The 57,671-nt window shown below is 69.8% G+C and carries 49 protein-coding genes and 2 pseudogenes (2 of these 51 running past the window's edge); 25 read left to right on the top strand and 26 right to left on the bottom strand.

Translation table 11 applies throughout. From position 1 onward, the window contains the following. The 5 genes from SSP29_RS04240 to SSP29_RS04215 all read left to right on the top strand — a co-directional run. Positions 1-409: the 3' portion of a methyltransferase domain-containing protein gene (locus tag SSP29_RS04240; RefSeq protein ID WP_089099795.1), read on the top strand. The gene continues 392 nt to the left of window position 1, outside the view; only the last 409 of its 801 coding nucleotides appear in the window; the start codon falls outside the window, past its left edge; its stop codon occupies positions 407-409. Positions 410-1,309: 900 nt separating this feature from the next. After that, complete coding sequence (locus tag SSP29_RS04235; RefSeq protein ID WP_089099086.1) at positions 1,310-2,083, top strand: isoprenyl transferase; 774 nt, start codon at positions 1,310-1,312, stop codon at positions 2,081-2,083. Between the two features lie 433 nt (positions 2,084-2,516). Next, positions 2,517-3,842, top strand: coding sequence for an RNA 5'-3' helicase PhoH2 (gene phoH2, locus SSP29_RS04225; RefSeq protein WP_089099084.1), 1,326 nt, complete (start codon positions 2,517-2,519; stop codon positions 3,840-3,842). A 426-nt stretch (positions 3,843-4,268) separates the two neighbouring features. Then, positions 4,269-4,955, top strand: coding sequence for an aggregation-promoting factor C-terminal-like domain-containing protein (locus tag SSP29_RS04220; protein ID WP_466679085.1), 687 nt, complete (start codon positions 4,269-4,271; stop codon positions 4,953-4,955). A gap of 236 nt (positions 4,956-5,191) precedes the next feature. Next, complete coding sequence (locus SSP29_RS04215; RefSeq protein WP_089099082.1) at positions 5,192-6,637, top strand: AI-2E family transporter; 1,446 nt, start codon at positions 5,192-5,194, stop codon at positions 6,635-6,637. 103 nt (positions 6,638-6,740) lie between these two features. On the opposite strand, the gene SSP29_RS04210 is transcribed toward SSP29_RS04215, so the two are convergent. The 3 genes from SSP29_RS04210 to SSP29_RS04200 are packed head-to-tail and all read right to left on the bottom strand — an operon-like array spanning position 6,741 to position 10,299. After that, positions 6,741-9,083 (bottom strand): ABC transporter permease, encoded by a 2,343-nt coding sequence (locus tag SSP29_RS04210; RefSeq protein ID WP_089099081.1) that lies wholly within the window; start codon positions 9,081-9,083, stop codon positions 6,741-6,743. After that, complete coding sequence (locus SSP29_RS04205) at positions 9,080-9,778, bottom strand: ABC transporter ATP-binding protein (protein ID WP_089099080.1); 699 nt, start codon at positions 9,776-9,778, stop codon at positions 9,080-9,082. The genes SSP29_RS04210 and SSP29_RS04205 overlap by 4 nt, the downstream gene beginning before the upstream one ends. Then, complete coding sequence (locus tag SSP29_RS04200) at positions 9,775-10,299, bottom strand: PadR family transcriptional regulator (RefSeq protein WP_089099079.1); 525 nt, start codon at positions 10,297-10,299, stop codon at positions 9,775-9,777. The genes SSP29_RS04205 and SSP29_RS04200 overlap by 4 nt, the downstream gene beginning before the upstream one ends. A 191-nt stretch (positions 10,300-10,490) precedes the next feature. Here SSP29_RS04200 and SSP29_RS04195 point away from each other — a divergent pair, with 191 nt between their 5' ends. Next, entirely contained in the window at positions 10,491-11,429 is a 939-nt protein-coding gene (locus SSP29_RS04195; RefSeq protein ID WP_089099078.1) for an NAD-dependent epimerase/dehydratase family protein, read from the top strand. 145 nt (positions 11,430-11,574) lie between these two features. Here the strand turns inward: SSP29_RS04195 and SSP29_RS54935 are convergent. Then, positions 11,575-11,802 (bottom strand): annotated as a pseudogene (locus SSP29_RS54935) (type II toxin-antitoxin system antitoxin); the annotation flags it as partial. Positions 11,803-12,072: 270 nt separating this feature from the next. Between SSP29_RS54935 and SSP29_RS04185 the strand changes: the two are divergent. After that, entirely contained in the window at positions 12,073-14,511 is a 2,439-nt protein-coding gene (locus SSP29_RS04185) for a transglycosylase domain-containing protein (protein ID WP_089099077.1), read from the top strand. A gap of 158 nt (positions 14,512-14,669) precedes the next feature. Here SSP29_RS04185 and SSP29_RS04180 read toward each other — a convergent pair whose 3' ends face one another. The 3 genes from SSP29_RS04180 to SSP29_RS04170 all read right to left on the bottom strand — a co-directional run bounded on the left by SSP29_RS04180 (position 14,670) and on the right by SSP29_RS04170 (position 19,284). After that, on the bottom strand, positions 14,670-16,796 hold the full coding sequence (locus SSP29_RS04180; RefSeq protein WP_089099076.1) for a SpoIIE family protein phosphatase: 2,127 nt from the start codon (positions 16,794-16,796) through the stop codon (positions 14,670-14,672). A gap of 304 nt (positions 16,797-17,100) precedes the next feature. Beyond that, positions 17,101-17,814 (bottom strand): cytidylyl-2-hydroxypropylphosphonate hydrolase, encoded by a 714-nt coding sequence (fomD, locus tag SSP29_RS04175; RefSeq protein ID WP_089099075.1) that lies wholly within the window; start codon positions 17,812-17,814, stop codon positions 17,101-17,103. Between the two features lie 84 nt (positions 17,815-17,898). Then, positions 17,899-19,284 carry a class II fumarate hydratase gene (locus tag SSP29_RS04170; protein ID WP_089099074.1) on the bottom strand — a complete coding sequence of 462 codons (1,386 nt, stop codon included), beginning with the start codon at positions 19,282-19,284 and terminating at the stop codon, positions 17,899-17,901. A 182-nt stretch (positions 19,285-19,466) separates the two neighbouring features. Here SSP29_RS04170 and SSP29_RS04165 point away from each other — a divergent pair, with 182 nt between their 5' ends. Beyond that, entirely contained in the window at positions 19,467-19,832 is a 366-nt protein-coding gene (locus SSP29_RS04165; protein ID WP_089099073.1) for a hypothetical protein, read from the top strand. A 284-nt stretch (positions 19,833-20,116) separates the two neighbouring features. Here the strand turns inward: SSP29_RS04165 and SSP29_RS04160 are convergent, their stop codons facing one another. After that, positions 20,117-21,787 (bottom strand): fumarate hydratase, encoded by a 1,671-nt coding sequence (locus tag SSP29_RS04160; protein ID WP_089099072.1) that lies wholly within the window; start codon positions 21,785-21,787, stop codon positions 20,117-20,119. Positions 21,788-21,967: 180 nt separating this feature from the next. Here SSP29_RS04160 and SSP29_RS04155 point away from each other — a divergent pair, with 180 nt between their 5' ends. Both SSP29_RS04155 and SSP29_RS04150 read left to right on the top strand, forming a co-directional pair. Next, the gene (locus SSP29_RS04155; RefSeq protein ID WP_089099071.1) at positions 21,968-22,669 is read left to right on the top strand and encodes a DUF1707 SHOCT-like domain-containing protein; all 702 of its coding nucleotides are present in this window, start codon (positions 21,968-21,970) and stop codon (positions 22,667-22,669) included. Between the two features lie 153 nt (positions 22,670-22,822). Further along, positions 22,823-23,206 (top strand): WhiB family transcriptional regulator, encoded by a 384-nt coding sequence (locus SSP29_RS04150; protein WP_089099070.1) that lies wholly within the window; start codon positions 22,823-22,825, stop codon positions 23,204-23,206. Between the two features lie 153 nt (positions 23,207-23,359). Here the strand turns inward: SSP29_RS04150 and glpX are convergent, their stop codons facing one another. Continuing rightward, positions 23,360-24,397 (bottom strand): class II fructose-bisphosphatase, encoded by a 1,038-nt coding sequence (gene glpX, locus SSP29_RS04145; RefSeq protein ID WP_089099069.1) that lies wholly within the window; start codon positions 24,395-24,397, stop codon positions 23,360-23,362. A 127-nt stretch (positions 24,398-24,524) separates the two neighbouring features. On the opposite strand from glpX, the gene SSP29_RS04140 reads away from it, so the two are divergent. After that, positions 24,525-25,049: a DUF4245 domain-containing protein gene (locus SSP29_RS04140; protein WP_089099068.1), complete on the top strand. Its 525-nt coding sequence runs from the start codon at positions 24,525-24,527 to the stop codon at positions 25,047-25,049. An 80-nt stretch (positions 25,050-25,129) separates the two neighbouring features. Then, positions 25,130-25,252: pseudogene (locus SSP29_RS61510) on the top strand (IS30 family transposase); the annotation flags it as partial. A gap of 70 nt (positions 25,253-25,322) precedes the next feature. Here SSP29_RS61510 and SSP29_RS04135 read toward each other — a convergent pair. The 3 genes from SSP29_RS04135 to xseA all read right to left on the bottom strand — a co-directional run bounded on the left by SSP29_RS04135 (position 25,323) and on the right by xseA (position 27,537). After that, positions 25,323-25,913: a malonic semialdehyde reductase gene (locus SSP29_RS04135; protein ID WP_089099067.1), complete on the bottom strand. Its 591-nt coding sequence runs from the start codon at positions 25,911-25,913 to the stop codon at positions 25,323-25,325. A 142-nt stretch (positions 25,914-26,055) separates the two neighbouring features. Next, positions 26,056-26,292: an exodeoxyribonuclease VII small subunit gene (locus SSP29_RS04130; protein ID WP_089099066.1), complete on the bottom strand. Its 237-nt coding sequence runs from the start codon at positions 26,290-26,292 to the stop codon at positions 26,056-26,058. A gap of 36 nt (positions 26,293-26,328) precedes the next feature. Further along, a complete protein-coding gene (gene xseA / locus SSP29_RS04125; RefSeq protein ID WP_089099065.1) occupies positions 26,329-27,537 on the bottom strand; it encodes an exodeoxyribonuclease VII large subunit in 1,209 nt (402 codons plus the stop codon). 194 nt (positions 27,538-27,731) lie between these two features. On the opposite strand from xseA, the gene SSP29_RS04120 reads away from it, so the two are divergent. Together SSP29_RS04120 and ppgK are read left to right on the top strand one after the other, a co-directional pair. Further along, complete coding sequence (locus SSP29_RS04120; protein ID WP_089099064.1) at positions 27,732-28,745, top strand: 4-hydroxy-3-methylbut-2-enyl diphosphate reductase; 1,014 nt, start codon at positions 27,732-27,734, stop codon at positions 28,743-28,745. A gap of 60 nt (positions 28,746-28,805) precedes the next feature. Beyond that, entirely contained in the window at positions 28,806-29,555 is a 750-nt protein-coding gene (ppgK, locus tag SSP29_RS04115; protein ID WP_089099063.1) for a polyphosphate--glucose phosphotransferase, read from the top strand. Between the two features lie 81 nt (positions 29,556-29,636). On the opposite strand, the gene SSP29_RS04110 is transcribed toward ppgK, so the two are convergent. Then, positions 29,637-30,170 (bottom strand): DUF6542 domain-containing protein, encoded by a 534-nt coding sequence (locus SSP29_RS04110; protein ID WP_174855918.1) that lies wholly within the window; start codon positions 30,168-30,170, stop codon positions 29,637-29,639. 196 nt (positions 30,171-30,366) lie between these two features. Between SSP29_RS04110 and ychF the strand changes: the two genes are divergently transcribed. Continuing rightward, entirely contained in the window at positions 30,367-31,455 is a 1,089-nt protein-coding gene (gene ychF / locus SSP29_RS04105; RefSeq protein ID WP_089099061.1) for a redox-regulated ATPase YchF, read from the top strand. Positions 31,456-31,599: 144 nt separating this feature from the next. Here the strand turns inward: ychF and SSP29_RS04100 are convergent, their stop codons facing one another. Both SSP29_RS04100 and SSP29_RS04095 read right to left on the bottom strand, forming a co-directional pair. After that, positions 31,600-31,992, bottom strand: a complete 393-nt coding sequence (locus SSP29_RS04100) for a PIN domain-containing protein (protein ID WP_089099060.1) — start codon at positions 31,990-31,992, stop codon at positions 31,600-31,602. Further along, positions 31,989-32,255 (bottom strand): hypothetical protein, encoded by a 267-nt coding sequence (locus SSP29_RS04095; protein ID WP_089099059.1) that lies wholly within the window; start codon positions 32,253-32,255, stop codon positions 31,989-31,991. Before SSP29_RS04095 ends, SSP29_RS04100 begins: the two co-directional genes overlap by 4 nt. Before the next feature lie 735 nt (positions 32,256-32,990). On the opposite strand from SSP29_RS04095, the gene SSP29_RS04090 reads away from it, so the two are divergent. Together SSP29_RS04090 and SSP29_RS04085 are read left to right on the top strand one after the other, a co-directional pair. Further along, a complete protein-coding gene (locus tag SSP29_RS04090; protein WP_245883007.1) occupies positions 32,991-36,974 on the top strand; it encodes a type VII secretion EssC family protein in 3,984 nt (1,327 codons plus the stop codon). Between the two features lie 107 nt (positions 36,975-37,081). Continuing rightward, positions 37,082-37,360, top strand: coding sequence for a pyrophosphorylase (locus tag SSP29_RS04085; protein WP_089099057.1), 279 nt, complete (start codon positions 37,082-37,084; stop codon positions 37,358-37,360). Here the strand turns inward: SSP29_RS04085 and SSP29_RS52440 are convergent. Continuing rightward, a complete protein-coding gene (locus tag SSP29_RS52440) occupies positions 37,357-37,695 on the bottom strand; it encodes a hypothetical protein (protein ID WP_145968847.1) in 339 nt (112 codons plus the stop codon). The two genes, SSP29_RS04085 and SSP29_RS52440, sit on opposite strands and share 4 nt — an antisense overlap. Between SSP29_RS52440 and SSP29_RS04075 the strand changes: the two genes are divergently transcribed. From SSP29_RS04075 to SSP29_RS04065, 3 genes are all read left to right on the top strand, one after another. Continuing rightward, the gene (locus SSP29_RS04075; RefSeq protein ID WP_145968846.1) at positions 37,685-38,011 is read left to right on the top strand and encodes a hypothetical protein; all 327 of its coding nucleotides are present in this window, start codon (positions 37,685-37,687) and stop codon (positions 38,009-38,011) included. The genes SSP29_RS52440 and SSP29_RS04075 overlap by 11 nt on opposite strands. A 14-nt stretch (positions 38,012-38,025) precedes the next feature. Beyond that, positions 38,026-39,720, top strand: coding sequence for a hypothetical protein (locus SSP29_RS04070; RefSeq protein ID WP_089099054.1), 1,695 nt, complete (start codon positions 38,026-38,028; stop codon positions 39,718-39,720). Positions 39,721-40,307: 587 nt separating this feature from the next. Continuing rightward, on the top strand, positions 40,308-41,984 hold the full coding sequence (locus SSP29_RS04065; protein ID WP_089099053.1) for a serine/threonine-protein kinase: 1,677 nt from the start codon (positions 40,308-40,310) through the stop codon (positions 41,982-41,984). A gap of 18 nt (positions 41,985-42,002) precedes the next feature. On the opposite strand, the gene SSP29_RS04060 is transcribed toward SSP29_RS04065, so the two are convergent. Then, a complete protein-coding gene (locus SSP29_RS04060; RefSeq protein ID WP_089099052.1) occupies positions 42,003-43,100 on the bottom strand; it encodes a helix-turn-helix domain-containing protein in 1,098 nt (365 codons plus the stop codon). A gap of 689 nt (positions 43,101-43,789) precedes the next feature. Between SSP29_RS04060 and SSP29_RS04055 the strand changes: the two genes are divergently transcribed. The 3 genes from SSP29_RS04055 (at position 43,790) to SSP29_RS04045 (ending at position 46,784) form a co-directional block, all read left to right on the top strand. Further along, positions 43,790-44,311, top strand: coding sequence for a peptidoglycan-binding domain-containing protein (locus tag SSP29_RS04055; protein WP_089099051.1), 522 nt, complete (start codon positions 43,790-43,792; stop codon positions 44,309-44,311). Positions 44,312-44,525: 214 nt separating this feature from the next. Then, positions 44,526-45,650 carry an RICIN domain-containing protein gene (locus tag SSP29_RS04050; protein WP_167449849.1) on the top strand — a complete coding sequence of 375 codons (1,125 nt, stop codon included), beginning with the start codon at positions 44,526-44,528 and terminating at the stop codon, positions 45,648-45,650. Positions 45,651-45,869: 219 nt separating this feature from the next. Beyond that, a complete protein-coding gene (locus SSP29_RS04045) occupies positions 45,870-46,784 on the top strand; it encodes a helix-turn-helix domain-containing protein (protein ID WP_167449848.1) in 915 nt (304 codons plus the stop codon). Here the strand turns inward: SSP29_RS04045 and SSP29_RS04040 are convergent. Further along, complete coding sequence (locus tag SSP29_RS04040) at positions 46,768-47,268, bottom strand: peptidoglycan-binding domain-containing protein (protein WP_167449847.1); 501 nt, start codon at positions 47,266-47,268, stop codon at positions 46,768-46,770. The two genes, SSP29_RS04045 and SSP29_RS04040, sit on opposite strands and share 17 nt — an antisense overlap. A 145-nt stretch (positions 47,269-47,413) precedes the next feature. On the opposite strand from SSP29_RS04040, the gene SSP29_RS04035 reads away from it, so the two are divergent. Next, positions 47,414-48,337, top strand: coding sequence for a helix-turn-helix domain-containing protein (locus tag SSP29_RS04035; RefSeq protein ID WP_089099047.1), 924 nt, complete (start codon positions 47,414-47,416; stop codon positions 48,335-48,337). 466 nt (positions 48,338-48,803) lie between these two features. Here SSP29_RS04035 and SSP29_RS04025 read toward each other — a convergent pair whose 3' ends face one another. Genes SSP29_RS04025 through SSP29_RS04015 form a run of 3 tightly spaced genes read right to left on the bottom strand, consistent with a single transcriptional unit; the run spans position 48,804 to position 50,859 of the window. Then, positions 48,804-49,100, bottom strand: a complete 297-nt coding sequence (locus SSP29_RS04025) for a hypothetical protein (RefSeq protein WP_089099045.1) — start codon at positions 49,098-49,100, stop codon at positions 48,804-48,806. Continuing rightward, positions 49,097-49,645 carry a hypothetical protein gene (locus SSP29_RS04020; protein ID WP_145968845.1) on the bottom strand — a complete coding sequence of 183 codons (549 nt, stop codon included), beginning with the start codon at positions 49,643-49,645 and terminating at the stop codon, positions 49,097-49,099. Before SSP29_RS04020 ends, SSP29_RS04025 begins: the two co-directional genes overlap by 4 nt. Next, entirely contained in the window at positions 49,642-50,859 is a 1,218-nt protein-coding gene (locus SSP29_RS04015; protein WP_150133508.1) for a glycoside hydrolase domain-containing protein, read from the bottom strand. Before SSP29_RS04015 ends, SSP29_RS04020 begins: the two co-directional genes overlap by 4 nt. A 409-nt stretch (positions 50,860-51,268) precedes the next feature. Between SSP29_RS04015 and SSP29_RS04005 the strand changes: the two genes are divergently transcribed. Beyond that, complete coding sequence (locus tag SSP29_RS04005) at positions 51,269-52,216, top strand: ester cyclase (protein WP_089099042.1); 948 nt, start codon at positions 51,269-51,271, stop codon at positions 52,214-52,216. A gap of 76 nt (positions 52,217-52,292) precedes the next feature. On the opposite strand, the gene SSP29_RS04000 is transcribed toward SSP29_RS04005, so the two are convergent. The 5 genes from SSP29_RS04000 to SSP29_RS03980 all read right to left on the bottom strand — a co-directional run. After that, the gene (locus SSP29_RS04000; RefSeq protein WP_089099041.1) at positions 52,293-54,263 is read right to left on the bottom strand and encodes an ABC transporter ATP-binding protein; all 1,971 of its coding nucleotides are present in this window, start codon (positions 54,261-54,263) and stop codon (positions 52,293-52,295) included. Next, entirely contained in the window at positions 54,263-55,996 is a 1,734-nt protein-coding gene (locus SSP29_RS03995; protein WP_089099040.1) for an ABC transporter ATP-binding protein, read from the bottom strand. The genes SSP29_RS04000 and SSP29_RS03995 overlap by 1 nt, the downstream gene beginning before the upstream one ends. Continuing rightward, positions 55,990-56,523, bottom strand: coding sequence for a MarR family winged helix-turn-helix transcriptional regulator (locus tag SSP29_RS03990; RefSeq protein WP_089099039.1), 534 nt, complete (start codon positions 56,521-56,523; stop codon positions 55,990-55,992). Before SSP29_RS03990 ends, SSP29_RS03995 begins: the two co-directional genes overlap by 7 nt. A gap of 69 nt (positions 56,524-56,592) precedes the next feature. Next, positions 56,593-56,811 (bottom strand): DUF6059 family protein, encoded by a 219-nt coding sequence (locus SSP29_RS03985; RefSeq protein ID WP_089099038.1) that lies wholly within the window; start codon positions 56,809-56,811, stop codon positions 56,593-56,595. Then, a protein-coding gene (locus SSP29_RS03980; RefSeq protein ID WP_167449845.1) for an AfsR/SARP family transcriptional regulator crosses the window boundary here: on the bottom strand, positions 56,808-57,671 show its 3' portion. Its footprint extends 633 nt past the window's final position; the window shows 864 of its 1,497 coding nt (coding positions 634-1,497); the start codon falls outside the window, past its right edge; it ends in the stop codon at positions 56,808-56,810. Before SSP29_RS03980 ends, SSP29_RS03985 begins: the two co-directional genes overlap by 4 nt.

Raw genomic sequence — 57,671 nt, 5'->3', positions numbered from 1 at the left:
GGTGCGGGCGCACTGGGCCGAGATCGCGCGCGTGCTGTGCCCGGGCGGCTCGTACTTCGCGCAGCACGTCGGGCCCGCCAGCGTCTTCGAGCTCGTCGAGTTCTTCCTCGGCCCGCAGCCGGAGGCGGTCCGCGGCGGCCGGCACCCCGACGGCGAGCGCGCGGCGGCGCAGGCGGCCGGGCTGGAGGTCGTCGGTCTGCGGGCGGAGCGGCTGCGGATGGAGTTCCGCGACATCGCGGCCGTCGTGTACTTCCTGCGGAAGGTCGTGTGGATGGTCCCCGGCTTCACGGTCGAGGAGTACGAGCCCCGACTCCGCGCCCTGCACCGGCGGATCGAGACCGAGGGCCCGTTCGTCGCGTACAGCTCGCGGCACCTCTTCGACGCCCGCAGACCGGCGCGCCGGCCGTGATCCATCGGCCTTGCAATGCCAGGCGGCGAAGAATGGCCAAGAACTGCCGTCCCGGCTTCCGGGCGTCCGACCGGCCGTAAGGGAAGCCAGGCGATCAAGGCGGGGCATGTCGTGACGTGCCAGATCAATACGGTCAACTCATGACCTAGGTCGCGGATCTGCGCATAAGCGAACGCGGACCTCTTCTGTTCATCCTCCGTCTTCACGGTGTTCTCACATCGTTACCTCTTTCGTTTCGTGTCACCCGGTTGGCTCACGTAAGTTCAGACCAAGGCAATTCGCGTGAGCAAAGCTGCGCGGGCGGTACCGCGCAGTGGAGGGGGCTGCGCGGTGCCGTAACGCCCCACTCGCTCCCGTCAAGTCATCGTTCGCGCCCGGGGTAGCCCGTCGGGGGGACGGAAGCACAACTCGCCGAGGCATCCCCAAGACGGCTCAAACCCTCTTGATCTCCCCGTAAGCGACTACTTTTCCTGGGATTCCGCTGTGAATCGGCCAATCGGGACCCGTGAATCCAGCGTTTCAGGCCCGTCGGGGCGTCGTCGGGCGACTCCGGAGAGTAGTTGATGCGTGCTGATGCACGCAGCATCACTTACGAAGGGTTATGGTGGAAGCCCCCCCTCGGGCCGGTCCGTCTCCCCCCCACGGACCGGCCCGTTTTTTTGTCCGCAGGTCTCACCCACTTCTCAAGCGACCTGGGCACCACCAACCCAGGGGCGCGGGGCAGTATCGATATGCGGCTCCGCCGCGTGGGCGCGACCAGCCCCAACCCGCCCGCACTCGCCAAACGGCACAAGCCCCCACCCCTGTCGGGCGCCATCCCCACCGCGCCTCCCTCAACTCCCAGCGGGGTAGGCTTCGGCGGGCGGACCCCCGCATCCGAATCACGAGGGGCGGACTCAAGTGAACCTGCGCGACAAGCTGCGCGGCCTGCTCGTCAGGCTCTACGCACGCCGGGTGGAAGGCCACCTGGACCACGCTCAGGTGCCCAAGCACATCGGCGTCATCATGGATGGCAACCGCCGCTGGGCGAAGGCCGCGGGATCCACCACGGTGCACGGTCACCGCGCCGGCGCCGAGAAGATCGAGGAGTTCCTCGGCTGGTGCTCCGAGACCGACGTCGAGGTCGTCACCCTCTGGCTGCTCTCCACGGACAACTTCGACCGCGCCAAGGAAGAGCTGGTCCCCCTTCTCGGCATCATCGAGGACGTCGTCCGCACCCTCGCCGCCGACGGCCGCTGGCGCGTCCACCACGTCGGCACCCCCGACCTGCTGCCCTCCCCGATGCAGACCGCGCTGAAGGAGGCCGAGGAGGCCACCGCGCACGTCGACGGAATACTGGTGAACGTCGCCATCGGCTACGGCGGCCGCCAGGAGATCGCCGACGCCGTCCGCTCGATGATCCTGGACGCCCACGACAAGGGCGTCGAGATGGAGGACCTCGCCGACTCCGTCACCGTCGACGCGATCGGCCGTCATCTCTACACCGGCGACCAGCCCGACCCGGACCTGGTGATCCGCACCAGCGGCGAGCAGCGGCTGTCCGGATTCATGCTCTGGCAGACCGCCCACGCCGAGTACTACTTCTGCGAGGTCTTCTGGCCCGCGTTCCGCAAGGTCGACTTCCTGCGCGCCCTGCGTGACTACGCGGCCCGGCACCGCCGCTACGGCGGGTGACGTCATCGTGACGGCGGACGTCAACACGGCACACGCCCCCCACCACCGCCGCCACGCTGGATAACCCCGTCGTCACGGTGGATTACCCCACCCCGCCCATGAGGCGTAAATCACCCATATTGGGGCGCGAGTAACACGGAGTTCACTTTCCCGTCGTTGCGGACCGTGGCATGGTGTCGCATGTTCGAGGGCATAAGCCAAGCAGGTCGATGCCCGAACCACGGGCATCGGTTCTCAGTGGGCGGCTCGGGGCCGCCCGCCCGGGAGGCCCTTTGCACCAGCCCGACCGTGCGGTCACGGCACGGAAGAAGCAGCGGGGGGCCGGTTTTCGGCCCGTGCAGGGTGGCCGTCAACCGGTCGGGTTTTTCCCGCCCTCCCGGCCCAGCTCTGCCTTCGTCGCTCCCCGACCTCATCCGAGGGGGTACGTCCTTCCGTGGTGACCAGCACAACGCGCCGCAAGTCCGACCGGCGCACCTATGTTCTCGACACCAGCGTCCTGCTGGCCGACCCGAACGCCATGGCCCGCTTCGAGGAGCACGAGGTCGTGCTCCCGATCGTCGTGGTCACGGAACTCGAGGCCAAGCGGCACCATCCCGAACTCGGTTACTTCGCCAGGCAGGCGCTGCGCCTGCTCGACGACTACCGGGTCCGGCACGGCCGTCTGGACGCCCCGATCCCGATCGGGGACCTCGGCGGCACGATCCGTGTCGAGCTCAATCACTCGGACCCCAGCGTGTTGCCCAGCGGCTACCGCCTGGGGGACAACGACTCCCGCATCCTCGCGGTCGCCCGCAACCTGCAGGCCGAGGGGTACGACGTCACCGTCGTCTCCAAGGACCTGCCGCTCAGGATCAAGGCATCGTCGGTCGGCCTCCTCGCCGAGGAGTACCGCGCCGAACTCGCCATCACGGGCGCCTCCGGCTGGACCGGAATGTCCGAACTGACGCTGTCCGGCGAACAGGTGGACCTCCTCTTCGAGGAAGGGCACGTGTACGTCCCGGAGGCCTCCGACCTCCCCGTGCACACCGGCCTGACCATCCAATCCGAGCGCGGCAAGGCGCTGGGCCGGGTGACGGCCGAGGGCAACGTCCGTGTGGTGCGCGGCGACCGTGAGGCGTTCGGCATCAAGGGCCGCAGTGCCGAGCAGCGCATTGCGCTCGACCTGCTGCTCGACCCGGATGTCGGGATCGTGTCGATGGGCGGCCGGGCCGGCACCGGCAAGAGCGCGCTGGCGCTGTGCGCGGGCCTGGAGGCGGTACTGGAGCGCCGCCAGCACCAGAAGGTGATGGTCTTCCGTCCGCTGTACGCGGTCGGCGGGCAGGAGCTGGGCTATCTGCCGGGCTCCGAGTCGGAGAAGATGAGCCCTTGGGCGCAGGCGGTCTTCGACACCCTCTCGGCGGTCACCAGCCGCGAGGTCATCGAGGAGGTCACCGCCCGCGGGATGCTGGAGGTGCTGCCGCTCACCCACATCCGCGGCCGCTCCCTGCACGACGCGTACGTGATCGTGGACGAGGCCCAGTCGCTGGAGCGGAATGTCCTGCTGACCGTTCTGTCCCGGATCGGCGCTAATTCACGGGTGGTTCTGACCCACGATGTGGCGCAAAGGGATAATCTGCGCGTCGGACGTTACGACGGTGTGGTCGCCGTCGTGGAGAAGCTGAAGGGGCATCCGCTGTTCGCGCATGTCACCCTCACCCGGTCCGAGAGGTCCCAGATCGCCGCTCTTGTGACCGAAATGCTGGAGGACGGACACATCTGAGCCATCTGATCCCTGTGTCCAACTTGGGCTGATTACCCATCCGTTGGTGCCGTCCGGCAAAGGCCCCGAGCCTAGTCGGGCGGCGCCTTCGTGTGTGGCGGTTTCCTGAAATCCCCTGGGAGAAACCGGATGTGAGCTTTCACACGCAACTCTGAATTGCCACCCGGCGTCTGGTTACGGCAGAGTCTCACTCCTGTCAGGCCCCGCATACGACACACCTGTACCCCCAGCGGTACGGAACAACAGAAGCATCACTGCTAATTCCATAGCGACGTCGTATGCCGCCCGAGCACCATGCGGCGCTCCCTTGCAGGAGTTGCCCACCGGGCCCGTGTCTCCCGTGACCCAGTAGTGAGGAGACCAGTGTCAGGGGCACGATTGCGTCCGCCAGGGTCACCGAAGCGGTCGATGCTGGAAGGAAACCGTGTGAGCCGGATCTCGGTCCGGGGATTCGCAGTGGCTTCGGCCACCGCGGTCACCGCCGTCGGAAGCGTCGTGGGTGTGGCCTCGGGCAGTGTTGCCCAGCCGAACAACGACGCCGAGGCTACGGCAGCCGACACCACGCTCCTCGCGGATCTGCCCGCGGGTGAGCAGGCCCAGGTGCAGACCGCGTCCCTGACGCAGCAGGCCGACGCCGTGGCGATCCAGGCGGACGCCTCCGCCAAGAAGGACGCCGAGCAGGCCGCCCGGGTGGCCGCAGCCAAGACCGCCGAGGCCAAGAAGGCCGAGGCCGAGAAGGCGGCGAAGGAAGCCAAGGAGCGCGCCCAGGCGAAGGAAGCGGCCAGCAGGTCCTCCTCCAGCTTCCCGGTCCAGAGCTCGTACACCGTGGCGCAGATCCAGGCGATGGCGCAGCAGATGGTGGCCAGCGGCCAGTACCAGTGCTTCAGCAACATCGTGGACCACGAGTCCAGTTGGAACTACCAGGCGGTCAACGCCTCCTCCGGCGCCTACGGCCTCTTCCAGGCTCTGCCCGGCTCCAAGATGTCCTCCGTGGGCGCCGACTGGCAGACCAACCCGGCCACGCAGATCAAGTGGGGCCTCAACTACATGAACTCGCGGTACGGCAGCCCTTGCGAGGCCTGGTCGTTCTGGCAGGCGAACCACTGGTATTAGGCGTTCCGCCGGGTTCGCCCGACAAACGGCGCTGCGGTTCGTGGTGTCTGAGGTTCGTCGGCGTCCGCGGGTCGTGTGTGGCTGAGCGCGCAGTTCGCCGCGCCCCTTCGGGGCGCTTGCTGTAGCGGGCTCTTCTCAACCTTCGACAGCCCCTCCCCGTCCTAGGGGGAGGGGCTGTTGCCCTGTACGGTCGGACCGGACGACTCCAGGGGGGAGTGGTGGGGAGAGGGCGGATCATGTCGCGCGTGCCTGAGTGGCTCGGCCGCATCGGTGCTGGACTGACCGAGATGGGCGAGCGGTTGGGCGAGCGCCGGGCCGAGGTGGAGCGGGAGCACACCGCGCCGGAGCCGCCCGCTCCGGCCGTGTCCGTTCCGGCGCCCGCACCGGCCCCCGACCCGGCGCCGCCGGTCCCCGCACCCGTCCGGAAGCCGGTGCCGCGTCCCGACCCGGTGACGGCCGTCCCCTGGGGTGTGCGCGTCGCCGCCGAGGCCGGCTGGCGGCTGCTGGTGCTGGCCGGTGCGGTCTGGATCCTGATGCGGGTCATCAGCTCCGTGCAACTGGTCGTCTTCGCCTTCGTCGTCGCCCTGCTCATCACCGCCCTGCTCCAGCCCACGGTCGCCCGCCTGCGCCGCTACGGCGTACCGCGCGGCCCCGCCACCGCGCTCACCGCCATCTCCGGGTTCGTGGTGATCGGCCTGATGGGCTGGTTCGTGACCTGGCAGGTCATGGAGAACATCGACACCCTCTCCACCCAGATCCAGAGCGGCATCGACGATCTGCGCAACTGGCTGCTGAAGAGCCCCTTCCATGTCACCGACAAGCAGATCAACCAGATCGCCAAGAACCTCCGCGAGGCGATCGGCGCCAACACCGACCAGATCACGTCGTTCGGCCTGGAGGGCGTGCAGGTCGTCGTGGAGGCCCTGACCGGCATCCTGCTGGTCTTCTTCTCGACGCTCTTCCTGCTGTACGACGGCGACCGCATCTGGCAGTGGTTCCTCAAACTGGTCCCCGCCGCCGCCCGCGAGGGGGTGGCCGGCGCCGGTCCGCGCGCCTGGCGCACGCTCACGGCCTACGTCCGGGGCACGGTCCTGGTCGCCCTCATCGACGCCATCTTCATCGGCATCGGCATCTACTTCCTGCATGTCCCGATGGCCGTGCCGCTGGCCGTCTTCATCTTCCTGTTCTCGTTCATCCCGCTCGTCGGCGCCGTCGCCTCCGGCGCGCTGGCGGTGATCGTGGCGCTGGTCACCCAGGGCGTCGTCACCGCGGTGCTGACCCTGGCCGTCGTCCTCGCGGTCCAGCAGATCGAGGGCCACATCCTCCAGCCGTTCATCCTGGGCCGCGCGGTCCGCGTCCACCCCCTCGCCGTGGTCCTCTCGGTCACGGCCGGCAGCCTGGTGGCGGGCCTGGGCGGCGCGGTGGTCGCGGTACCGCTGGTCGCGGTGACCAACACGGTCGTCAGCTACCTGCACCGCTACTCGCAGGAACGGTACGCGGGCACCGAACCCGACGAATCCGATCAGCCACCCGACCCAGCCCGTCCGGCGCCTGACGACGGTGATCAGCCGCATCAATCGCCCCGTCCTGCGCCCGATGATGCCGATCAGCCACATCAGTCACTACGTCCCGCGCTCGACGATGGCGATCAGCCGCATCCGATCAGCCCGTCCGGCGTTTGAGGACGAGGCCGTTCAGGCCGAAGGGGGGTCTGGGGGCGCAGCCCCCAGGGATGCGGCGGACCCCGCCCACCAGCAGTGAGCGGGGTCTGCGGAGCGGCGGTGCCTACTCGGTGCGCAGCCCGTCCGGGCGCATCAGGCGCAGCAGCGCCGGCAGACTGAGCAGGGTCACGGCGAGGACGATCGCCGCGCCGAACCCGGTCATCGACAGCACGCTCGGCCAGTCCACGCGCAGCGGTACGGCCGTCATCTTCATCAGCACCCCGCCGAGCGTCAGCCCGACCACCACGGCCAGCAGCAGGCCCAGGGTGATGGGGATCGTCGTCTGCCAGAGCACGGACAGGGTGAGGGTGCGGCGCCGGGTGCCGAAGGCGATCAGCGACGACAGCAGCTTCTTGCGCTCGCGCAACTGCTCCAGCTGGGAGACCAGCAGGCTCGCCCCGATGAGGGCGAGGACGGCGGCCGCGCCCACGAACAGGCCGGTGCGGATGGTGTCGTACCGGGTGGAACGCTGGGTCGACTGCCAGGTCCACACGTTGGCCAGCGGGGCGGCCCTGAGGGCCGCGGTCCGTACCTCCTCGGTGGCGTCCGATTCCGGGACCTTCGGGTCCAGCAGGAGGTAGACGCTGCTGCTCAGGCTCGGGCGGGCCTTGGCCGGCAGGGCGGACGGGGTGACCAGCAGGCCCGTGAGGTCGGTGCGCAGGGCGTCCTTGCGGACCTGCGCCCGGCCCAGTTCGGCCGGCAGTGTCCAGCGGGCCTCGACCCCCTTCGTGCCGCCGGAGTAGGTGGGGTCGACCCAGACCGTGTGCCCCGGCGTCATCAGCTTGCGGGAGGCGGGATCGGCGAACGCGGCACTGGAGACGAAGACGTCACCGTCGCGGCAGGCGGAGATCTTGACCAGTTCCCGCAGGGCCGTGCAGTCGCCGACCATGATCTGCACGGTGTCCTCGGTGCCCGCGGGCCGGCCCGCGAACGAGGTCTCCGACAGGGCCACGGCCTGCCGTACGCCCCGGGTCTCCCGCAGCTTGCCCGCGATGCCGTCCGGAGCCGTGGCGCTGCCCAGGTCGACCTCCATCTGGGTGCGGGACGGGTCCTTCCCGGTCGACTTGGTGTAGTCCGCGTCGACGCCGGAGAACAGCATCTGGAGCGCGATCGCCCCGGCCACCGCCACCGCGATGCCGTTCACCATCCGGGCCGCCGTACCGCTGCTCAACTGGAGCCTGCGGACCGCCAGTTGCCAGGAGACCGGGCCGCCGTCCAGGCGGCCGACGACCCGCTCCACCACCCACGGCAGCAGCGCGGTGATGCCGACCAGCAGGGCCAGCACGCCGAAGGACACCAGGTAGGGGTTGAAGTTGCCGCCGCTGTTGCCCTTCCCGATCATCGGGGCGAGCATCAGCAGGCCCAGCAGCGGCAGCAGCAGCCGCCACCACAGCCGGCGCCGCCCGGGTCCGGACGTGCGCACCACGCCCAGCGGTTCGATGACGACCCGGCGCAGCGAGAACAGGGTGACCAGCACGGCGGTCGCCGGGACCGCGACGGCCACCAGCAGCGCCAGGACGGGCGACGGGGTGAGGTAGTCCGGGAAGATGCTGATGCCGAACAGCTCGATCGACCCGGCGAGCTGGGCACCGGCCAGGAAGAAGCCGACGCCGAACGCCAGACCCAGCACGGAGCCCGCGAGCGCCTCGCCCGCCGCGATCCGCCGGGCCATCCCGCCGTCGCAGCCGATCAGCCGCAGCGCCGCGAGCCGCCGGTCGCGCTGCTCGCCGCCGAACCGCACGGCGGTGGCGACGAAGATGGCGACCGGGGTGAGCAGCACCACGAACACCATCAGGACGAGCAGCAGCAGGACCGGGTCCAGCGGTTCGGAGCCCTGGTCGGAGGTGTCCCCGAAGTGGTCGATCCGCTCCACCGAGGCCTTGCCGATCAGCGGGGCCAGGTGCTCGGAGCCCGCGTAGTAGGCGAGTTCGTGGGAGCCGATGAGCCCGGAGTCCCCGATGGTGCCGACGACCTTGCCGGGCAGCCGCTCGTGCAGCAGTCCGGTCCCGGAGGACTTCAGCAGGTCGGCCAGCGCGGGGGAGACGTACATCTCGCCCACGGCCGGGAACCGGTCGATTCCCGGCGGCAGGGGTGCCTTGGCGCCCTCCGGCTGGAGCAGCCGGCCGCGCACGTCCTGGTCGTGCCAGACGGTGTCGGTGTGGGCGACCACGACGGTGTCGTCGGCCGCCGGGATCTTCGCGGGGGACAGCAGGTAGTCCTGCCGGGCCGCCTCGCGCTGGTGCCGGGTGTCGAGGATGCTGGGCACCGCCGCCGTGAGCAGCAGCAGTGCCACCCCGAGCCCGACGCCGACGCCCGTCAGCAGCGCCCGGATCCAGCCCTCGCGCCCGCCCGTGAAGGCGAACCGCGCCCCCATGGCCAGATCCCCGGCCCAGCGCCCCCGGCTCATACGGCCCGCTCCATGTCCCGGGATTTGCCGTCCCGTACGACGATCTCGCGGTCGGAGTAGGCGGCCACCCGTGCCTCGTGCGTGACGAGGACGACGGCCGCGTTGGTGGACCGGGCGGCGTCCGTCAGCAGCTCCATCACCCGCTCGCCGTTGAGCGAGTCGAGCGCGCCGGTCGGCTCGTCCGCGAACAGCACCCGCGGCCCGGTCACCAGCGAGCGTGCCACCGCGACCCGCTGCCCCTGCCCGCCGGAGACCTCGCCGGGCCGCTTCTTCGCGAGGTCGTCGACCTCCAGGCGCCGCATCCAGTCCAGCGCGGTCTTCTCGGCCTCCTTGCGGGAGGTGCCGTTCAGCCGCAGCGGCAGCGCGACGTTCTCCACGCAGGTCAGTTCGGGCACCAGCTGGCCGAACTGGAAGACGAACCCGAACTCGCTGCGCCGCAGCGCGCTGCGCTCGGCGTCGTTCATGGTCGCCATCTCGCGGCCGGCGTACATGATCGACCCGGAGTCGGGCGGCACGATCCCGGCGAGGCAGTGCAGCAGCGTCGACTTGCCGGACCCGGAGGGGCCCATCACGGCGACGACCTCGCCCGGATGTATGGAGAACCCGGCCCCGTCGAGGGCGAGGGTCGGGCCGTAGGCCTTGCGCAGTTCCTCGGCGGTGAGCAGCGAACCGGCCGGAGCGGCGGGGGCGTTCACTCGGCCACCTCCGCGCGGAGCTTGTCGAGCCGGGCCGCGGTCAGTTCCAGCCAGCGCAGGTCCGCCTCCAGGTGGAACAGGGCGTGGTCGCAGACGAGCTGGTCGGCGAGGTCGCCATGGCGCTTGCGGTCGGTGAGGATGCGCATGCTGCGCAGATGCTCGGAGCGCTGGCTGTCGAGGACGTCGCCGGCGTTGCGGTGCGTCAGCAGCGCGAGCACGACCTTGGTGTACAGGGTCGACTGGAGGTACTCCTCCGGCTTCTCCGGAGTCGCGAGCCACCGCTCGACGTCGGTGACCCCGGCGTCGGTGATGGCGTACCGCTTCCGCTCCGGCCCGCCGCCCGCCTCGATGCCGTCGACTTCCACGAGCCCGTTCTTCAGCAGCCGGGACATCGTCGAGTAGACCTGGCCGTAGTGCAGCGGCCGGTCGTGACCGAACTTCTCGTCGAAGGCCCGCTTCAGGTCGTAACCGTGGCGCGGGCCGGACTCCAGGAGCCCCAAAAGGGTGTGACCGATGGACATGACGAGCACTCTACACACGGTGTATACGCCGCATGTATACGCGGAGTGTGTAGGTCATGGCGGGGCGTGTGAACGCGCACGTGGGAGCCGATTGTCACGGTTCTGCGACAGCGCGATGTCACAGGAGCACGGGTCTGTCCCGTCTCCGGTCCGGGAGCCGGTTCCCGGTTCCGGAACGCATCAGGAAGGTGATGACCGTGCGGGTGTTCGTGGCAGGCGGCAGTGGGGTTCTGGGACGGCGGCTGGTGCCGCGACTGGTGGCGCGGGGGCACCGGGTGACGGCTACGACGACCAGCGCGGCCAAGCTGGGACTGCTGAGGGAACTGGGCGCGGACGGAGTCGTCATGGACGGCCTGGACGCGCTGTCGGTCGGCGCGGCGGTGGCCGAGGCCCGCCCGGACGTGATCGTCCATCAGCTGACCGCGATCTCCCCGGTGCACGCCGGCAAGCCGGACATCAGGCATCCCGACCGCTGGTTCGCCCTCACCAACCGGCTGCGCACCGAGGGCACGGACCATCTGCTCGCCGCCGCCGAGGCGACCGGCGTCCCCCATGTCGTCGCGCAGAGCCACGCCAGCTGGAACGGCGTCCGCGAGGGCGGCTGGGTGAAGTCGGAGGAGGACCCGCTGGACCTGATGCCGGGAACGCCCGCGCACGGCGGCATGCTGGCACTGCGCCACCTGGAGGACGCCGTGCTCGACGCGGGCGGCGCGGCCCTGCGCTACGGCGCGTTCTACGGACCCGGCGCCATCGACGACCAGGTGGAGCTGGTCCGCAGGCGCCAGTACCCCCTGGTCGGCCGCGCCACCGGCCACAGCAGCTGGATCCATCTCGACGACGCGGCGAGCGCCACCGTGCTGGCCGTCGAGCAGAAGGTGCGGGGTGTCTTCAACATCGTCGACGACGAACCGGCGCCGGCCGCCGCATGGCTGCCGTATCTCGCCGAGTGCGCCGGGGCGAGGCGGCCGCTGCGGGTGCCGGTGTGGCTGGCCCGCCTCCTGGCCGGCGAACAGGCGGTCGTCATCATGACCCAGGGGCGCGGCTTCTCCAACGCCAAGGCGAAGCGGGAGCTCGGCTGGGAGCTGCGGTACCCGTCCTGGCGGCAGGGGTTCAAGGAGGAGCTGGCGTGAGCCCGGCGGAGGAGCGCGAGGGGCCGCGCCCGCCGCTGTTCGCGATCTCGTACCGGATCCCGGGCGACGCATGGGCACTCGCCGGGAAGGCGGGCGAGCCCACCGGCTGAGGGCCGGCGCGGCCGGGGCCGGTCACCCCGGGGAGGGCCGGCGGGCGGAGCCCCCCCGGCGGCCGGCCACGGCGCGGCAGCGGGCCGGGATCCTCCGGCAGGCGTCCCGCGTCGGCCGGCGCCTGCCGCAGCAGGAACTCGATCTGTGCGTTGGCCGACCGGAGTTCGTCCCCGGCCCACCGCGCCAGCGCCTCGTGCACCGCCGGATCCAGCCGCAGCAGCACCTGCTTGCGCCGCCGTGCCGAGGCGTCGGGCGCGGACATGGATGCCTCCGGGCTGTGCGGTTCTGACCGTCTTCGTCCTGTTCAGGGGTATCCAAGTGATATCACTTGACGGCGTCCGGCAACCCTTCGTCCTCCCCGCTCGTCGGTTCCGTTGGGTGGGGGTGCTGATTGTCACGTCCGAAAAAGGGCAGATCGTGCGTCCTTTGCCATAGCGAGCGGTGTTAGTTTTCTGGACTGACCTGAGCCACGTACCTGTGTGACACCCGTACACACGTGTGACAGCCGAGACGAAGCGGAGCAGACGGACTCATGGGACGAGCGGACGAGAGAAGAGCGCGACAGCGTGGCGGCCGCCGCGCCGTGCCCCGGCACCGCACGTCCGAGCAGGCCGAGCTCGAGACGCCGGCGTCGGCGGAGGGCGGGACCACGACGGTGGTCGAGTCACCGGCCGCCGAGGGAGCCGAGGGCGCCACCCGCGCGGAGCGCCGCCGGGCCGCCGCCAAGAAGCCGGGCAAGCCCGGGAATCCCGGGAACGGTGCGCCGGGCAAGCCCGCCAAGGGCCGCATACGCAGGCTGTTCACCTGGAAGAAGATGCTCGGCGCCTTCTTCACCGTCTGCCTGCTGGGCATCGGCTCCTTCATCGCGCTGTACATGATGGTGAGCGTCCCCGAGGGCAACGCGCTCGCGCAGACGCAGAGCAACGTCTACAAGTACAGCGACGGCTCGGTCCTCGCCCGCAAGGGCACCGTCAATCGCGAGATAGTCGACCTCTCCAAGGTCCCGAAGGCCGTCCAGCACACCTTCGTCGCGGCGGAGAACAAGACCTTCTACACGGACAACGGCATCGACCTCAGGGGCATGGCCCGCGGCCTCTACAACACCGCGCGGGGCCGCGGTACCCAGGGCGGCTCGACGATCACCCAGCAGTACGTCAAGAACTACTACCTCAGCCAGGACCAGACCGTCACGCGCAAGCTGAAGGAACTGGTCATCTCGCTGAAGGTGGACCGCGAGAAGACCAAGGACGAGATCCTCGCGGGCTACATCAACACCAGCTACTACGGCCGCGGCGCCTACGGCATCCAGGCCGCCGCCCAGGCCTACTACCGGGTCGACGCCGAGAAGCTCTCGGTCCAGCAGGGCGCCTATCTGGCCGCGCTGCTCCAGGCGCCCAGCCAGTACGACTGGGCGGTGGCGGGCCCCGTCGGCAAGAAGCTGGTGCAGGAACGCTGGAACTACGTCCTGGACAACATGGTCGGCCAGAAGTGGCTGGACAAGACCGAGCGTGACGCCATGAAGTTCCCGATACCCAAGGCGCCGAAGGCGGCCTCCGGCCTGGAGGGCCAGAAGGGCTATCTGGTCGAACTGGCCAACACCCAGCTGGAGAACCAGCTGATGAAGTCGCAGGGCATCTCCCGGTCCGAGGCGGAGGCCCAGGTCGTCGACCAGGGCTGGACGATCACCCTGAACATCGACCCGAAGCGGCAGGCGAAGCTGGAGGCGGCCGTCAAGAGCCAGCTCACCAGCAAGCTGGACGGCAAGAAGCGCAAGGTCGACAAGAACGTCCAGGCCGGCGCCGTCTCCGTCGACCCCAAGACCGGGAAGATCCTCGCCCTCTATGGCGGTGTGGACTACTACAAGCACTACACCGACAACGCCACCCGCGCCGACTACCAGCCGGCGTCCACCTTCAAGCCGATCATCCTCGCCGCCGCCCTGGACCAGGACGCCAAGACGCAGAGCGGCAAGGACATCAACGCCAACACGATCTACGACGGCACCAGCGGCCGTGCGGTCAAGGGCAGCGACATCGCCTTCTCACCGCCGAACGAGGACGACGCCGACTACGGCAACATCACCGTGCAGACGGCGATGAACAAGTCCGTCAACTCGGTGTTCGCGCAGATGGGCGTGGACGTCGGCATGAAGAACGTGCTGAAGACCGCCGACGACCTCGGCCTGGACACCACGGACCTGCAGGCGGTGCCCGCGATGACCCTGGGCACCATGGGCGCGAGCCCGCTGGAGATGGCCTCGGCGTACGCCACCCTCGACAACCACGGCCAGAAGGTCACCCCGTCGATCCTCGCGTCGGCGGAGAAGACCGGCCGCAAGGTCGACCTGCCGGACCCGATCGGCGAACAGGTCATCAACCGTGAGGCGGCCGACCAGGTGACGTCGGTCCTGACCGGTGTGGTCGACGACGGTACGGCCAAGGTATCGGTGGCCCAGAACCCGCTGCGCAAGGGCCAGCAGGTGGCCGGCAAGACGGGTACGTCCGACTACAACAGGTCGGCCTGGTTCACCGGTTACACGCCGGACCTGGTCACCTCGGTCGGGCTGTTCGGCGAGGACGCCAAGACCCACAACCAGGTCCCGCTGACCGGCGCCACGGGCCTGATCCCCGGCACCGGCCGTATCAACGGTGGCGGTTACCCGGCGCAGATCTGGGCGGCGTACACCTTCGGCGTCACGAAGAAGGCCAAGTTCGACCTGAACACCGACCTGGGCGCGGCCGTCAAGCCGTCGGAGACGCCGACCCCCAGCTCGACCCCGTCCGAGACGCCCTCGGAGACCCCGAGCTCGACCCCGACGAAGTCCGCGACCCCGTCCCAGACCCCGTCCCAGACCCCGAGCTCGACCCCGACGAAGTCTCCGACCCCGACGACCAGCGCTCCGTCGACCCCGGCGGAGACCCCGACGGACGGCACCACGGACAACCCGCTGGACCCGGCGAACGAGCAGTAACCGAGCCCCCGCACCCGGTACGTCGCCGGGTGCGGGGCATGGTGGTTGCTCGCGCCCCTGAAGGGGCGCGGGGCTGTATCGGTTTGCGGCTGCCGTCGCGTGGGCGCGACCAGCCACAGCCGGTCCGCAGCTCCCCGACAACCTGAAGCCCTGCGGCGCTATCGGTTCAGCTCGAACCAGACGACCTTCCCGGTGCTGAGCCGGGTCGCTCCCCACCGTCTGGCCAGTCTGTTGACGAGGTAAAGGCCCCGGCCGCCCTCGTCCGTCGCCCGCGCCTGCCGCAACCGCGGCAACTGCGGCACGTCGTCGCCGACCTCGCACCGCAGCACATCCGTCCGCAGCAACCGCAACGTCACCGGCCGCGACGCGTACCGCACCGCGTTCGTGACGACCTCGCTGACCAACAGCTCGACGGAGTCGGTGAGTTCCTCAAGCCCCCAGCGGGCCAGGGCCCGGCGCGCCAGCCGCCGGGCACGCCCCGGTGCCGCGTCCTCCGGCTCCAGGAACCAGTACGCCACGTCGCTCGGCGCGATGCCGTCGAACCGGGCGGCGAGCAGCGCGATGTCGTCGTCGCGGTCACCCGGCCCGAGCATGTCGAGCACCTCGTCGCACAGCGCTTCAAGGGGCGGGGGGTGGTCCGGCCCGGTCAGCTGCGCGGTCGCGGCGAGCTTCTCGCGCAGCTGCTCTATGCCGGTCCACACGTCCCGCAGCCGGGACTCCACCAGCCCGTCGGTGTACAGCAGCAGCGTCGCCCCGGCCGGCGCGTCCAGCTCCACCGCCTCGAAGTCGACCCCGCCGACGCCGATCGGCGCCCCGGCCGGCACCCGCAGCACCTCGGCACGGCCGCCCAGGTGCAGCAGCACCGGCGGCGGATGGCCGGCGTTGGCGATGGTGATGCGATGCGAGACCGGGTCGTAGACGGCGTACAGGCAGGTCGCCATCCGGTCGCTGCCCAGCCGCTGGGCCTGCTCGTCCAGGTGGTGCAGGACCTCCTGCGGCGGCAGATCAAGGCCCGCCAGCGTCTGCGCGGTCGTCCGCAACTGGCCCATGATCGCCGCCGACGTCATCGAGTGGCCCATGACGTCGCCGACGACCAGCGCCACCCGGCTGCCGGGCAGCGGGATCGCGTCGTACCAGTCACCGCCCACCCGGGCGGTCTCGGCGGCCGGGAGGTAGCGGGACGCCAGCCGCACGCCCGTCGCGCTCGGCAGGTTCTCCGGCAGCATGGTCCGCTGCAGCTCGTCGGCGATGTAGGCCTCCCGGCCGTACAGCACCGCCTTGTCGATGCCGAGCGCGCTGTGCGTGGCCAGCTGGGCGGCGACCAGCAGGTCGTCGGCCTCGAACGCCAGCCGCTCCGGGCGGCGCAGGAACAGGGCCGCGCCGATCACCCGGCGCCGGCCGCGCAGCGGGGCGAGGATCGCGTGCTGGGCACCGGGTACGTGGGACTCGTTGCCCTCGCCGAGGAGTTCGGGGAGGGCGGCACGGGCGGCGGGCGAGTCGGCGAACACCGGCCGTACGCCCCGCAGCACCTCGTTGAGCGCACCGCCCGGCCGTACCTCGCACAGCTCCGCGGTGAGCGCGGCCAGGCCGATGTCGGCCGGATCCGGCTCCGGGACCGGCACCGGCAGGAAGCCGCCGTCGGTGTCCCGTTCCTCCGGGATCCGGTCGGTGCGGCGCAGCCGCAGCACCACCGGGCCGACGGGCCGCTCGTCACCGACCGGCAGCGGGTCGCGCAGATAGACCAGGATCGCGTCCGAGAAGGTCGGCACGGTCGCCCGGCACAGCCCCATCACGATCTCGTCCAGGTCGATGCCCCGGGCGATCCGGCGGGTCGCGGCACCCACGAAGCGCAGCCGGTCGCCGTCCCGCCGCATCGGCATCGGCCGGCCGGGCGGCAGCCCGCGTCCGGTACGGCGCTCCTGGGAGCCCACCGCCCGCTCCGGCTCGGCGCCGGGCTGCGGCGGGATGCCCTCCGGGGTGGGGCGCGGCCGGTGCGGATCGGGCTCAGCGCTGGTGGGCTGGGCGTGCTCGGGGCCGTTGACGGAGTGCTCCTTGGACGTGCTGGTACCGGGACCGGAGGGAGTCTCGCCCGCGCGGGCCTGTGCCGGTAAGGCGGTGCCGCCGCGCGGACAGGGCTGCGGTTGTCCCTCTCCCTGGTGGCCCTGGTGGCCCTGGTGTCCCTGTGTCTGCACCTGCGGCTGCGGGGAACGCAGGAGCGCCCCGCGGGCCTCCGCGGGGTCGACGCCCGGCTGTGGGCGCTCGTAGGAGGTGGGGTGCTCCGTCACGCGTGTCGAATCCGTCCGTCCGGGGCTGCGCGCCGGGCGCGCAGGTGGTCCCGCCGAAGTGCCGATACCCGGATTAGGTGTCCCAGGAACGGAATTTCGGCGTGGCTGGAGGCTGTTCCTGTGCCACCGGCGAACGATCTGCGGCCCGCGCACCGCTCGCCGGTGTTGCCCTCGTACCCCTCGCTCACGTCCTGCCGCCCCTCGGTGACGTTCGGTCAAGCCCGGCGCATGCTCCGGGAGTTGTGCTCACGTTTCCTTGCGGAGGACGATCCTACGGTTGTGGACCGGGGGCGCATCAAGGGTCTCATGAGGACACGTGCGCGGGCGTACGGTCCCAGTCCTCCGGCAGTGACGGTACCGCCCAGGACGGGTCCGGGCGCCAATGCTGCCAGCCGTCCGAGAAGGGCGCCTCCCAGGCCTCGACGGCGGCCACCGCGGCCCTGCCCGCCGTCCGCACGTCCGCGGCCGTCTCCGCGTCCATCAGGCCGTCCCGCTGGGCCTGCGCGAACTCGTCCTCGTCGAGCCAGCGCCAACTGCGGTCCGGGTGCACGGAGATGTCCAGAAAGTAGTCCTCGGAGTCCACTCCGCCGCCCCAGCGGACCAGCGGCTGCTCAAGGTTGACGTACCAGTTCTTGAACTGCCAGCCCGGCTCCCAGAACAGCCACACCGACCAGGGCTGACCGGGCCGGGCCAGCTTCAGCACGCCGGTGCCGCGCCAGTGGCCGTGCGTGACGGACCGGGGTTTGGTGTAGCGGGACTCCAGCGGTTCCTCGCCGAGCGACGAGCCGTCGGCGAGCACGGGCCTGACGCACTCGGTGCCGGGAGCCAGCCAGACGGCGAGCAGCTCCTCGTCGTCCCGGACGACGGTGACGGGGCGCGCGATGTGGAAGCCGTCCCCGGCGTTCTCCCGGTACCGCCACAGGATCTGGCTCCCCGGAGTCCAGAAGCCGGACCCGTCACCGGTCGCACCGCCCGTTTCCCCGCGCATCACGCGTCTCACCGCTCCACCGTCTGCCATGCACAGATATTAGGTGCCGTAGGCATACGACGCTGCGGCGGACGTCACGGTTCTGGCCGGGCGGCGCGAAACGTTCGCACCCGGTTACGGCCGTGTCATCCGCAGGACATCAAGCGCCTCGTCCAGCTGCTCGACGCTCAGATCGCCCCGCTCGACGTACCCGCCCTCAAGGACGACCTGGCGGATCGTCTTCCGCTCCGCCAGCGCCTTCTTGGCGACCTTGGCGGCCTCCTCGTACCCGATGTACTTGTTGAGCGGCGTGACCACGGACGGCGACGACTCGGCGTACTCCCGCGCCCGCTCCCGGTGCGCGATGACCCCGTCCACCGTCCGGTCGGCGAGCAGCCGCGAGACGTTGGCCAGCAGCCGGACGGACTCCAGCACGTTCTTCCCGATGACCGGAAGCATCACGTTGAGCTCGAAGTTCCCGGCCGCGCCGGCCACGGCGATCGTCTGGTCGTTGCCGATGACCTGAGCGGCCACCATCAACAAGGCTTCCGGAATGACCGGGTTGACCTTCCCCGGCATGATCGAGGACCCCGGCTGGAGGTCGGGCAGCGCGATCTCGGCGAGCCCCGTCCGCGGCCCCGAGGACATCCACCGCAGGTCATTGGCGATCTTCGTGAGCCCGACCGCGACGGTCCGCAGCTGCCCGCTGGTCTCCACGATCCCGTCCCGGGCGCCCTGCGCCTCGAAGTGGTTCCGCGCCTCCGTGAACGGCAGTCCGGTGACCCGGGCGACCTCCTCGATCACCGCGGCGGAGAACCCGGGCGGCGTGTTGATCCCGGTGCCCACCGCCGTCCCCCCGAGCGGCAGCTCCGCGAGCCGGGGCAGCGAGGCCCGCAGCCGCTCGACGCCGTACCGCACCTGCGCCGCGTACCCCCCGAACTCCTGCCCCAGGGTCACCGGCGTCGCATCCATCAAATGCGTCCGTCCGGACTTCACCACATCGGCGAACTCCTCGGACTTCCTGGTCAGGGAGTCGGCGAGATGGTCGAGCGCCGGAATCAGGTCCCGGGTGACGGCGGCGGTGGCGGCGATGTGGATGGACGACGGGAACACGTCGTTGGAGGACTGCGAGGCGTTCACATGGTCGTTGGGATGGACGTCCCGCCCCAGCCGCTCGGTCGCCAGCGTCGCGATGACCTCGTTGGCGTTCATGTTCGACGAGGTGCCGGAGCCGGTCTGGAACACGTCGACGGGGAAGTGCTCGTCCCACTTCCCCTCGGCGACCTCCTCGGCCGCCTCCTGGATCGCCTGCGCGATGTCCTTGTCGACCACCCCCAGCTCGGCGTTCACCTTGGCCGCCGCGCCCTTGATCCGGGCCAGCGCCTCGATGTGCGCGCGCTCGATCCGCTGGCCGGAGACGGGGAAGTTCTCGACGGCGCGCTGGGTCTGGGCCCGCCACTTGGCGTGGGCGGGGACCCGGACCTCGCCCATGGAGTCGTGTTCGATGCGGTAGTCGCTCATGCCCTTGTCAGCGATCGGGGCGCGGCGGTTGTTCCGGCCTGCTGCATTGGCACCACCGACGTCACCGGGTCGGGGGACTGCGCCCCCGGCCACCGAGCCAGACATCACGGATAAATGTGACTATCGGCCCAAGGTGATGAGGCGATTCCCGCCATCACCACGGCTGGCAGGAGGACCGACCGATGAACTTCACTCCAAAGGGCCTGTTCGGCGCCGTCGCGGCGGTGTCCATAGGCGCGGCGACGCTGCTGGGCGCGGGAGCCGGCACCGCCGGCGCCGCCGGCCGCGCCCACTGCGACCGCGCCGAACGGCCCGTCTGGAGCGGCGATCCCAGCCGCAACGTGACCGCCCACGGCTGCACCCTGCCGTCCGGCGACCGCCGCTGGTACCGCATCGAGGTCGACGACCTGGTGGAGCCCCACCACAAGACGGAGTACCTCAACGGCCCGGTCGACCGCACCGAGAAGCTGCACGACAGAACCCTCAGGTGCATGGGCTACACAGCCGACGGCAACACGGTGAACTGGTTCGGCTGCATGCCCCACTGACGCCCACCGGCTTGTCCGGCGAACACCACAACTCAGCCCGTCCGGTGCCTGAGGCCGAGACCCGGTCCGCACCCCCCTCTCAGCCCGTCCGGTGCCTGGGGCCGAGACCCGGTCCGCACCCCCTCTCAGCCCGTCCGGCGTTTGAGGACGAGGCCGTTCAGGCCGATGCGGGGGTCCGGGGGCGGCAGCCCCCGAAGCGGGCGGTCGAAGGGGGCCCACCCCCTGGAGGACGGGACGGGTAGGGGCGGCGGGGGCGACATCCTTCCCCCGCCGCGCCGGACGCACTACGCCAGCCCGGGGCCCCGGACCGGGATCGAGGTGAACGTCGGAGCCGGAGCGGGGTCCTGGAAGAAGTCGTTGCCCTTGTCGTCGACGACGACGAACGCCGGGAAGTCCTCGACCTCGATCTTCCAGACCGCCTCCATACCGAGCTCCTCGTACTCGACGACCTCGACCTTCTTGATGCAGTCCTGCGCGAGCCGGGCGGCGGGGCCGCCGATGGAGCCGAGGTAGAAGCCGCCGTGCGCGTCACACGCGTCGGTGACCTGCTTGCTGCGGTTGCCCTTGGCGAGCATCACCTTGGACCCGCCGGCGGCCTGGAACTGCTCGACGTAGGAGTCCATCCGCCCGGCCGTCGTCGGGCCGAAGGAACCGGAGGCGTAGCCCTCGGGCGTCTTGGCCGGACCGGCGTAGTACACCGGGTGGTCCTTCAGGTACTGCGGCATCTCCTCGCCCGCGTCCAGCCGCTCCTTGATCTTGGCGTGCGCGATGTCCCGCGCCACCACCAGCGGACCGGTGAGCGAGAGACGGGTCTTGACCGGGTACTTGGTCAGCTCCGCGAGGATCGTGTCCATCGGCTGGTTGAGGTCGATCCTCACCACGTCCGACGACTCGTCGAGGTGCTCGTCGGTGGTCTCCGGGAGGAAACGGGCCGGGTCCGTCTCCAGCTGCTCCAGGAAGACGCCCTCGGCGGTGATCTTCGCGACGGCCTGCCGGTCGGCGGAGCAGGAGACCGCGATGGCGACGGGGCAGGACGCGCCGTGCCGTGGCAGCCGCACCACGCGCACGTCGTGGCAGAAGTACTTGCCGCCGAACTGCGCGCCGATCCCGATCTTCTGCGTCAGCTCGAAGACCTTCTGCTCCAGGTCCTTGTCCCGGAAGCCGTGCCCGAGCTCCGAGCCCTCGGCCGGAATCTCGTCCAGGTAGTGCGCGGAGGCGTACTTGGCGGTCTTCAGCGCGTACTCGGCGCTCGTACCGCCCACCACGATCGCCAGGTGGTACGGCGGGCACGCGGCCGTACCGAGCGAACGGATCTTCGCCTCCAGGAACTTCATCATGGAGGCCTCGTTGAGGACGGCCTTCGTCTCCTGGTAGAGGAACGACTTGTTGGCGGAGCCGCCGCCCTTCGCCATGAAGAGGAACTTGTAGGCGCCGCCGTCGGTGGCGTACAGCTCGATCTGGGCCGGCAGGTTCGACCCGGTGTTCTTCTCCTCCCACATGGTCAGCGGAGCCATCTGGGAGTAGCGGAGGTTGAGGTTCAGATAGGCGTCGTAGATGCCGCGGCTCAGGGCCGCCTCGTCGCCGCCCTCGGTCAGCACGTTCTGCCCGCGCTTGCCCATGACGATGGCCGTGCCGGTGTCCTGGCACATGGGCAGCACGCCGGCCGCCGCGATGTTCGCGTTCTTCAGCAGGTCGAGCGCGACGAACTTGTCGTTGGCCGACGCCTCCGGGTCGTCGATGATCCGCCGGAGCTGGGCGAGGTGGGCGGGCCGCAGGTAGTGCTGGATGTCGTGGATCGCCTCTTCGGCCAGCTTGCGCAGCGCCTCGGGCTCCACCTTGAGGAACGTCCGCCCGTCCGGTCCCTCGACGGTGGACACACCCTCCGAGGTCACCAGCCGGTACGGGGTGGTGTCCTCGCCCTGGGGGAGCAGATCGGTATACGCGAACTCAGGCATCTCAGCCCATTCCTCACTCTGACGGACGGCCGCCCGCCGACGCTGGCGGGCGCATCCAGCGTAGAACCTGCCACTGACGGGGAGCCTGTGAGGTAAGGCTCAGTTCGGGGACCGTACGGGTTTTCCACAGGTGGCGATGAGGGGTAGTCGCGATCTATCGCGTTTCGGTACCCTGCTGCCGTGGACCTTCAGAAGCAGCCCCCTCGTGAGCCCGCCGGAGCACCGGTCGCCGAGCTGCGCGCCTCGGACGCCGACCGTGACCGCGTCGCCGACATCCTGCGGGAGGCCCTCGCCGAGGGGCGCCTGACCGCCGACGAGCACGCCGAGCGCGTGGAGGGGGTGCTGAACGCCAAGACGGTGGGTGAGCTGGAGATCTTCATACGGGACCTGCCCGCGGCCCACGCCGGCCCGGCCGCCCCGGGCTACACGCCGGTGCCGCCCCGGCCGACGCCCGGCGCGATCCCGGTCGAGGCGGACAGCAACGTGGTGGCGGTCTTCAGCAGCGCCCGCCGCCGGGGCCGCTGGCGGGCGGGCCGCCGGCTGCACGCCTACGCCGTCTTCGGCTCCATCGAGCTCGACCTCACCGAGGCGATCTTCGAGTACCAGCAGGTCGTCATCAAGGCGGTCTCGGTCTTCGGTGACGTCCAGATCCGCGTCCCGGAGAACGTGTCGCTGCGCGGCACCGGCGGCGGTGTGCTGGGCAACTTCGAGGCGGACACGCTGGATTCGGTCGACTCCGACGCGCCGGTCGTCTACGTCGACGGCTGGGCCGTCCTCGGCAACGTGGAGGCGCGGCCGAAGCGCGGAAAGCTCATCGAGGACATCCTGGACCGGGTTCAGGACAAGGTCGACAGGAAGTTGCGCAAACACCTGGACCGTTGACGGTCGCGAATCACTCCCGGCCCGGCGGCCCCAGGGGTCGTGAACAAGCCGCCGGAGTACGGCTGTTGAGGACGCTGTGCATAGGCCCGCGCACAGCGGGTAGGCCTTGCTGCATCGTCTCTCGCTCGCGAAGCCGTCGTCAGGAGTAGACCCGTGCTGCAACCGCCGCATTCGTCCCTGCAGGTCGCTGCCGTTCCGGCCCAGCGGGTGCCAGTGCGGGACAGGGACCAAGACGCCCCCTGGCACACCGAGGCGGTGTGCCGGCGCGACGAGGCAGGCCTGTTCTTCGCACCCTCCAAGGAACCCACCGCCGCCCGGCTGTCCCGGGAGGAGGCGGCCAAGCGGGTCTGTGCCCGCTGTCCGGTGATGGTCGAGTGCCGCGAACACGCGCTGCTCCAGCCCGAGCCCTACGGCGTCTGGGGCGGCCTCACCGCCGCCGAACGCCGCGTGGTCCTGGCCCGCCGCAGGCGCCGCGACATGGAACTGAAGAAGGCGGCGAGGGCGGCGGCGGCAAACCGGATAGCGCAGGCAGGCTGACAAAAAGGCGCCCTCTCCGCACCGAGGGCGCCTTTTGCCAGTGCCCCGCAAGGGGCGCGGGGCCGTGCCGATGTGCGGCTGCCGCCGCGTGAGCGCGACCGGCCACAGCGCACCTGTGGCCGCGCACGGTCGGCAGCCCCCTCTCCGTGGGCGCTACTTCGCCTTGTCGAAATCGACCGAGCTGTAGGCCCGCAGCTTGCGCAGCCGGTGCTCGGAGTCGATCCGCCGCACCGTCCCCGACTTCGACCGCATCACGATCGACTCGGTCAGCGCGGTCTCCGACCGATACCGCACGCCCCGCAGCAGCTCCCCGTCGGTGATGCCGGTGGCGACGAAGAACACGTTCTCCCCGGTCACCAGGTCCTCCGTCGTCAGGACCCGGTCCAGGTCGTGCCCGGCGTCGATGGCCCGCTGCCGCTCCGCGTCGTCCTTGGGCCACAGCTTGCCCTGGATGGTTCCGCCCAGGCACTTGACCGCGCACGCCGAGATGATGCCCTCGGGCGTGCCGCCGATGCCGAGCAGCATGTCGACGCCCGTGCCCTCGCGCAGCGCGTAGATCGACCCGGCGACGTCACCGTCGGAGATCAGCTTGATGCGCGCGCCGGCCTCCCGGATCTCCTTGATGATCCCTTCGTGCCGCGGCCGGTCGAGGATGACGACGGTCACGTCCTCCGGCGTGGCCCGCTTCGCCTTGGCGACCCGCCGGATGTTGACGGAGACGGGCGCGTTGATGTCGACGAAGTCCGCCGCTTCCGGGCCCGTGACCAGCTTGTCCATGTAGAAGACGGCGGACGGGTCGAACATGGCCCCGCGCTCGGCCGCGGCCAGCACGGAGATCGCGTTGGGCATGCCCTTCGCGGTCAGCGTCGTCCCGTCGATCGGGTCGACGGCGATGTCGACCTCGGGCCCGGTGCCGTCACCGATGCGCTCTCCGTTGAAGAGCATCGGGGCCTCGTCCTTCTCGCCCTCGCCGATGACGACCACGCCGTTCATCGACACGGTGGAGACGAGGGTCCGCATCGCGCGGACCGCGGCGCCGTCGGCGCCGTTCTTGTCGCCGCGGCCCACCCAGCGTCCCGCGGCCATCGCCGCGGCCTCGGTCACCCGGACGAGCTCCAGGGCGAGGTTGCGGTCGGGGGCCTCGGAGGGGACATCGAGTTCGGACGGCAGGTGATGATGATTCTCGGTCATCGGAGCGCACCTTTCTGATACGACGACGGCCGGATGAGGGTTTTCCCGTCGACTCTATCGCCAGGCTGACAAAATGAGCAGGGGACCCCACGGATGAGCGCAGCGGGCACCTGCGACGATAGGGGGCGTGGCAGGCACGAACGGCAAGCAGAAGACGGTCCGGGACATGATCCTCTCCCTGGCCCTGATCGGCCTCGCGGCGGGCTTCATCTACCTGCTCGTCCCGCACGACGATCACGCTCCCGACCTTCCGAGGGTCGACTACCGGGTCGAGTTGCTGACGGCACGGCGCGCCGCGACCTATCCGGTGGCCGCGCCCGAGGGCCTGTCCGGCGCCTGGAAGGCCACCTCGGTCCGTTTCCAGGGCGAGGACGGGGATCGCTGGCACCTCGGCTACCAGACCCCCGACGGTCAGTACGTCCAGGTCGAGCAGTCGACTCAGAAGCGCGCCGACTTCATCACCGACGCCAGTCAGGGCGCGTCGGCCACGAAGACGACCGAGAAGATCGGCGACCGCACCTGGACGCACTACACCGGCGGCCGCTACGACGCGCTGGTGCTGGACGGCACCTCCGGCTCGACCACGGTGGTGGCCGGCACGGCCTCCTTCACCCAGCTGACGAAGATGGCGGCGGCGCTGAAGATGTCCTGACGCGGGCGTCGCGACGCGCGAGCAGGAGAGGCCCCCGGCGCCGTCTTGAGTTCTAGTGGTCGTTGCAACACCCCAGTTCGGCCGCCCACACTCCCCAGGACCTGGCGGCCGTCGCCGCCGAACTCAACAGCCGCCCACGCAAAACGCTCGGCTGGGAAACCCCAGCCGAGCGCCTCGCTAAGCTCCTGGCCACAGCCAGTTGATCACCTGTGTTGCAACGACCCCTGGAATCCGCCCCGTTGCCGGGGGCCTCTCGCGCATCTGCGGCGTGCCTCAGACGGTCGTGACGACGTCGTCGTAGGACAGGCGCGGGGAGCGCGGGAACCAGGCGTCCTCGCCCGGCTTGCCGATGTTGACGACCATCAGCGGGGTGTGGTCGTCGTCCAGGAACTCCTTCTGGATGCCCGCGGCGTCGTAACCGCCCATCGGGCCGGCGGCGAGACCGGCGGCGCGGACGCCGATGATGAAGTAGGCGGCCTGGAGGGCGGCGTTCAGGGCCGCGCTGCCCTCACGCACCGCGCGGTCGCCGAAGACGGCGTCCTTGGCCTGCGGGAAGTGCGGGAAGAGCTGCGGCAGCTCCTCGTGGAACTCGTTGTCCGCGGCGAGGATCGCGACCAGCGGGGCGCCGGCGGTCTTCTTCTGGTTGCCCTCGGCCATGTGCTGCACCAGGCGCTCACGGGCCTCGGGGGAGCGGACCAGGACCACGCGCAGCGGCGACTGGTTCATGGAGGTCGGGCCGTACTTGACCAGGTCGTAGATCGCCTGTACCTGCTCGTCGGACACCGGCTCGTCGGTGAAGGTGTTGGCGGTGCGGGCCTCGCGGAACAGCAGGTCCTGTGCGTTGGGGTCGAGAACGAGAGACATGGTTGAACTTCCTAGAGGTCGCGTCCCGGTTCGTATCCGGACCGCGGTCCGGATAGGCTGACGGCACGACCATACGCGAGGGAAGATTCAAGCTTCAACAAAAACCGGACCGTGGTGATCCGCCTCACACCGGCCGCCCCGCTCAGTCCTCCTCTTCGGCCTCTCCGGCCGCTTCCTCCTCGGCCAGCGCCGCGTCCAGCCGGGCCCGCGCCCCCTCCAGCCACTGCCGGCACACCCTGGCCAGCTCCTCGCCCCGCTCCCAGAGCGCGAGGGACTGCTCAAGGCTCGTCCCGCCGGCCTCCAGCCGCCGCACGGTCTCGATCAGCTCGTCCCGCGCCTGCTCGTACGAGAGGGCGGCCTCTTCCGTCTTGCTGCTCATGCACTGACCTTTCTCATCGACTCGTACGACACGGCGTCAGCCGTCGACCCGCACCGTGAACTCGCCCTCGGCGACCCGCGCCCGCAGCGCCTCGCCCGGCGCCACATCCCCCGGATCCCGCACCACATGACCGCCGTCCTTCTGCAGCACGGCGTAACCGCGCTTCAGCGTGGCGGCGGGGGAGAGGGCCACCACGCGCGCGTGCGTGTGCGTCAGCTCGGAGTCGGCGCGGTCGAGCAGATGCCCGACGGTGCGCCGCGAACGGTCGACCAGCGAGGCGACGTGATCGGCGCGTTCGTCGACCATCCGGTGCGGATCCTCCATGGCCGGCCGCGCGAGCGCATGCGCCAGCCCCCGCTCCTCCCGCGCCACCAGCGCGTCGACGCTGCGCCGGCCCCGGTCCCGCAGCATCCGCACCCGCTCCAGCTCCTCCCCGACATCCGGGACGACCCGCTTGGCCGCGTCGGTGGGGGTGGAGGCCCGCAGGTCGGCGACGTAGTCGAGCAGCGGGTTGTCGGGCTCGTGCCCGATGGCGGACACCACGGGCGTACGGCACCCGGCGACCGTCCGCACCAGCTGCTCGTCGGAGAACGGCAGCAGATCCTCCACGCTGCCGCCGCCGCGCGCGACGATGATCACATCCACCTCGTCGAGCGCGTCGAGCTCCTTCACGGCCTGCACGACCTGCGGCACCGCGTGCACGCCCTGCACCGGCACGTTCCGCACCTCGAACCGCACCGCCGGCCACCGGTGCCGGGCGTTCTCCAGCACGTCCCGCTCGGCGGCCGAGGCCCGCCCGCACACCAGCCCGATCAACTGCGGCAGAAACGGCAACGGCTTCTTCCGCTCGGCGGCGAACAGCCCCTCCGCGGCCAGCGCCTTCTTCAGCATCTCCAGCCGCGCCAGCAGCTCCCCGACCCCGACCGGCCTTATCTCGGCGGCCCGCAGGGACAACTGCCCACGCGGCGCGTACCACTCGGGCTTCGCGTGCACGACGACCCGGGCCCCCTCGCCGACCACGTCGGCCACCGCGTCGAACACCTGCCGGTAACAGGTGACGCCGATCGAGATGTCGTGCGACGGATCCCGCAACGTCAGAAACACGACGCCCGCCCCCGGCCGCCGCGAGAGCTGCGTGATCTGCCCCTCGACCCAGACGGCCCCGAGCCGATCGATCCACCCACCGATCAGCCGGGAGATCTCACCGACGGGAACGGGAGCTTCGGCAGACGTGTTCAAAGCCATGCGCCGAGAGTAACGGCGCGCACCGACAGGACCCCCCTCCGTTCGTCCGCCCCGGGCGGGGGTGCCGTCGCCGTGCCGGTCTCGGACGCCAGTGCCTCCCGCGGCCGTATGCCCGGCACACCCCCGGTCTTCCGCCGATTTCCGCGGGATCGTCACCCGGACGCGATCTTCGACCCCCCGAACGCGGCCTTACGATGGGTGCCATGACTGCTTCGCCTGGCCGCCGTGTCCTGCTCGCCGCCCCCCGTGGCTACTGCGCGGGTGTGGACCGCGCCGTGATCGCCGTCGAGAAGGCCCTGGAGCAGTACGGGGCCCCGATCTACGTCCGGCACGAGATCGTGCACAACAAGTACGTCGTGCAGACCCTGGAGAAGAAGGGCGCGATCTTCGTCGAGCGGACCGAGGAGGTCCCGCCGGGGAACATCGTGATGTTCTCCGCGCACGGCGTCGCCCCCGTCGTCCACGAGGAGGCCGAGCGCGGCCGCCTCGCCACCATCGACGCGACCTGCCCGCTGGTCACCAAGGTCCACAAGGAAGCCGTCCGCTTCGCAGGCGAGGACTACGACATCCTGCTGATCGGCCACGAGGGCCACGAGGAGGTCATCGGCACCTCCGGCGAGGCCCCCGACCACATCCAGCTGGTCGACGGCCCGGCCGACGTCGCCAAGGTCGAGGTCCGCGACGAGTCCAAGGTCGTCTGGCTCTCCCAGACCACCCTCTCCGTCGACGAGACGATGGAGACCGTCGACGCCCTGAAGGAGAAGTTCCCGCAGCTGATCTCCCCGCCGAGCGACGACATCTGCTACGCCACGCAGAACCGCCAGCTCGCGGTCAAGCAGATGGGCGCCGAGGCCGAACTGGTCATCGTGGTCGGCTCCCGCAACTCCTCCAACTCCAAGCGGCTCGTCGAGGTCGCCAAGCTGGCCGGCTCCCGCGCCGCCCACCTGGTCGACTTCGCCAGCGAGATCGACGCGGCCTGGCTGGACGGCGTGACGACCGTCGGCGTCACCTCCGGTGCCTCCGTACCCGAGGTACTGGTCGAGCAGGTCCTGGACTGGCTCGCCGAGCGCGGCTACGGCGACGTCGAGATCGTCAAGGCGGCCGAGGAGTCCATCACCTTCTCACTCCCCAAGGAACTCCGCCGTGACCTGCGCGAAGAGGCGGCCACCCTGGTCGCCGAACGCGGCGGCACCGGCGCCGGGGCGTAAGGACCGTCCGTACGGTCCTCCGACGTCGTGACTGTCAGTCGTACGACGTAACGTGTAGCCATGCAGATCTTCGGCGTGGACATCGGTGGTTCCGGGATCAAGGGCGCTCCCGTGGACCTGGACAAGGGCGACCTGGCCCAGGAGCGGTGCAAGGTGCTCACCCCGCACCCGGCGACGCCCGACAGCGTCGCCGACGGGGTCAAGCAGGTGGTCGACCACTTCGGCTGGAGCGGCCCGGTCGGGCTCACCTTCCCCGGTGTGATCACCGACGGCACTCACATCCGCACGGCGGCGAACGTCGACAAGAGCTGGATCGACACCGACGCGCGCACGCTGTTCAGCGAGCGGCTCGGCGGACTCCCGGTGACCGTGGTCAACGACGCGGACGCGGCCGGTGTGGCCGAGATGGAGTTCGGCGCCGGCCGGGACCGCAAGGGCGTGGTCCTCCTGCTCACCTTCGGCACCGGCATCGGCAGTGCCCTGTTCGTCGACGGCGAGCTGGTCCCCAACACCGAGCTGGGCCACCTGGAGCTGGAGGGCCACGACGCGGAGAAGAAGGCGTCCAGCAAGGCCAAGGAGGACGAGGGCCTGAGCTGGGAGCACTGGGCGCACCGGGTCAACAAGTACCTGGCGCACGTCGAGATGCTCTTCACCCCGAGCCTGTTCATCATCGGCGGCGGGGTGAGCCGCAAGGCCGACAAGTTCCTGCCGTACATCGAGGGCATCAAGGCCGAGATCGTCCCGGCCCAGCTGCAGAACAACGCGGGGATCGTGGGCGCGGCGATGCGCGCGGCGCACCACGCCAAGTAGGCGCCGCCACGGCAAGTAGGCGCCACCACGGCAAGTGGGCGCCACCACGGCGCGCGGGCGGGCACGGCACGCGCGCCGGGGTCAGGCTCTGCGGCGGCGCCGGATCAGCCGGATCCGGCGGACGATGACGATCACCCCGGCGATCAGCGTCCCGCCGTAGAGCCAGCCGGCCTGCGTGGACAGGGCTGTCACCAGGCCCATCACGCCGCCCAGGAAACCGCCGCCGCCGTCGGCGACGGCCAGCAGGCCGACGGCGAAGGCGATCGGGACGACGACGGGTGCGGTCAGCAGATCGCCCCCGCGCACCCACAGCGCGGTCAGCGCGGACACGGGCAGGAACAGCACGCCGTACACGGTCAGGGACGCCCCGAGAAGCAGGTCGTCCAGGAAGCCGAGCAGGAACATCGCGGCCATGCAGAAGAGGCCGCAGCCGAGCCCCGTGAGCCGTGGACCCGGCAGCCGCGCGGGCCCCGCCACCGGTGCCGGACGCGACCTTCCCGGAGCGGGCCGGCGCCCGGGCGTCCCCGGCCGCCGTCTCGCCTGCGGCGGCAGCGGCGCGCGGGGGGCGCCTCGGCGCGGTCCGGGTTGTCGGGGTCGGGTCCTGTGATGCTCCACCGGACCAACTTAGGTCGGTTAATGTGCCCAATCGCGGCCCAGACACGCCGAAACCAAGCCGAAGAGGAGAGCTTGGCCAGGTGTTCGACGCGGCCGCCGGCCAGGGGGCCCGAACCCCGTAAACTGGTGGATCGGCCGGCCCGCCGGCACTGGCAGCCCCTGGCCCACTCACCCTCTCACTACGGGAAGTCGCAACGTGTCGCTCACGATCGGAATCGTCGGCCTGCCCAATGTCGGCAAGTCGACCCTGTTCAACGCCCTGACCAAGAACGACGTGCTGGCGGCCAACTACCCGTTCGCCACGATCGAGCCCAACGTGGGTGTCGTCGGCGTCCCCGACGCCCGTCTGGCCAAGCTGGCGTCGATCTTCAAGTCGGAGCGCATCCTCCCCGCGACGGTCGACTTCGTCGACATCGCCGGTATCGTGCGCGGCGCCTCGGAGGGGGAGGGCCTGGGCAACAAGTTCCTCGCGAACATCCGGGAGTCCGACGCGATCTGCCAGGTGATCCGTGCCTTCAAGGACGAGAACGTCGTGCACGTCGACGGCAAGGTCTCGCCGAAGGACGACATCGAGACGATCAACACCGAGCTGATCCTCGCCGACCTCCAGACGATCGAGAAGGTCCTCCCGCGCCTCCAGAAGGAGTCGCGCATCAAGAAGGACGTGGCCCCCAAGGCCAAGGCCGTCGAGGAGGCCAAGGAGATCCTGGAGAAGGGCGACACGCTCTTCGCCCACGGCATCGTCCAGGGCACCGAGCGCAACGAGCTCCTGCACGACCTGCACCTCCTCACCACCAAGCCGTTCCTCTACGTCTTCAACGTCGACGAGGACGAGCTGCTCGACGAGGACTTCAAGACCGAGCAGCGCGCCCTGGTCGCCCCCGCCGAGGCGATCTTCCTCAACGCCAAGCTGGAGCAGGACCTCGCCGAGCTCGACGAGGAGGACGCCCTGGAGCTCCTGGAGTCGGTCGGCGCCGAGGAGCCCGGCCTCGCCACCCTCGCCCGCGTCGGCTTCGACACCCTCGGCCTGCAGACCTACCTCACGGCCGGCCCCAAGGAATCCCGCGCCTGGACCATCAAGAAGGGCGCCACGGCCCCCGAGGCGGCCGGCGTGATCCACACCGACTTCCAGAAGGGCTTCATCAAGGCCGAGGTCATCTCCTTCGCCGATCTGGTCGAAACCGGCTCGGTGGCCGAGGCCCGCGCCAAGGGCAAGGCCCGCATGGAGGGCAAGGACTACGTGATGCAGGACGGGGACGTGGTGGAGTTCCGCTTCAACGTCTGAGTCCGTGAACCGCTCTCCGTTCTGGAAAGCGAGAGCTTGAGAAAGGGCTCACCTTCGAGGGTGAGCCCTTCGCTTGTTCGGGAAGAGCGGCCGCCCGCCGCTGCGCGCCGGCCCGCGCGATCGGACGTCGGAGGTGATCGGTGGTCAGACGGTACGGATGGCAGGGGCGGGCTTGATGTCCTGGGCGTCGATGAGGGCGCGGATGTCGTCCGGGTCCGAGGTCCAGATGATGGCGCCGAGACTGGCTGCCATGGTCACGACGGTGGCGTCGACGATGTCGGAGGTGCCGGCCTTGCCGCAGAGAATGCCTGCGGCTTTGGCGGTTTCGAGGCCGGCGGGTACGACGTGGCACCCGGCGAGGAACTTGCCGAGTCTGACCTGGCGGCGGGAGTCCCGCCATGCCTGGCTGACGACGACGGACGGGACGTGGATGTCCCGGCCGTCCTCCAGTGCCAGGCTGTGGCGGGCCCACATGCGCCGGTCGTCGTTGTCGATGGCGATGAGTACCCCGGCGTCGTACAGGTAGGGGATGTTCACGCGGCCGAGGCTCCCGAACGGCTGAGGTGCTCGGCGTCGGCGGCAGCCAACTCCGCGCGGGCGGCGGCGAGCTCCTCCGGGGTAAAGGCGCCGTGCTCCGCCTGCCACTCCTGGATGACGGCCCGGCCTGCCCGCAGCCGCAGCTCCCGCTCAGCTGCGCCGGCAACGAGTCGGGAGAGCGGGATGCCTTCCTCCTCCGCGGCTCCGGCCAGGGCTTCAACCAGGGATTCGTCGAGAGTGATAGTCACCTTCTTGGTTGCCATACATCAACCATAGCGTGGTATGGCCTGGGTGGGAGTGGTCTTCGGAGCTGACGGGGTACTGGTGGCCCAGCGACGGTGGCCTCGATGGACGACGAAGCGATGGTGCTGCTCACCGGCTCCCACCACGCCGCCGCCGGAGGAGACGGCCGACGCGCAGGTGGCCTTGCGGGTGCTGGCGTAGCCGTCTGATGCCGACCGCCGTGGACGACTTCGGTTGCTGAAAATCGTCCAGCCCATCGGCAGAGGCGTCATCGGCACAGGACGCAAAGCCGTTGCTGTTGTATGAGCAACCGATCGAGGACCGGTTACCGCCTGGCTCGGGACCGCAGAAGTCCCACCCCGCCGCTGCGTTGTTGTTGCGTGCTCGGTCAATCGGTTTGCACGCGATGTCGATGCCCTCCCTAGCGAGCCGCGGAAGACTGGACGCCTCCTTCTGGACCGATGAGGAGGCGGCGCGCGGTGCGGATCGTCTGTGTCGACGGTGGACGCGAGTGGGACGTGGAGGTGCGTTTCGGCCGACCGGACGCCACCCTCGCCGATCTGGGTGCGGCCGTGGGCATGTCAGGCCAGGTGCTTGCTGTCGACGGCCGGGTGATGCCCCCCGAGACAGTCGTGAACGAGTCCGGCCTCGTACACGGTTCGCGGGTGGCCGGTGCCCGCGGGCGTGTGGCCGGTGGACCCGGTGGACCCGGTGGACCCGGTGGACCACGGAAGCCGACGGCCGTCCTACGGCTGGTGGGGGGTCTGGAGGCGGGCCGTAGCGTTCCGCTGGCGGTGGGCCGCACGGTCGTCGGGCGTGGAGCGGAAGCGGACGTCCGCGTTGCGGCCACGGGCGTCTCACGGCTCCACGCCGCATTCGACGTCCTGCCCGACGGCCAGGTCACCGTCACCGACCTCGGCTCGGCGAACGGTACGGACGTCGACGGCGCCAGGATTCGCGAGGTGGTCCCCGTCCATGCCGACGACGTCGTGTCGCTCGGCGGTGAACTGCTTCTGCGTGTCCTGCCCGCCGGCCGGCTCGGCCCGGTGCAGCGGATCAACGCCGTCCGCGAGGCCGGGCCCGGCGGGACGCTGCCGTTCAACCGCCCGCCGCGGGGCGGGCGTCCGGCTGACACAGCACGGATTGCCGTCCCCACGCCGCCGGCTCGCACGCACAAGGCACCCTTCAGCGTCGCAGCCCTGCTCGGCCCGCTGGCCATGGCCGCCGCGACCGTCATGCTGACCGGCGACCCGCGCTACGCGGCCATCGCGGCGCTCACCCCGCTGATGTTCCTGGCCAACTTCGCCGAGGAACGCCTGCGCGGCAGGTCCGCGCTGCGCCGGGGGAGCCGTGAATACGCTGCCCGGCTGGCGGAGTTCGAGAGGGCGGTGGAGCGCAGGCACATCGAAGAGATGCGGTCCCGCCGTGCGGCCCACCCCGATCCGGCCGAGGTGCTCTACCGGGCATCCGCCCCGGGGACCGCGCTGTGGGAGCGGCGTCCGGCCGCGGACGACTTCCTCCAGCTCGTGGTTGGGACGGCTGACCTGCCCTGGAGTCTGCCGTTGGACCGGGGCTCCGCCGAGCCGGCACCGGAACCGGAGGCCCTGCTCGCGCGCAGGTCCGTGCTGCCGCAGGCGCCCGTGGTGGTGGGTGTCTCGGCAGGTGAGGCCGTGGGCTTCGAGGGAAACCGGAAGGCGTGCCTGGCCGTCGCCCGGTCCCTGCTGTGCCAGGCCGTGGTGGGCAGCGGGCCCGCGGACGTCACGATCGCGGTGTTCACCGACGCCGATCGGCTCGCCGAATGGGACTGGACCAAGTGGCTGCCGCACGGAGCCGATTTACGATCCGGGACGGCACGGCTGGTGGCGGTAGGTCCGGAGCAGGCCGACACGCTGGCCCAGCACCTGCTCACCGCAGGGCCGCCCGCGCAGGCCGCGGCCGGTCAGCCCGCCACAGGTCCGGTGCTGCTCGTGGTCGTGGACGGTGCCACCTTGCTGGAAGGCCGCCCCAACCGACTGCGGGACCTGATCGCGGGCACCGCGGTACGCTGCGGGGCGCTGGTGCTCACCACCCGTCTGCCGGCACTGTGCACTTCCGTGGTCACCGCCTCGCCGGAGGGCGTCGGACAGGTCCGTGACGTGGCCCTGGGCGTCACGGTGGAGCAGGTGCTGTTGGACGGCATGCAGGCGGCCGAAGCGCGGGAGACGGCCAGGGCGCTGGCCTGCTTCGAGGACCCGGAACTGCGGATCGAGGGCGCCGGACTGCCCGACCGGATCTCCCTGCTTCCCCTGCTGGGCCTGGAGCACGTGGACGGCGCCGTCGTCGCCGCCCACTGGCAGAAACGGGTGCCCGAGCTGCGGGTCCGGGCAGCGCTGGGCGTCACCGAACGCGACCTGTTCACCGTCGACCTCGACGATGACGGACCGCACGCGCTCATCGCCGGGACGACCGGTTCCGGCAAGAGCGAGCTGCTGCGCACGCTCATCGCGAGCATGGCGGCCGACGCGGACCCGGAGCACCTCACCCTCGCGCTGATCGACTACAAGGGCGGCGGCGCCCTGGACGAGTGCGCCGCCCTGCCGCACACCGTCGGCCTGGTCACCGACCTCGACGAGCAGCTCAGCGAACGCGCCCTGCGCTGCCTGGAGGCCGAACTGCACCACCGCGAGCGGTTGCTGCGCGAGACGGGCCTGAGTCACGTACGCGATTACCAGCGGCTGCGTGACACCGGGCGGACCGAACTACAGCCGATGCCGCGACTCGCCGTGGTCATCGACGAGTTCGCCACGCTGATCAAGGCACTCCCGGACTTCGTGGATGCCCTGGTCGGCATCGCGCAGCGCGGCCGCAGTCTGGGCGTGCACCTGATCATTGCGACGCAGCGGCCCGCGGACTCCGTCAACGACGCGATCAAGAACAACGTCAAGCTCCGCATCGCGCTCCGGCTGGAATCCACCGGCGACTCGCAGGACGTCATCGACAATCCGGCCGCCGCGGCGATCGGCAGCCGGCAGTGGGGTCGCGCCTTCTACCGGCTCAGCGCTCGTGAAGTCGTGCCGGTGCAGACCGCTCTGTCCACTGGCGTCACCCCCAGGACGGCCGTCACGGCTCCGGCGACCGCCGGCCCCTTCCTGCTGGCCCTGCCCGCCGCCGAGCCGGGCGCGGCGGAAACCGACGGGGCAACCGACCTGCAGCGCCTGGTCGCGGCCGCCCGGGACGCGGCGGGGCTGGCCGGTTTCGCCGAGCCGCGCCGGCCCTGGCCCGACCCCCTGCCTGCCGTCGTACGCACCGCCGATCTGCCGCCCGTCGCGGAACGCGGTCTGCAGACGGAAGCCGCCGGCCTGCCCGCGTACGCTCTCGCCGACGACCCCGAGCGGCAGCGGCAGTATGCGGTCGGCTGGGATCCCGCGGCGGGGAACATCCTGGTCTACGGCAGCGGCGGCTCGGGCACCTCCACCGCTCTGGCCGCCCTCGCCCTGGCCTCGGCCGGCTCCCGGCCGCCAGAGAGGTGCCACCTCTTCGCCCTCGACATGGGTGCGGGCGACCTGGCGCCGCTGGGAAGCCTGCCGCACACCGGGGCCCACATCGGGCCTGCCGAACGCGAGCGGCAGATCCGCCTCATCCGGCTGCTGCGCCGGGAACTCGACGAGCGCAAGACGCGAGGCGTCGCTGCGCCCGGGGTGCTGCCGGCCCCGGACTGGCTGGTGCTCATCGACAACCTCGGAGCGCTGCTGTCGGACTTCGACAAGGACATCGCCGGGATGAACCTCATCGACGAACTGGCCCGGGTCTACGCGGACGGGCCGGCCGTCGGCATCCGCTTCGCCGTCGCCGCGGACCGGTCCGGCGCGGTGCCGTCCGCGTGGGCTGCACTGACCCAGCAGAAGCTGCTGATGGGCATGGCCGACCGCGGCGAATACGGCTACTTCGACGTGCCTCGCGGTGCGGTCCCCGCCTATGTTCCCGGGCGCGCGCTGGTGGCCGCGACGCGCCAGGTGATCCAGATCGGTCTGCCCGCGGAGGACCTCGGTGCCGCGGTGGCCGCCTGCTCCGCCCGGTGGCCCGGCGCCGCCACCACCGCGCCCCGTGTCGGCCTGCTGCCCGCCGAGATCACCCTCGGTGCCCTCGCGGCACCGGCTGCGGCGACCGCCGAGCCCTGGTACGTCCCGGTCGGTCTGGACGCGGACACCCTCGGCGGCACGGCCCTGCGGCTGTACGAGCAGGAGCACGCGCTGATCGCCGGACCGCAGCGGTCCGGCCGCTCCACCGCCCTGTGCACGATCGCCCGCCAGGTGACCGCCGCGGCGGACCCGCCGGCGGTCGTCGCGTTCGCCGCTCGCCGCTCGCCGCTGCGCGAACTGCCCGGGCTGACCGCGCTCGTCACCGAGTACGGCGGCCTCGAAGCGGTCCTCGCCCCGCACCCGGGCCCCACCCTCCTCCTCGTCGACGACGCCGACACGGTCGAGGACGAACTCGGGGTCCTGGACCGCTGGCTGTCCGCGGCCGGGCCCGGACACCACCTTGTCGCCGCCGGGCGCGCCGACGCCCTCCGCCGCACCTACGGCCACTGGACGCAGCGCGCCCGCGACAGCCGCTGCGGCATCCTGCTCGTCCCGGACCACGACCTCGACGGCGACCTGCTCGGCACGACCCTGCCCCGCCACGACCGCCTCGCACCCCTCCCGGGGCGTGGCTACCTCGTCACGGACGGCATCGCGGGCGGGGTGCAGGTGGCGCGGTGACAAGCCCTGCGCGCAGTGTCAACGGGTCTGCGCTGCACATCAACGACAGGGCGACTTCGGCGGCGGAGACTTTTCACGACAGCAGAGGCCTGTGAGAGGAGAAGGAAATGGCGGTAATTTCCACCGATGCCGCGCACCAGGAAGTCGCGAGGATGATGGCCCTCATCACGAACGAGTTTCCTGCGCTCATAGGGAAACTCAACGGCCACGGCCGGGCCCTCAGCGACCCCAAGCACTGGGACGGCCCGTTGGCGCAGAAGTTCCGCGGTGAGGTGTGGCCCCAGGCCAGCAAAGACCTGGACAAGATGCACAACTCGCTGCGAGAACTCCAGCAGCAGGTGCAGAGGATCCTCACTGCTATCGACAGGGCCGGCGGCATGCATTAGACCTCATCGGTCGCGCAGAGCCCGCAGACCAGGCTCAGGAGATCACTGATGTCCGAGACAGATCCGGCGAAGCCCGCCACAACCGGCGGGCGAAGCCGCGGCCGGGACGCGCCAGTCGCGTAACGCCTGGCGAGCGAGATCGGGCAGGCACCTACCGCGATCACCGCTGTGGCATCGCCCACCGCGACCTCGAACCATCCCACATCGATCACCCAACTTCCATCGAGGTCCGCGCGTTGAGGGACCAGAGCCAATGGGACGGCAATCGCAGAGCCGAGTTCCGGATTGCTTGGCGCAGCGTGTATGCCGACCTCAAGAAGGCTGGTGAATTCCATGGTCGCGCCAACCGACCACGCCAACTACGACTTCGGCGCGGCTGATCGGCTCAGTTGGGCGTTGTTGAAGGCGCACGAGAAGATTGAGACCTTCACCCGGCTGCGGGCCTCCCGTCGGTCCGAACTGCTGGGCAGCCGCAAGAGCGACAACTGGTCGGGCTGCAGGCGTGACACCTTCGAGAAGCATTTCACCGATCAGCAACGCGCCCTGCGCCAGTTGGCCGATGAGATAAGCCGACTCAAGGGCGCCGTCGACCGGGCCACGAACGAGGCCCTGCAACAGAACAGCGCTCGCCCGCGCAAGAGCCCGCGGTAGGAGGGGGGCGGGATATGCCTCACGAGCCCAAGGTGTCCGCGATTCCGGCAAATCTGTACAGCTACTCCAACCAGTGCTCCCAGGCTGCGCAGGAACTTCAGAACTGGGTGCGGAGCGTGCTGATTTCCGCACTGCAGGACTACACGCGGCAGGTGAACGTGAGCGTTGAGATCTCGGCGGTCACCAAGAGGACCGAAGTCGTCGAGCGCGATCTTCCACAGCAGATCGCGTCCGCGTACTACACCGACCACGACGTCCGGCTCACCGGCCTGGACTTTCAGGAGGCCGGCGGCGGGCCGTCCCACAACGCGCCACCCAGCCGGCCGATCAAGGTGCTGGAGAAGGACCTGCGGGCGGCGCAGGTGATGGACGTGACCGGCGCGGCAGTCGGGGCCATGGCAGCGTTGGAGATGAAGGACTACTACCCGCGACTCAAAGGCGCCAAGTGGATCACCGACCGACTGGCCGCTCACGCCGACAACCCGGCGTTCTGTGCCGCGTTCCTCAACGCCCTCACAACCGAACAACTCAAGCAGTACCTGATCCTGAACCGGGCAACCGATCCGGCCGTCGTCAGCGCGCTGCGCAGCGGAATGCTGACGCGGAGCGTGATCAACGAGATCACCGAAAAGCTGGTCGCGGCTCCGGCGACGGAGCCGCCGAGCGGCGACGACCCGGTGACCTTCTACACTGATCTCAACACCGACCCGACGGCGGCAGCCCGCTTTGCGAAGTCGCTCAGCGCCGAACAGCTCCTCCACCTGTTCAACTCCGCGCCCCCGTACTGGAAGTCGTCGCAGTACGGAAATTGCTGCATCCAGATCGGCCTGCTCCAGGTGCTCACGACGGCGACGGGCCAATTGCGTACGCCGGAGGAGACCAAGGAACTGCTGGACAAGGCCGCTCGCTGGTTCGAGACCGTGCCGGCCGCCGGGCAGAGCCAGATGAACGCGATGATTCACCCCCTGGCGGACTTCCTGGGCGCCGCCGGGTCGAATCTGATGATGATGCCGCCGCCACTGACAGGGAACGAGGCAGTGGACGACCGCACGATCGGCCGGTGGGCGCGCGACAACGGGGCCAACCTCGCCTGGCTCAAACCGTTCACAGAGTGGATCGCGGCCGGAGATGAGGCGGAGGCGAAACTGACGGAGGAGGAAGCCGGCGGATTCGCGGAGTTTGGCATCGACCTGCTCTGTGACGTGGTCCTGGAACACATCCTTCCCGAGGGGGGAAAGCTCTCCACCCGCATTCTCGACCCGGTCCTCCACGCCGCTATCGGGACCGCCGCGGTCAAGACCTTCGAGCCGGCCATCGCCAAGCTCATCACTGCGGATGGCATGGAGACTCTCGACCGCGCACTGGCGAAGCAGGTGGCGGCGGACACCAGCGGGAAGGATCCCGCGGAGGCGGCCAACGAACTCCTCTGGTACAAATCCCGTGCCACGACCATCACGTTGGTCTTCAACTCCTACCAGGTCCACCGGATCTCCGACGGCAAGCAGGTCGACCTCGCCGCGGCGCTCGGCCTCAAGGGCGCCGACGCTCACGACCCGAAGAAGCTCTCAGAGGCTCTCGCACACGTATCCGGACCACACAGTGACTGGGTCAGCAACTACGACATCCGGAACAAGAGTGGTCACGTCTCGAACCTCTTCAACATCCTGAATGACCTGCGCGCGGGCTTTCCCGGTGTCTCGGACAAGTAGACGCCGCCGAGGCAGCGAGGAGACACCGGGGCGACGTACTGCAGGAGGTGTCGGTGTCCCTGCGCCCCCCCCAGACGCCCGGCCATCGCTACTGCTCGGAGCCGATCGCCCGCCTCGCCCACAAGAACGCGACCGGCCCAGTGGACCGGAGACTGGCGCGGTGGCGCTCCAGAGCCCAGTCGTTCTCGCGGTTCCATCCGATGTGATCACGCTGTGCCGGGGGTGGTCAGGTGCCGCCCTGGCACGGGGTGCGGTCCCGGTCCGGATGCGGGAGGCATCCTCTGTGAAGGTCACATCGCGCACAATCCTGGCGCTGGCATTCGCTGCGTGCAGTGTCAACGGGTCTGCGCTGGACATCAACGACAGGGCGGATGCGGCGGCGGAGAATTTTCGTGACAGCACTGGCCTGTGAAGGGAGAAGGACATGACGGTCACGTCCACCGACACCCCACACCAGGAAGCCACGAAGATGATGAGCACCACGGAGCAGCAGGTGCAGAGGATCCTCCACATCATCGACAAGGCCGGCGGCGATTAGGCATCGTCGGCCGGCGCAGGACCCGCAGACCAGGCCCAGGGGATCACTGATGTCCGAGAGAGAACCGGCGAAGCCCGCCACCGGCGGGCAGCACACGACTGAGACGCCGATGGCCGAACTGTCCGCGGACGACCTGGCGCTGCTCGGCGCCGAGCCATTACGCCGGACCGACCCGCCGGACATCGGCCCCTACCGGGTGCTCGCCCGGCTGGGCGGCGGGGGGATGGGCCGGCTGTACCTCGGGCGAGCGGCCGACACCGAGGGGACGTACGGGGCGGGGTCACTCGTCGCGGTCAAGGTGATCCGCTCGGAGTACGCCGAGGACGAGCGGTTCCGCCGTCGCTTCGAGCGCGAAATCGAGGCTGTACGCCGGGTGCACGGGACGTACACCGCCGAACTGCTCGACTCCGGCTTCGGCCGCGACGAGCTCCTGTGGATGGCGACCGCCTACGTGCCCGGGCTCAGCCTGGCCGACGCCATCGAGCGGTGCGGGTCCCTGCCCGCGCCGGTCGGGTGGCGGCTGGCGCGCGAGATCGGGCAGGCGCTCACCGCGATCGCCGCCGTGGGCATCGTCCACCGCGACCTCAAACCGTCCAACGTCCTGCTGGGGCCGGATGGTGCGCGCGTCATCGACTTCGGGGTCGCGCACACCGCGGACGCCAGTTCGCTCACCCTGACCGGTCAGCACCTGGGCACACCGGCCTTCATGTCTCCGGAGCAGGCGGACGGCCGCGAAGCGGGCACGGCCTCGGACGTGTTCTCTCTCGGCTCGGTCCTCGCCGCGGCGGTCACGGGCTCGGCCCCCTTCGGCGAGGGCACCACTGGTGACGTCATCCACCGGATCATCTACTCGCCACCGAACGAGCAGGTGATCGCCGAGGTCGCCCGGAGCGATCCCGACCTCGCCGAACTGATCGGCCGGTGCCTGGACAAGGACTCTTCGCGGCGGCCGAGCCCGCAGGACGTCGTCGAGGCCACGCGGGGGCATGCCCCCGCCGGGAAGTGGCCTGATGCGGTCGCCGGGACCGCTGCCGCGCGGGCGGGTTGGCACGGGAAGGCAGTGGCGGTGCCGTCCATGGACCAGCTGACGATTCTGCGCCGCACCAAGCCCGAGGACCCGAAGGAGGCGTCCGGCCGACGCCGGTGGCCGCTCGTGGTGGGCGCGGCGGCAGCCGTGGCGATCGCGGGAGCGGCCATCGCCTTGGCGGCCTCCGGAGAAGACGCCGCCCGCCGGCAGGCCGCGATCACCCCCGCCGGGTCGCACTCCTCCGCCACCACCACGAACTCCCCGCACCCCACGCCCGCCTCTCCCCGGCCCACGACGGCGGTGACCGCAACGGTCACGGCTCCGCCCCCGTCGGGGAACCAGCCGACCGGTGGCGCCACGGTCCCGGTCCGGCCGCAACAGCCGTACGACCCTCCGTCGAACGCGTCGCCCACCCGCTCCACGACCACGAAAGCCGCTCCGCCCGCCACCCCGGCCGAGCCCTGGAAGTCCTGTACGTACTACTCCGGTACAAAGCTCACCCAGTACGACGATCACGGGACGAATGTGAAGGAGGTGCAGTGCATCCTCAAAGCCCGCGGCTACAACATCGGTCCCAGTGGCGTGGACGGCATCTTCGGCTACGACACCCTGACCGAGGTCAAGAAGTTCCAGAGCAATCATGATCTGAGGGTCGATGGTCAGGTGGGCCCACAGACCTGGTCGGCGCTGCGCTCTTGAGCGGCCGGGGGTTCCGCATCACTGCGGCAGCCGCTGCCTGCGGTAGGCGCCGGGCGCGATCCCGTAGGCCGACTTGAACGTCCGGTTGAACACCGCGGGGTCACGGAAGCCCCATCGCCTGGCGATTTCGCACACACGCCGCTGCGACTGGGCCGGATCGGACAGGTCCGCCCTGCAGTGTTCCAGACGACGTTCGCGCAGGAACGCCCCGACGCTGAGCCCGTCCCGCTGGAAGAGATGGTGCAGGTAGCGCAGCGAGATGTGGCCGGCGGCCGCGATGGATGCCGGCGACAGGTCGGGGTCGCGCAGGTGTCGCTCGATGTACCCCTTGATGTCGCGCAGCAGCAGGTCGGTCCCTGACAGGGAAAGGCCGGGCACCGCCGGGGTCGGTTGTGGGCGGGTCCCGCCGTGGTGGAACGCGGTGTCGCCGTCGAGGAAGGCCGACGCGAGGTTGACCGCGGCGGTGCCCAACCACGCGGTGTGCCGGGCATCGGCGGACGGCGCGTGCGCGGCGAGCCCGGACACGAAGGAGGCGAGGAGGGCGGCGGGCCCCGACCTGGTCGGTGTGGGACGCCCGGACAACTCGTGCAGCACCTCGCCAGGCAGCGCCAAGGCTGCTTCAGGCACATGCAGGATCAGCGCGCGGACGGAGGGGGCGGCCGTGGCGGCGGAGAGTTGGAAGAGCCCGGAGGGTTCCCGCAGCACGATGCTGCCGGGCTCCAGCCGGACAAGCTGCTGATCGCGGGTGAGGACCAGTGGCCCGCGAGTCGCGAAGACCAGGTGCCAGGTCCGCGGGAGGCCGTCGGTGTACCGGCCCGTAACCTCCAGCACGTCCGGTGGCGCGGGTGGGCTCAGCAGCGACAGCTGTACCGGCCCCAGGTCGACGTGGTGATGGTCCGTCCGATCGGCTGCCGCAGTCCGTGCCCGGACCGGACCATCGCCGGGCAGGACTGCCTCCGGGGCTGCCGGGCCGTCGGCCGCAGCGCCGTTCTGCCGCCACTCACGCATGCCCGTCCTGCCGACGGGGGGCTGGTGACGGAACCTGCCGGTGGCGGCCGCCGTAGTGGTCGTGATCTCGCACTCGTGCGGGCCGGACGAACTGCCGTGAGCTGTCATTCTCTGATTCCCCTGTAGCGTGCATGAGGCGCCATGCGCACCCGCGGCGCCGAGACGGCGGCCGGGTTCGAATCCCGCGACATGGACCGGGACTTCGGTGCGCACAGGTGCTGATCCGAGTCTGGATCTGGCGGACAACAGCTGCCAGCGCTGCCCGCCAGGTGCGCCAAACCTGGGACGACCTGCCCTCTGACCTGCTGGGACACCCGGCGGTCGGGCTACGGAGCGGGACGGTCCTGGGATGGGTGCGGCTCTTCTTGCGGGAGGTTCCCCATCAGGCGGTGAACTGGTGGCGACGCCGGTCGGGGCGGTCGCGGATCAGATGCCGGCTCGCTGCTTCGGGGCCCGGCCGTGCAGGACCGTGGTGAGGCGGCCCGCGACACACGTTCACCACTGGTACGCAGTGACCCCGAACAGTGCTTTGTATGCCAACTCGAGTGCGTTCCTCGCCAATGACGCGACTGACGCCGTGACGGAATGCTGCAGGGAGCAAGCCGGGGTTCAGCCGGTTCGCCGGCCCCCAGATGCGAGCCTCCGGGCAGCGTCGATGACCTTCTCGCCCAGGAGTGCCGCAGTGCGGGCCGGGTCGGCGCGGTCCACCTCGCCCCGGCCCGCACCGCCAAGGCTCAACACCAAGACCCGAGACCGCCCCGCAGCAGGTGGGCGGAGGACTTCATGGGGGAAACGACATGACCGTACGGAAGCGGACCGTAATCGGTGCCGTCGCACTCGTGATCAGCAGTGGACTCGCAGTTGCGCCCCCGGCGTCGGCGAGTGTCTCGCAGGGCTACATCGGCGGGACAGGCTCGCTGAGCGACGACTGGGGCGACGAGGGCCTGCTCTCCACCAGCAGCCACGCCCACAGCAATGCGACCGCGCTGTGGCAGGCGGTCCTCTGGGCCGACGGCGCCCGCGAATCGAACGGCACCTACTTCGACTACTCGGACATCGACTGCCGCTTCGGGGCCAACACCAAGGCCACCACGAAGTACTGGCAGAAAGTGCACGATCTGCCCCAGGACGGCGTCGTGGGCCCTCGTGCATTCGGCAGGGCGGACAACCAGCTCTGGCACGACGGCGGCAACGTCGTCAAGTACTTCGGCCATGTGCATTCCGTCTGGTTGAAGCGCGTCAACGGCCAGTACGAGATCCGCGTCAAGGTGAGCGCGGGCTACCGCGTCGCCTACTACAACAAGGCCACCGTCTGCTGAACACGTCCCCTGTGTCCCTGGCCGAATGATCCCTGTGCGCGCTCGGCCAATGCCAACGCGCACAGAGCACATCCTTGGCCGGACAGCAATGGATCGGGGTGAAGAGAAGAGAGCGGTTGGCTCCGGCGAAAGGCGGCCCTCATTGCGGTTCCCATCACGTGCGTCTCAACGGTCTGCGTTCAAGCTGTCGGCAGTCCTGTTCACCGCGCTGCTCATGGCCATGGGGCTCACAGGGCAGCAGTCGGCCTCGGCGTCGGTGCCCCATGTGCCAAGCGCCAACGTCATCAACAACGTGCGGAACAACCCACGTTGCGAATATCAGGCTCGCTTCTCACCCGTCGGTGACCCGGGAAAGTACCTCGCGGTCGCCGGCAGCGGCGGCCAGGGCACCAGGGTCCTGCTGTGGTCCGCCACTGGCGGCCAGGAGCAAGTATGGTGCGAGCAGTTCAACCGCGACGGCACATCTGTCCTGCATCCGTCGTACAACCTCAGCCTCTGCCTCGACGTGCAGGGAGGCCCGAGTCATTTCCACCCTGGCGCACCGCTGCAGGTGTGGAAGTGCAACGGTGGCACCAACCAGGCGTTCCTCCGGACCTATCCGGTCTTCCACAGCGGCATCGTCCGTTGGGAACGTCCCTGGATCCCGGACAACTTGTGTCTGAGCAACGGCAACTACAGCCGAGGAAACGTCGTCACACTCGCCGGATGCGGCTCCGGACGAAGCCAGCAGTGGTACGCCCGGAGTACAGATGGCTCAGATTCCAACGGCCTGGGGGAGCAAGTCGCCTGGAGTGACTGGCAGCACCTCGGCCAGACCTGCTACACAAGCCCGCTGCCCTTCCAGAACTGCATCCGTGACTGGTGCACGTACTGGTCGCGGTATGTCTGGCGAGCCAACGCCGTCCAGGGCACCGGCATCCTGACCGGTCAGGCTCCGTCGTTCGCGGATGGCCCCACCGACAGTCACAACGTGCCCGACGGCCGGGGTTACGCGACCGCGTACCACGCCTGGGACAGCCAGCCACGGGTCGGTGATGCCCTGGTGTGGCAGGACGAGTCGAACGACAACGAGCGCGGCCAGCGTATCCACGCGGAGATCGTCGTGTGGGTCGATCCTTCGAACCCGAAGTCCATTGAGACGATCGGCGGGGCGGAAGGCCACATCTTCGGCGGAGCCTGGGACAAGATCTTCGTCCGGGGCGGCAACCAAGCCGACCACGGGCAGTCCTCTGCCCCCATCGGCGGCTGGAAGGGCTACGACTGGACGCAGGGCCTTTCCAACGGCTGGAAGGTCTACGAGGGGTTCGTTCGCCCGATCAACAGCACCACCACGATGTGACTGAAACGGATGCAGTACCGGCCTCGCCTCGGCCATCGCAGATCTCTGGTAGGCACTCGTCACCCGGCCCCGGCAGCGGATCTCCCGGCCGGGGCCGGCCCTTGTTCCGGCCTCGGAGAACAAGGCGTCGTTACCAGCTCTCCGTCTGATGGGCAGCTTCCTCAAGAAGTCTCGTATCCCCGTGGGATAGTGGCCGTGCGGGAGAAGGGGGATGCCGTCGTGGGACGCTGGCAGCCATTGACGGGCGACCCGCCCGCCGAGGTGGTCCGGCTGGTGCGAGAACTGCGCCGGTACGTGGACCGGTGCGAGATGAACACCGCGACCGTCGCAGCGAAGACCGGCTACAGCCGCAGCTCCTGGTTGCGTTACCTCAACGGCCGGAGGTTGCCTCCCTGGGAGGCGGTTGCGGAGCTGGGAAGACTGGCGCAGGCCGATGCCGAGCACCTACGCGTGCTGTGGGAATCGGCGGCTCACGCCTGGTCGCGCGAGGACGCGACCGGCGGCCTGGGTACGCCACCCGCCCCGCGGCGTCCGGTAGGAAGCGCGGAGGCCCGGAACGCACCGGTAACCGGCCTGCCACCGGCAGCGGACCCACCGTACCTGTCAACCCGGGCACGACGCGCGGGCGTACTGACCGCTGCCGCCGCGGCCTGCTCGCTGTTGGCGGCTGTCCTGCTCGCCTGGCCCTGGAGTACCCGGACGGACGCCGGCCGCCCGCCGGACGGCGCTCCTTCCGGAGCGCCGGCCTGGCCATGGCCGTTGCGCAGCGCAGTGGATCAGGCGGCCGCCGCGTGCCGGTTGGCCGGTTGCCGGGGCCTGGATCCGTACCGAGAGGGGTGCGACCGCGATGGTGTCGCCGTCCACCGTCTGCGCGCGTACGGCCATGTCCTGACCCTTCAGTACAGTCCGGCCTGCCTGGCGAGTTGGGCAGAGGTCGATACTCCGGTGGGGACGGCAGGGTTACGGATCGCCACGACCGGCGGGGATCAGCAAGCGGCTACCACGGGCGGGGCGTACACGGCGATGGTGGGAAGCGGGCCGGACGCGGCGCGTGCCACGGTCGTCGTCGATGGCCACCAACTCGGAGTCGCCCGTTACGACAGCTGGATCGACGCCGTCACCGGCAGCGAGTGAGTGTGACGGCGTTTGTACGCAGTCGGCGGAACCGCCCCGCGTCGTAGACCTCGTAGACGTCATACCGGTCCGAGCGCAGCGGAAGATCGTAGTGTTCGCCCTGGTAGACCAGCCACGGGCCGGCGGGGACGATACGGTGCGCCGCCGCTCCCCAGGTGGCCGCCCCGACGATCCCGTCCGCGGACAGGTGGTGGTTGCTCTGCCAGGTGCGGGTGGCTTCGGCGGTGGCCTCGTCGTAGGTGCAGGTGACTCCGGAGCGAGCGGAGTATCCGTCGGCCCACAGCATGCTCTGCCACAGGCCGATCAGGTCGCTGCGCTGGGTGCGGCCCACTGCGAGCTGTTCTGCGGAAGGCAGCCCGCCGACGATGAGCATGTCGTCATGACGGGCGCCGGACCGGTGGTCCTTGGGGCCCTCGGCCCCCGCGCACACCACTCCCAGGACCAGTACGCACAGCGCGGCGCGCGCCGCGGCCCCTCGGCTCATGGCACCGTCATAACGCCAACTGTGCTTCGTATGTGGCCAGTTACACGAAACCATTGCTACGAGTCCGCCCACTCTGGATACGCTGGGGAGGAAAGCAATGAACATCATGTAGAGGGCGCAACGTATTGGGGCACGGAGGACGTGCTTGACTGACTGGAAGCCGTTACCCGAGGGCCTCGCCTCGGACGTCCGCCTTCTGGTGGTCGAACTGAGGGGGCTGAAGGACCGCTCTGGGCTGAGCCTGGCTGTCCTCGCCAGGCGCACCCCGCACAGCAAGTCTTCCTGGGAACGCTATCTCAACGGCAAGGCACTGCCGCCGCAGCATGCGGTGACCGCACTCGGCAAGCTGGCCGACTCCGATCCGGCCCGGCTCGTGCGGCTCTGGGATCTGGCGAACACCGCTTGGCACGACCAAGAAGCCCCCTACATCCGTGATGGGCAGGCTGAGGCATCTGTCGTCGTGACCGAGCGCACTCCTGTCACTGGAGCAGGGGAGCCGCCCTCGGGCCGTCGCCTCGGCAGACGGACGCTGGTCTGGGCCGGGGCCGCTCTTGCCGCTGCCGCTGCGTCATGTGCCGCCCTGTTCAGCGTGTTCGGCGGGCCCTCGCACACGCACGCCGACCCCGACGCCACACCGGGAACGGGCACACCGGCCAGGCAGCTGGACGTCAACTGCTTCTCGGACAGCTGCGCCGGCAAGAACCCCAAGCAAACCGGCTGCGGTGGCGACGCATGGACCGCTGCCCTGTACAAGATCGCCGGGGTCTATGTGGAGCTGCGCTACAGCGACGCCTGCAAAGCCGCATGGTCCCGTATCAGCTGGGGACGTCCCGGCGACATCGCACGGGTCGTCAGCGAGGGCGGCCGGACGTACCAGAACAGAGTCCACTACGACACAGACACGTTCACCGCGATGGTCGCTGCCCCCAGCCCCTCAACGGCCAAAGCCTGTGTCCAGCTTACCTCCGGGGTGCACGCCTGCACCGGTCCGGGCGGCACCCAACACCTCACGGAGCCCCCGAACCCGCCCTCCTCATCCCCGCCCGCCGCGGCGAACTCCCCGAAGTGAGGACACCACCCGGAAGTCACGCCCTGACCACCGTCCTCCTTGCACCACCGCCGACCGTCGGTTCGTCGCGGCAGCAGCGCATGCTCAGCACCTGTCAGTCGGACGGGGACTCCGTGTCGACCGAGCGGCACCCTCTCGGCCTGAACACCCCCGTCCAGGACCCGGAGGCTCGTAGGGGGCGCTGGTGGTCGCGGCCGGTGCGGCGGAGGGTGGCGGCATACGAAGCCGATCAGTCCGGCCTCCAGCCAGTAGATCCCACGCCAGTCCATGCAATTGAGGGCCGGCGAGCAGCCGATGGTTCCCGGGCTGATCTGCGGCCCCTTGTCACGGTCCCCGATGACGAGGCAGGACACGGAGATGACGGTCGCGGCGGACAGCAGACACCACCGGATCCGCCGTGTTCCCCACCACGACAGGATCCAGCCGACGATGGTCACCGCCGGCAGGGTCCACACATAGCCACTGATCATTGCCACACTGCATCGGTCCGCGACATCGAGTTCTGGCCGGTCTGCCGTTGGGTGCCGTGGTTGACCATGTCGATCAGCCCTACCAAGGGGTGCTTGATGGCCGACAGGTCGCCCGCCGGCTTCCGTGTCGCCACCTCCAGGCCCAGATCGAGCCGGTCACCGGACTTGAGCTTCACCGTTGTGCTCCAGTGGGTTTCGAACAACGACGCGGTCCGGGCACGCGAAAGGAGTCGTACACCGGAGTCGTGCACCTTGTGATTGAGCCGGGCGGTGGCGACTTTGACGTCGCTCACGATCTGGGGGTCCAGCGCGACGGAGAAGGACGCGGCGGCAGGGGCCGGGCCCGGTCCAGGTCGCGTGGATAGAGCACGGGGTACGCGGTTCCCACGGCGACCACCGGATCACTGCCCGCGGCGACGGTTTCGGACTGGGTGACCGTGCAGGTCGCGAGCGTCGTCCTGGGGTCGGTGGTGATCGTGCTCGTCGTGCGCAGCCGACGGTCGTCGATGGTGGCCACCGCGGCGGGCAGCGGGGAGTAGAGCCGAGGGTCGTAGGTGACGGCCACTTCGGTCCCGGCCGGAAGATCCGCGCCCGTGTGCTGGACCTGCACAGCCAACTGTCTTGGGAACGCTGCCGGTTGGACACCGACGCCCGAAAGGACCGAGACCGGGCTCGCCCCGACCGGCAGCAGCGCCACATCGGCGGCGGAATCGGCCCGTGCAGGGCCTCCGAGGCCGACGACGGTGACGGCGGCGACGCCCAGTGTCAGACCTCCGAGAGCCAGGACCTGCCGACGGGTGTCCTTCGGGTCGTTCATGTCACGTACTCGATTCGTCATGAGCAGTACTGGAGGATGGCGTCGCGGAATGCCGTCGCCACACCGCCCAGTGCGTCGGCGGACATGAACTCAGGAGAGGGGCAGGTCACCGATCCGAACTGATCGAACCAGAAGGCTGCTCGGATGGCGGCCGTCTCGGCGGTGCCGCGGACCATCGCACTCACGGCCGCCGATCCCAATGTGTCGGTCGAACTGCCGAACCGGAGCGCGTAGAACGCCTTGCGCCGCGCGACGGAAGCGGCAGGCGACGCGTAGTTCGCCTGGAATGCCGCGGACAGCGTTTGGCCGGAATCCTGCAGGGCGGCGTGGCCCAGGACCCGTGCGTCGATATCGGCGAGGACGTCGCCGAGCGAGAAGTACGTGCCGTCGGCCTTGCCGGCGATCAAACCGGCGGCGAAATCGTATGCCTGGTCGTCGGACAGCCCGCTCTGGTGGAACTGCCCCAGCACGCTGACGAGATCGCCGCCCCAGCTCCCGAAGTCCGCCAGGCTGGCCGATGTGAGGTCGTCATCAAGACCGGTGGTGAGGACGGCGCCGAAAGACGCACCGAAGTGATCGACGTCGGAATCCCACAGCAGGCCGGGGTCGCGCAGCGGGCCCGCGAACGGCTCGTCGGGATAGCCGTTCACGAAGTTGACGAAATCCTGGTCGAGCGAGCCGAAGGTGGTGTCGGCACCCGTGAACTTGTAGAGCCCGTCACGTGCTCGGAGGTACTGCGCGACCAGTTCGGGTGCGGACCGGTCGGTGTGCCCCTGGTCGATCCACTGGCCGGCCCTGGCTTCGAGCCGGATCAGGTAGGTGTAGAAGGCGTCGTTGGGGTCGCGCGGCCGGGTCACGCTGTCGATGCCCGGATCCCGGCCGGAGGCGATGTCGTTGTCGATCTCCACTGCGCCGCTGGTGCCGGCGGCCGGCGTGAAATCCTTGATCTGGTCGAAGGCCCAGTTGTCCGGGAGCGGGTAGCCGAGATTGCCGCTGTAGCCGGTCGACATGCCGCTGACGAAGCTCCGGGTGGTGAGACCCTCGGCTTCGAGGCGGATGCAGGTGTTGCGGCACCCGTACACACCGATCGCGTACTGGCTGCCCATCGCGCCGATTCCGTCACGAACGCCTTGGAAGTGCGGGATGATCGCGCTGGTGATATCCGCGTCGGTCGCGTCGATGGCGTGCTCGACGCAGACGACGCACACTTCTTCGCCTCGATCGCCTTGGCTCACGGTGTGCCGATCCACGAGGTCTCGCGCCGGCCGGGCCATCAGTCGATCAAGACCACGATCGACATCTACGGACAGCTGCTTCCGAGTGAGGCACCTCTTCGTGATGAGCGCAGGTCGCGACGGGGTGAACGCCGTGTCGGCGGACCCTGCGAACACGTGACCCGGCCTCCTGCGTCAAGCGATCCTCCGCCCGTACGCAGATGAGGATCGCGGCGCACAGCAGACGCCGGCGGCAGGGCCGGAGCCGGGAATCAAGTGCCTGGTCGACGTTGACCGGAGCCGACCGCCGGTTCCCCGCTCCGGAACCGAATCGGCTCGGCCGGTGCCCGCACCACCCGGCGGGACGCGACCGGCCACAGGGCGACTCGAGCATGTCTCCAGAGGACCACTGTGAGCTTGGCGCACGCTGGTGTCGACGAGGGCGGGAGCCAGAGTGACTCATGTAGACAGCTTCGGCGTCTCATCAAATGACGGAGCAGACCACAAAGGAGAGGTCGATCCGGTCCTGCGACTTGTTGACGACGTGTACAACGGCCATCGCTTCGACCGGCTCGACCACTACTACAGGGAGGGTCATCAGGAGCATGACCCACGGGTCGCCCCTGGACACGAGGGTCTGAGCAGGTTCTGGAGTGAACTGACACACGGTTTTCCGGATCTTTCGGTGGCCGTGGACGCCCTGCTCGCCGACGGTGACCGCGTCATGGCGTTCATGACCTGGGAGGGGCAGCACACCGGCAGTTTCGCCGGGCAGTGCGCCAGCGGCCGGAAGCTGGAACTGCGTACCAGCGAACTCTTCCGGATGGAGGCGGGCCGCGTCGCCGAGCACTGGGCCGTCGTGGACTACTCCGTCCTCAGGATGTTCGGCGCGCTGCCCTTACAGGGGCCTGGGCCGCAGGAGCCGAGGCTGCTCGGGACGCACAGCGCTCTCGAGCGGGCGAACTCGGCCACCGTGTTGAGCGCCTACCGGGAGGTGATGACCGAGCACCGGCTGGATCGGGCGGGGGCCTACTACGAACGGGATTACCTGCACCACAATGCGCAGATGCCCGCCGTTCCGCACGGAGTCGAGGCGTTCAAGGAGTACTTCGCCGGGAACTTCGCCGCGTTTCCCGACCTGACCGCCACCGTGGACCATCTGCTCGCCGACAGGGACAAGGTGATGGTGTTCGCCACCTGGCGTGGGCACTTCACCGGTACGTCACGCGGACGGACACCGACGGGACGCCGACTGCTGATGCGTACCTCCGACCAGTTCCGCCTGGTCGACGGGAAGGTCGCGGAGCACTGGGAGGTCGTGGACTACTCCGGGCTGCAGGACGCCGGTATCCCGGTGCGTCCGCTTCCGGGTGCCTGAGCCCAGGGGACGGACCACGGGACCACGGCCGGTGCGGCCGTGGTCCCGTGGTCCGTCCGGGTCCGCGTGGGAGCCGTCAGTCGACCTCCGCGAGTGCCTGGCTGAACTGTGCCGCGTACAGGCGGGCGTAGGCGCCACGGGCGGCCAGCAGTTCGGTGTGGCTGCCCTGCTCCACGATCCTGCCGGAATCCATCACCAGGATCACGTCGGCGTCCCGGATGGTGGAGAGCCGGTGGGCGATGACGAAGCTGGTCCTGCCCTGGCGTAATGAGTGCATGGCGTTCTGGATCAGGAGCTCGGTGCGAGTGTCCACCGAGCTGGTCGCCTCGTCGAGGATCAGGACGGCCGGATCCGAGAGGAAGGCTCGGGCGATGGTGATCAGCTGCTTCTCACCGACGCTGACACTGTTCGTACCCTCGCCCAGAACGGTGTCGTAGCCATCCGGGAGAGTACGCACGAAGTGGTCGACATGGGTGGCCATGGCTGCCTCGACGACCTGCTCGTGAGTCGGGTCCGTTCCCCCGTAGGCGATGTTCTCCGCGATTGTCCCGCCGAACAGCCAGGTGTCCTGGAGCACCATGCCGAAGTTCGAGCGCAGGTCGTCCCGGGACATGGTGGCGATGTCCACCCCGTCCAGGGTGATGCGTCCCGCGGTGACCTCGTAGAACCGCATGAGCAGGTTGACCAGAGTGGTCTTGCCCGCCCCGGTGGGGCCGACGATGGCTACCGTCCGGCCTGGTTCGACCGCGAGCGAGAGGTCCTCGATCAGCGGAGTCTCAGGTGTGTAGCCGAAGCTGACGCTCTCGAACCGGATGCGTCCGTCCACCCGATCCGGGCGCGCGGGTGCGGCCGGATCGGGAGCCAGCTCGGGTTCGTCGAGGAAGGCGAAGACGCGTTCGGCGGAGGCGACGCCGGACTGGATCACGCCGGCCATGCTCGCCATCTGGGTGAGGGGAGCGCTGAACTGGCGGGAGTACTGCATGAAGGCCTGCACGTCGCCGATGGACAGACCGCCGGCGGCGATGCGCAGACCGCCCAGCACGGCGATCAGCACGTAGTTGAGGTTGCCGATGAAGAGCATCGCGGGCTGCATCGTCCCGGAGACGAACTGGGCCTTGGCACTCACCGCGTAGAGGGCGTCGTTGTGCTCCTTGAAGGTGACAGCCGCCTCCTTCTGCCGCCCGAAGACCTTCACCAGGTCATGGCCCGTGTACATCTCCTCGACGTGACCGTTGAGCCGGCCGGTGATGGCCCACTGCTGGGCGAACCTGCCCTGGGCCCGTTTGCCGATCACGGCGGCGACGTAGATGGAGACCGGTACCGTGACCGCGGCGACCAGCGCGAGCAACGGAGAGATCAGGCACATCACGGTCAGCACACCGACGACCGTGAGAACGGAGTTCACGATCTGGCTGAAGGTCTGCTGCAACGTCTGGCTGACGTTGTCGATGTCGTTGGTGACACGGCTCAGCACCTCGCCGTGCGGCTGTCGGTCGAAGTAGCCGAGCGGCAGCCGTGACAGCTTCGACTGGGCGAACTCTCGCAGGCGGAAGGTCGACCGCTGCACGATGACCGCGGTGAGACGCCCCTGGACGAGGATCAGCAGGGCGCTGACGCCGTACATGACCGCCGCGAGAAGGAGGACGCCGCCGACCCGGTCGAAGTCGATGCCCGCCCCGGGCACGGCGTGCATGGAGGCGATGGCGTCGGCCTGCGCGTCGTCGCCCTGTGCGCGCAGGGCACGGATGGCTTCCGCGGTGGTCGTACCGGAGGGCAGGTGGCTGCTGACGACTCCGGAGAAGACGACGTCCGTGGCGTGGCCGAGGATCTTCGTGCCGATCACCGAGAGGGCGACGCTGATGGTGCACACGGCGAGCGTGGCGGTCATCAGCGCTCGTTCGGGACGGAGCACGGCGAGCAGCCGGCGGCCGGTGCCCCAGAAGTCGTCGGCCGGCCGGGACCGGCCGCGGCCGTGGCCACCGGATCCGCCGGGCCGGGGGGTGCTCTCCCGCGCGGGGGGCCGACCGGAGGTTGGGGGACTGCTCATCAGACGGACTCGCTCTCGGTGAACTGGGACGACACGATCTCCTGGTAGACCGGGTTGCCGCCGAGCAACTCGGCGTGGGTGCCGGTGCCGACGACGCGCCCCTCGTCGAGGATGACGATGCGGTCGGCGTCCCGGATGGTGCTGATGCGCTGAGCGACCAGCACGATCGCGGAGTCGGCCGTCTCCCGGGCCAGTGCTGCGCGCAGGGCGGCGTCGGTGGAGGCGTCGAGTGCGGAGAAGGAGTCGTCGAAGAGGTAGATACGGGGACGGTGGACCAGAGCGCGGGCGATGGCGAGTCGCTGGCGCTGGCCCCCGGAGACATTGGTGCCGCCCTGGGAGATCTCCGACTGAAGCCCGTCGGGCATGCCCTCGACGAACGCGCGGGCCTGCGCGGTCTCCAGGGCGTGCCACAGTTCCTCGTCCGTGGCGTCGGGTTTGCCGTAGCGGAGATTGGAGGCGACGGTGCCCGAGAAGAGGTACGGCCGTTGCGGGACAAGGCCGATCGTGGACGAGACGGAGTCGGGGCCGAGCGTGCGGACATCCAGTCCGTCGATGCGTACGCAGCCGGCGGTGGCATCGATCAGCCGGGGGACCAGACGCAGCAGCGTGCTCTTGCCGCTGCCGGTGCGCCCGATGACGGCGGTGGTCTCGCCGGGGCGGGCGATCAGGTCGATGCCGCTGAGCACCGGCTGTTCGGCGCCGGGGAAGCGGAACTCCACGTCGGTGAGCTCCAGTTCGCCACGGGGGGTGGCAGGCGCGACGGGTTGCGCCGGCGGTGTGACGCTGGTTTCCGTGCCGAGCACCTCGACGATACGTTCCGCGCAGACCTCGGCTCTGGGGATCGTCATCAGCATGAAGGTCGCCTGGACCACCGACATCAGGATCAGCACCAGATAGGTGAGGAAAGCGGTCAGGGACCCGACCTGCATGTCCCCGGAGGCGATGCGGTGTCCGCCGAACCACAGGACGGCCACGGACGAGCCGTTCATCACCACCAGGACCGTCGGATACATCACCGCCATCAGCCGGCCGACCCGCAGGTTCACCTCGGACACCTCGGTGTTGACCTCTTCGAAGCGCCGGCGCTCCCGCAGGTCGCGGACGAAGGCCCGGATCACCCTGGCTCCGGTGATCTGCTCCCGCAGTACGCCGGTGACCCGGTCGATACGGCTCTGCATGAGGCGGAACTGCGGGTTCAGCCTGCTGACGATCACGGCGATGGCGGCGGCCAGGATCGGGACGGCGATGAGCAGGACGACCGAGCTGGCGGCGTCCTGCCGCAGCGCCAGCACGATGCCGCCCAGGCAGGTGAAGGGCGCCACGACCATGAGTGTGAGCGTCATGAGTACGACGGTCTGCACCTGCTGCACGTCGTTGGTGGTACGGGTGATCAGCGACGAGGCGCCGAACCGATCAAGTTCTCGGGCGGAGAACGTCTGCACGTGGTCGAAGACCTCCGCCCGTACGTCGCGCCCGATGGCCATGGCGACGGTGGCGCCGAAGTACACGGCGACCAGGGAACAGGCGATCTGGAGGAACGCCACGGCGACCATGAAGCCGCCGGTGCGGAGAATGTACGGGGTGTCTCCCGCCACCACACCCTTGTTGATCAGGTCGGCGTTCAGAGTGGGCAGGTAGAGGGCCGCCGCCGACTGCGCCAACTGCAGTACCAGGATGGCGGCGAGGGCTTTGCGATGGGGAGGCAGATGGGCTCGTAAGACCCTGATCAGCACGATGGGGCTCCGGAAGTGTGGCGGCCGGTGTCGGCCGAAGTCGGTGGCACGAGGCCGAGTTCGGTGGAGAAGCGCTCCACTGCGGTACGCAGGAAGCGGCGGACGACCGGCTCGTCGGCCGGGTCGACGTGGTCGAAGAACCCCTCGAAGACACGGGACAACTCGGCGTCGGACACCGACAGGCGCTGCCGCCCGGCTTCGGTCAGATGGAGCCGGACCACTCTTCGGTCGACCTCCGAGCGGCGCCGCTCGATCAGCCCGTCCTTCTCCAGGGTGTCGACGACGCCGGTCAGGGTGGAAGCCGCGACCATGGTCGCGGCAGCGATCTCCTTCGATGTCTGGCCGTCCGCCTCGCCGAGCCGGCGAAGGACGTTGAACGCGGTCCATCCGATCCCCAGGCGCTCGTTCAGCAGCCGAACCCAGGTGCTGCCGGACAGCCGTGCCGCAAGTGCGAACAGCTGTCCGATGGGTGCGTCGCCGCCGAGGGGCTGAGGGGCCTCCGGCTCTGATCCCTCAATATACTTCATGGCCTCATGATTAGGTACCGAAATATATTGGGTCAAGTGGGTACCGTGCGGCCCGTCGGCGTCCTGCGGTCAGACCTCGGGCCTGCCTCCATTCGTGAACTCCCTGAGGAGGAGCAGCTCCAGCTCGCTCAGAGGCTCATCGGGGACCAGACGTTCGGGGCCGCCGGGCGGCGGGGCACCGAGAAGGTATCCGCCTACGGACAGCGCACAGACACCTGTTTGCATGGCGCCGTACGCGACCAGGCTCTGCCAGAGCGAACGGGCACAACGGCGCAGGAAGGTCTTCATGCCTGCCGACCCTTTCGTGGCACCGGCCGGAGCGGATCCTCGCCCGGCGGATCCAGAGTGAACGTGGTGGTGTGGGGCAGACCGTCGCCCCAGCCGGTCCGGTGTTCCAGGAAGTCGGGCTGGGCGGTGACGACGACCAGGAGCGGAACCTCGCCGGCCGTACGCACGGTGCTGTCGATGAAGCCCAACAGCGTGTCGTCAGCCCGGTGCAGGTCTTCGAAGACTGTGATCAGCGGGCGCACCGCAGATGCCTGTCGCAGCACGCTCCGCCAGGCGATGAAGGCCTCGTCCACGTGTGCGCCCGGACGCGCATGGACGCCTGCCACGAGAGGGTCCAGGGTTTTCAGCGTGTTCGCCAGTACGGTGAGGCCGACCGGCCGTTCGTGGCCGCGGGGCGGCATCCGGCCGACAACACACCGCACCGCTCCCTCGTCCTGGCGGACGGCATTTCGGAGGCGGGCGACCAGCCGGCTCTTCCCCGCGTGCGGACGGCCCAGGACGGTGACGAGGTGCGGCTGCCGCCGACGCCGTACGAGATCCAGCACGCCGAGCAGCATGCCGAGTTCCGGATCGGTGCGTACGGGGCGGCTCCCGGACCGTCCTGCGGTCGTCGGCCTGAGCGAAGACGGTCCCCTCCCGCCGCCCCCGGCCGTCACCGCGATCGTTCCTGGCGCCGACGGAGCCAGGGCTCGATCGTGGTTCAGGATGGCCCGCTCCAACTCCCGCAGACCGTGGCCCGGCTCAAGTCCCAGCCCTTCGAGCAGGGCGGCACGGTGCCGGTGGTAGACGCGCAGGGCGTCGACCTGCCGGCCGCAGTGATACAGCGCGCGCATCAGCAGGCCGCACATCCGCTCCCGCAA

The sequence above is a fragment of the Streptomyces hyaluromycini genome, assembly GCF_002217755.1.
Lineage (GTDB): Bacteria > Actinomycetota > Actinomycetes > Streptomycetales > Streptomycetaceae > Streptomyces > Streptomyces hyaluromycini.
The sequence above is the reverse complement of the archived record's forward strand: the minus strand, read 5'-3'. Positions and strand labels throughout refer to the sequence as shown.

Bases quoted from the DNA above. Each gene is read 5' to 3' on its own strand.
- SSP29_RS04065 (WP_089099053.1), top strand. From the start codon at position 40,308: ATGTCCGAGAGAGAACCGGCGAAGCCCGCCACCGGCGGGCAGCACACG.
- SSP29_RS04160 (WP_089099072.1), bottom strand. From the start codon at position 21,787: ATGCCTGAGTTCGCGTATACCGATCTGCTCCCCCAGGGCGAGGACACC.
- SSP29_RS04040 (WP_167449847.1), bottom strand. From the start codon at position 47,268: ATGAGCCGAGGGGCCGCGGCGCGCGCCGCGCTGTGCGTACTGGTCCTG.
- SSP29_RS04210 (WP_089099081.1), bottom strand. From the start codon at position 9,083: ATGAGCCGGGGGCGCTGGGCCGGGGATCTGGCCATGGGGGCGCGGTTC.
- SSP29_RS04215 (WP_089099082.1), top strand. From the start codon at position 5,192: ATGTCGCGCGTGCCTGAGTGGCTCGGCCGCATCGGTGCTGGACTGACC.
- fomD (WP_089099075.1), bottom strand. From the start codon at position 17,814: ATGGCAGACGGTGGAGCGGTGAGACGCGTGATGCGCGGGGAAACGGGC.
- SSP29_RS04070 (WP_089099054.1), top strand. From the start codon at position 38,026: ATGCCTCACGAGCCCAAGGTGTCCGCGATTCCGGCAAATCTGTACAGC.
- SSP29_RS04120 (WP_089099064.1), top strand. From the start codon at position 27,732: ATGGGTGCCATGACTGCTTCGCCTGGCCGCCGTGTCCTGCTCGCCGCC.
- SSP29_RS04000 (WP_089099041.1), bottom strand. From the start codon at position 54,263: ATGAGCAGTCCCCCAACCTCCGGTCGGCCCCCCGCGCGGGAGAGCACC.
- ppgK (WP_089099063.1), top strand. From the start codon at position 28,806: ATGCAGATCTTCGGCGTGGACATCGGTGGTTCCGGGATCAAGGGCGCT.
- SSP29_RS04165 (WP_089099073.1), top strand. From the start codon at position 19,467: ATGAACTTCACTCCAAAGGGCCTGTTCGGCGCCGTCGCGGCGGTGTCC.
- SSP29_RS04095 (WP_089099059.1), bottom strand. From the start codon at position 32,255: ATGGCAACCAAGAAGGTGACTATCACTCTCGACGAATCCCTGGTTGAA.
- SSP29_RS04060 (WP_089099052.1), bottom strand. From the start codon at position 43,100: ATGACAGCTCACGGCAGTTCGTCCGGCCCGCACGAGTGCGAGATCACG.
- SSP29_RS04195 (WP_089099078.1), top strand. From the start codon at position 10,491: ATGACCGTGCGGGTGTTCGTGGCAGGCGGCAGTGGGGTTCTGGGACGG.
- glpX (WP_089099069.1), bottom strand. From the start codon at position 24,397: ATGACCGAGAATCATCATCACCTGCCGTCCGAACTCGATGTCCCCTCC.
- xseA (WP_089099065.1), bottom strand. From the start codon at position 27,537: ATGGCTTTGAACACGTCTGCCGAAGCTCCCGTTCCCGTCGGTGAGATC.
- SSP29_RS04055 (WP_089099051.1), top strand. From the start codon at position 43,790: ATGACCGTACGGAAGCGGACCGTAATCGGTGCCGTCGCACTCGTGATC.
- SSP29_RS04200 (WP_089099079.1), bottom strand. From the start codon at position 10,299: ATGTCCATCGGTCACACCCTTTTGGGGCTCCTGGAGTCCGGCCCGCGC.
- SSP29_RS04085 (WP_089099057.1), top strand. From the start codon at position 37,082: ATGGCGGTAATTTCCACCGATGCCGCGCACCAGGAAGTCGCGAGGATG.
- SSP29_RS04020 (WP_145968845.1), bottom strand. From the start codon at position 49,645: ATGACGAATCGAGTACGTGACATGAACGACCCGAAGGACACCCGTCGG.
- SSP29_RS04135 (WP_089099067.1), bottom strand. From the start codon at position 25,913: ATGTCTCTCGTTCTCGACCCCAACGCACAGGACCTGCTGTTCCGCGAG.
- SSP29_RS04185 (WP_089099077.1), top strand. From the start codon at position 12,073: ATGGGACGAGCGGACGAGAGAAGAGCGCGACAGCGTGGCGGCCGCCGC.
- SSP29_RS52440 (WP_145968847.1), bottom strand. From the start codon at position 37,695: ATGGAATTCACCAGCCTTCTTGAGGTCGGCATACACGCTGCGCCAAGC.
- SSP29_RS04130 (WP_089099066.1), bottom strand. From the start codon at position 26,292: ATGAGCAGCAAGACGGAAGAGGCCGCCCTCTCGTACGAGCAGGCGCGG.
- SSP29_RS04170 (WP_089099074.1), bottom strand. From the start codon at position 19,284: ATGAGCGACTACCGCATCGAACACGACTCCATGGGCGAGGTCCGGGTC.
- SSP29_RS03990 (WP_089099039.1), bottom strand. From the start codon at position 56,523: ATGAAGTATATTGAGGGATCAGAGCCGGAGGCCCCTCAGCCCCTCGGC.
- SSP29_RS04050 (WP_167449849.1), top strand. From the start codon at position 44,526: ATGGCCATGGGGCTCACAGGGCAGCAGTCGGCCTCGGCGTCGGTGCCC.
- SSP29_RS03985 (WP_089099038.1), bottom strand. From the start codon at position 56,811: ATGAAGACCTTCCTGCGCCGTTGTGCCCGTTCGCTCTGGCAGAGCCTG.